The sequence below is a fragment of the Pirellulales bacterium genome (genome assembly GCA_019694435.1).
Classification (GTDB): domain Bacteria; phylum Planctomycetota; class Planctomycetia; order Pirellulales; family JAEUIK01; genus JAIBBZ01.
The window spans coordinates 1-57,671 of record JAIBBZ010000021.1; the positions used below are offsets into that span (position 1 = coordinate 1).

General features: G+C 66.3%; 41 protein-coding genes (1 of these 41 running past the window's edge). 22 read left to right on the forward strand and 19 right to left on the reverse strand.

What is annotated here, in order from left to right; translation table 11 throughout:
* From K1X74_15375 to K1X74_15395, 5 genes are all read right to left on the reverse strand, one after another.
* Positions 1–2,857: peptidylprolyl isomerase (locus K1X74_15375; protein ID MBX7167711.1), on the reverse strand; the 2,857-nt coding region annotated here is incomplete at its 3' end.
* Positions 2,858–3,032: 175 nt separating this feature from the next.
* Positions 3,033–3,524, reverse strand: coding sequence for a tRNA (adenosine(37)-N6)-threonylcarbamoyltransferase complex ATPase subunit type 1 TsaE (gene tsaE, locus K1X74_15380; protein MBX7167712.1), 492 nt, complete (start codon positions 3,522–3,524; stop codon positions 3,033–3,035).
* 4 nt (positions 3,525–3,528) lie between these two features.
* Positions 3,529–4,449 carry a thiamine-phosphate kinase gene (locus K1X74_15385; protein MBX7167713.1) on the reverse strand — a complete coding sequence of 307 codons (921 nt, stop codon included), beginning with the start codon at positions 4,447–4,449 and terminating at the stop codon, positions 3,529–3,531.
* A 155-nt stretch (positions 4,450–4,604) separates the two neighbouring features.
* Positions 4,605–5,993 (reverse strand): trypsin-like peptidase domain-containing protein, encoded by a 1,389-nt coding sequence (locus tag K1X74_15390; protein ID MBX7167714.1) that lies wholly within the window; start codon positions 5,991–5,993, stop codon positions 4,605–4,607.
* A gap of 354 nt (positions 5,994–6,347) precedes the next feature.
* Positions 6,348–6,656, reverse strand: coding sequence for a hypothetical protein (locus tag K1X74_15395; protein MBX7167715.1), 309 nt, complete (start codon positions 6,654–6,656; stop codon positions 6,348–6,350).
* Positions 6,657–7,121: 465 nt separating this feature from the next.
* On the opposite strand from K1X74_15395, the gene K1X74_15400 reads away from it, so the two are divergent.
* The 4 genes from K1X74_15400 to K1X74_15415 all read left to right on the forward strand — a co-directional run bounded on the left by K1X74_15400 (position 7,122) and on the right by K1X74_15415 (position 12,288).
* A complete protein-coding gene (locus tag K1X74_15400) occupies positions 7,122–8,261 on the forward strand; it encodes an ABC transporter ATP-binding protein (GenBank protein MBX7167716.1) in 1,140 nt (379 codons plus the stop codon).
* A gap of 28 nt (positions 8,262–8,289) precedes the next feature.
* Positions 8,290–9,357 (forward strand): ATP-binding cassette domain-containing protein, encoded by a 1,068-nt coding sequence (locus tag K1X74_15405; GenBank protein MBX7167717.1) that lies wholly within the window; start codon positions 8,290–8,292, stop codon positions 9,355–9,357.
* A gap of 165 nt (positions 9,358–9,522) precedes the next feature.
* Positions 9,523–11,391, forward strand: a complete 1,869-nt coding sequence (locus K1X74_15410) for a hypothetical protein (protein ID MBX7167718.1) — start codon at positions 9,523–9,525, stop codon at positions 11,389–11,391.
* A gap of 87 nt (positions 11,392–11,478) precedes the next feature.
* Positions 11,479–12,288, forward strand: a complete 810-nt coding sequence (locus K1X74_15415; GenBank protein MBX7167719.1) for an enoyl-CoA hydratase/isomerase family protein — start codon at positions 11,479–11,481, stop codon at positions 12,286–12,288.
* A gap of 341 nt (positions 12,289–12,629) precedes the next feature.
* On the opposite strand, the gene K1X74_15420 is transcribed toward K1X74_15415, so the two are convergent.
* The 3 genes from K1X74_15420 to cadA form a co-directional block, all read right to left on the reverse strand.
* On the reverse strand, positions 12,630–14,054 hold the full coding sequence (locus K1X74_15420; protein ID MBX7167720.1) for an amidase: 1,425 nt from the start codon (positions 14,052–14,054) through the stop codon (positions 12,630–12,632).
* Positions 14,055–14,079: 25 nt separating this feature from the next.
* The gene (locus K1X74_15425) at positions 14,080–14,868 is read right to left on the reverse strand and encodes a 3-ketoacyl-ACP reductase (GenBank protein ID MBX7167721.1); all 789 of its coding nucleotides are present in this window, start codon (positions 14,866–14,868) and stop codon (positions 14,080–14,082) included.
* 481 nt (positions 14,869–15,349) lie between these two features.
* Positions 15,350–17,866 carry a cadmium-translocating P-type ATPase gene (gene cadA, locus K1X74_15430; GenBank protein ID MBX7167722.1) on the reverse strand — a complete coding sequence of 839 codons (2,517 nt, stop codon included), beginning with the start codon at positions 17,864–17,866 and terminating at the stop codon, positions 15,350–15,352.
* A 170-nt stretch (positions 17,867–18,036) separates the two neighbouring features.
* Here cadA and K1X74_15435 point away from each other — a divergent pair, with 170 nt between their 5' ends.
* Positions 18,037–19,299 (forward strand): CinA family nicotinamide mononucleotide deamidase-related protein, encoded by a 1,263-nt coding sequence (locus K1X74_15435; GenBank protein ID MBX7167723.1) that lies wholly within the window; start codon positions 18,037–18,039, stop codon positions 19,297–19,299.
* Between the two features lie 2 nt (positions 19,300–19,301).
* On the opposite strand, the gene K1X74_15440 is transcribed toward K1X74_15435, so the two are convergent.
* Positions 19,302–19,640 (reverse strand): YunC family protein, encoded by a 339-nt coding sequence (locus K1X74_15440; GenBank protein MBX7167724.1) that lies wholly within the window; start codon positions 19,638–19,640, stop codon positions 19,302–19,304.
* Between the two features lie 211 nt (positions 19,641–19,851).
* Here K1X74_15440 and K1X74_15445 point away from each other — a divergent pair, with 211 nt between their 5' ends.
* Positions 19,852–21,180, forward strand: coding sequence for a DUF1501 domain-containing protein (locus K1X74_15445; protein MBX7167725.1), 1,329 nt, complete (start codon positions 19,852–19,854; stop codon positions 21,178–21,180).
* Positions 21,181–21,205: 25 nt separating this feature from the next.
* Here the strand turns inward: K1X74_15445 and K1X74_15450 are convergent, their stop codons facing one another.
* The 3 genes from K1X74_15450 to K1X74_15460 all read right to left on the reverse strand — a co-directional run bounded on the left by K1X74_15450 (position 21,206) and on the right by K1X74_15460 (position 30,458).
* Entirely contained in the window at positions 21,206–25,294 is a 4,089-nt protein-coding gene (locus tag K1X74_15450; protein ID MBX7167726.1) for a hypothetical protein, read from the reverse strand.
* A 14-nt stretch (positions 25,295–25,308) separates the two neighbouring features.
* A complete protein-coding gene (locus tag K1X74_15455; GenBank protein ID MBX7167727.1) occupies positions 25,309–27,810 on the reverse strand; it encodes a hypothetical protein in 2,502 nt (833 codons plus the stop codon).
* Positions 27,811–27,956: 146 nt separating this feature from the next.
* Entirely contained in the window at positions 27,957–30,458 is a 2,502-nt protein-coding gene (locus tag K1X74_15460; protein ID MBX7167728.1) for a DUF1553 domain-containing protein, read from the reverse strand.
* Between the two features lie 300 nt (positions 30,459–30,758).
* Here K1X74_15460 and K1X74_15465 point away from each other — a divergent pair, with 300 nt between their 5' ends.
* From K1X74_15465 to K1X74_15490, 6 genes are read left to right on the forward strand one after another with little or no spacing between them, the layout of a single operon-like run.
* Positions 30,759–34,553, forward strand: coding sequence for a PQQ-binding-like beta-propeller repeat protein (locus tag K1X74_15465; GenBank protein MBX7167729.1), 3,795 nt, complete (start codon positions 30,759–30,761; stop codon positions 34,551–34,553).
* Positions 34,553–36,082, forward strand: coding sequence for a substrate-binding domain-containing protein (locus K1X74_15470; protein ID MBX7167730.1), 1,530 nt, complete (start codon positions 34,553–34,555; stop codon positions 36,080–36,082). Before K1X74_15465 ends, K1X74_15470 begins: the two co-directional genes overlap by 1 nt.
* Positions 36,079–37,035: an ABC transporter permease gene (locus tag K1X74_15475; GenBank protein ID MBX7167731.1), complete on the forward strand. Its 957-nt coding sequence runs from the start codon at positions 36,079–36,081 to the stop codon at positions 37,033–37,035. Before K1X74_15470 ends, K1X74_15475 begins: the two co-directional genes overlap by 4 nt.
* Positions 37,032–37,694 (forward strand): ABC transporter ATP-binding protein, encoded by a 663-nt coding sequence (locus tag K1X74_15480; GenBank protein ID MBX7167732.1) that lies wholly within the window; start codon positions 37,032–37,034, stop codon positions 37,692–37,694. The genes K1X74_15475 and K1X74_15480 overlap by 4 nt, the downstream gene beginning before the upstream one ends.
* 31 nt (positions 37,695–37,725) lie before the next feature.
* Positions 37,726–38,973, forward strand: a complete 1,248-nt coding sequence (locus K1X74_15485; protein ID MBX7167733.1) for a hypothetical protein — start codon at positions 37,726–37,728, stop codon at positions 38,971–38,973.
* 35 nt (positions 38,974–39,008) lie between these two features.
* Positions 39,009–39,686, forward strand: a complete 678-nt coding sequence (locus tag K1X74_15490) for an ABC transporter ATP-binding protein (protein ID MBX7167734.1) — start codon at positions 39,009–39,011, stop codon at positions 39,684–39,686.
* A 45-nt stretch (positions 39,687–39,731) separates the two neighbouring features.
* On the opposite strand, the gene K1X74_15495 is transcribed toward K1X74_15490, so the two are convergent.
* On the reverse strand, positions 39,732–39,992 hold the full coding sequence (locus K1X74_15495; protein MBX7167735.1) for a MoaD/ThiS family protein: 261 nt from the start codon (positions 39,990–39,992) through the stop codon (positions 39,732–39,734).
* Positions 39,982–40,752 (reverse strand): HesA/MoeB/ThiF family protein, encoded by a 771-nt coding sequence (locus tag K1X74_15500; protein MBX7167736.1) that lies wholly within the window; start codon positions 40,750–40,752, stop codon positions 39,982–39,984. The genes K1X74_15495 and K1X74_15500 overlap by 11 nt, the downstream gene beginning before the upstream one ends.
* A gap of 166 nt (positions 40,753–40,918) precedes the next feature.
* Here K1X74_15500 and K1X74_15505 point away from each other — a divergent pair, with 166 nt between their 5' ends.
* Genes K1X74_15505 through K1X74_15515 form a run of 3 tightly spaced genes read left to right on the forward strand, consistent with a single transcriptional unit; the run spans position 40,919 to position 43,168 of the window.
* Positions 40,919–41,245, forward strand: coding sequence for a multidrug efflux SMR transporter (locus K1X74_15505; GenBank protein MBX7167737.1), 327 nt, complete (start codon positions 40,919–40,921; stop codon positions 41,243–41,245).
* Between the two features lie 18 nt (positions 41,246–41,263).
* Complete coding sequence (locus tag K1X74_15510) at positions 41,264–42,220, forward strand: GNAT family N-acetyltransferase (protein ID MBX7167738.1); 957 nt, start codon at positions 41,264–41,266, stop codon at positions 42,218–42,220.
* A gap of 39 nt (positions 42,221–42,259) precedes the next feature.
* Positions 42,260–43,168, forward strand: coding sequence for a sugar phosphate isomerase/epimerase (locus K1X74_15515; protein MBX7167739.1), 909 nt, complete (start codon positions 42,260–42,262; stop codon positions 43,166–43,168).
* Between the two features lie 16 nt (positions 43,169–43,184).
* On the opposite strand, the gene K1X74_15520 is transcribed toward K1X74_15515, so the two are convergent.
* Genes K1X74_15520 through K1X74_15530 form a run of 3 tightly spaced genes read right to left on the reverse strand, consistent with a single transcriptional unit; the run spans position 43,185 to position 45,474 of the window.
* The gene (locus K1X74_15520) at positions 43,185–43,631 is read right to left on the reverse strand and encodes a hypothetical protein (protein MBX7167740.1); all 447 of its coding nucleotides are present in this window, start codon (positions 43,629–43,631) and stop codon (positions 43,185–43,187) included.
* A complete protein-coding gene (locus tag K1X74_15525; protein ID MBX7167741.1) occupies positions 43,621–44,643 on the reverse strand; it encodes a DUF1559 domain-containing protein in 1,023 nt (340 codons plus the stop codon). Before K1X74_15525 ends, K1X74_15520 begins: the two co-directional genes overlap by 11 nt.
* A gap of 6 nt (positions 44,644–44,649) precedes the next feature.
* Entirely contained in the window at positions 44,650–45,474 is an 825-nt protein-coding gene (locus K1X74_15530) for a hypothetical protein (protein ID MBX7167742.1), read from the reverse strand.
* Positions 45,475–45,787: 313 nt separating this feature from the next.
* Between K1X74_15530 and K1X74_15535 the strand changes: the two genes are divergently transcribed.
* On the forward strand, positions 45,788–46,861 hold the full coding sequence (locus K1X74_15535) for a helix-turn-helix domain-containing protein (protein ID MBX7167743.1): 1,074 nt from the start codon (positions 45,788–45,790) through the stop codon (positions 46,859–46,861).
* Positions 46,858–47,751, forward strand: a complete 894-nt coding sequence (locus tag K1X74_15540; GenBank protein ID MBX7167744.1) for a substrate-binding domain-containing protein — start codon at positions 46,858–46,860, stop codon at positions 47,749–47,751. Before K1X74_15535 ends, K1X74_15540 begins: the two co-directional genes overlap by 4 nt.
* A gap of 22 nt (positions 47,752–47,773) precedes the next feature.
* Here K1X74_15540 and aat read toward each other — a convergent pair whose 3' ends face one another.
* Both aat and K1X74_15550 read right to left on the reverse strand, forming a co-directional pair.
* Positions 47,774–48,454, reverse strand: coding sequence for a leucyl/phenylalanyl-tRNA--protein transferase (gene aat / locus K1X74_15545; GenBank protein MBX7167745.1), 681 nt, complete (start codon positions 48,452–48,454; stop codon positions 47,774–47,776).
* Positions 48,451–50,718 (reverse strand): HTTM domain-containing protein, encoded by a 2,268-nt coding sequence (locus tag K1X74_15550; GenBank protein ID MBX7167746.1) that lies wholly within the window; start codon positions 50,716–50,718, stop codon positions 48,451–48,453. The genes aat and K1X74_15550 overlap by 4 nt, the downstream gene beginning before the upstream one ends.
* Before the next feature lie 95 nt (positions 50,719–50,813).
* Here K1X74_15550 and K1X74_15555 point away from each other — a divergent pair, with 95 nt between their 5' ends.
* The 5 genes from K1X74_15555 to K1X74_15575 form a co-directional block, all read left to right on the forward strand.
* Positions 50,814–51,956 (forward strand): trypsin-like peptidase domain-containing protein, encoded by a 1,143-nt coding sequence (locus K1X74_15555; protein ID MBX7167747.1) that lies wholly within the window; start codon positions 50,814–50,816, stop codon positions 51,954–51,956.
* On the forward strand, positions 51,953–53,545 hold the full coding sequence (locus K1X74_15560) for an arylsulfatase (GenBank protein MBX7167748.1): 1,593 nt from the start codon (positions 51,953–51,955) through the stop codon (positions 53,543–53,545). The genes K1X74_15555 and K1X74_15560 overlap by 4 nt, the downstream gene beginning before the upstream one ends.
* 306 nt (positions 53,546–53,851) lie before the next feature.
* Positions 53,852–55,717 (forward strand): DNA primase, encoded by a 1,866-nt coding sequence (gene dnaG, locus K1X74_15565; GenBank protein ID MBX7167749.1) that lies wholly within the window; start codon positions 53,852–53,854, stop codon positions 55,715–55,717.
* A gap of 118 nt (positions 55,718–55,835) precedes the next feature.
* Positions 55,836–57,533 carry an RNA polymerase sigma factor RpoD gene (rpoD, locus tag K1X74_15570; GenBank protein ID MBX7167750.1) on the forward strand — a complete coding sequence of 566 codons (1,698 nt, stop codon included), beginning with the start codon at positions 55,836–55,838 and terminating at the stop codon, positions 57,531–57,533.
* 130 nt (positions 57,534–57,663) lie between these two features.
* Positions 57,664–57,671 carry the beginning of a phospholipase gene (locus K1X74_15575; GenBank protein ID MBX7167751.1) on the forward strand. 718 nt of this gene lie beyond the right edge of the window, so the window shows 8 of its 726 coding nt (coding positions 1–8); the start codon lies at positions 57,664–57,666; its stop codon lies off the right edge, out of view.

Here is a 57,671-nt window from a genome sequence, read left to right on the forward strand (position 1 = left end):
TGCCGAGCGAATAGACGAGCGGGCGTTTGGTCGGGTCGGGGTCGGTGGCCACGACGTTGACCACCAGCGTCTCGCCCTGCACGACGTTCTGGTCGGCAACGGGGGTGATGACCGGCGGCTGGTCTTCCAGCACCGTTAACGCGAAATCTCGGGTCGCGAATTGCTGCGCGCCGCCTTGCTCGGTCACCCGCACCGTGATGGTTTGGCTGCCCGGCTGGAATTCGCGGCCCGGCGAGAAAGTGAACAGACCCGTGCTGGCATTGATCGAGGCGCCGGCCGGTGCACCCGGTTCGAGCGAGTAGACCAGCGCCTGTGTGCCGGGCGGCGGATCGTGACCCGCCACAGTGAAGCTCAGCGTCTCGCCTTGGACGACCACTTGGGTGCCGATCGGGTCGATGACCGGGGCCGGGTCAGGGACGACATGAATGGTGATCTGCTTGGTACCCGAAAGCGGGTTGTTGCCTTGCGACTCGGTCACACGGACCGTGACCGTATAGTCGCCGTTGGTCAGCCCGGCCGAGTTGAAGGTGAACTGTGCGGTCCGCTGCGGCGAGGCCGCAGGGATCAGCGAGGCGGCCGAAGAATTGGGACCCGGGTCGATGCTGAAGGTCAGGCCCTGCGCCGGCAGGTCGAAGTCGTTGCCGGTCAGCGTGACCGAGACCGATTCGCCGCGCACGACCGACAAATCGTTATTCGCGTTGATGTCGACGATGAACGGTGTCTGGTTGTCCTCGGTGATCGTTACCGAGAATTGCTTGCTGTCGACCAGGCCGCCTTGGTCGCGCACGAAAGCGGTGATCTGAAACGTCTGGCCACCCTGGTTTTCATTGACAATCCAGGTGATGTCGCCGGTGCGCGGGTCGATGCTCACGCCGTCGGGCGGCGAGAACGTGAAGCCATAGGTGAGCGTGTCGCCGATGCCGCCGCCTGCGAGGTTGGGATCGGTCGCATCCAGCTTGAATTTGAAGATCGTGTTTTCCGCGGCCGTCAGCCCGGTGGGAACGATCAGCGTAGGCTTGCCGTTGACGCCGACGCTGAACGATTGCGTTCGGACGTTGGCCCCGTCGACCACTTGAACGACCACTGGGTTGCCGTTCACCTGGCTCGCCGTCGGCGTCCAGGCGATCAAGCCCGTGGTGGGATTGATCGACATCCCCGTGGGGGCCGTGGTCAGGCTGTAGACGACGCCGGCTTGGCCCTCAAACAGGCTTTGCACGTCGTAGGTGTATTCAACGTCGACGTTCGCCGTCGTGACCGGGGTCGACGTGAAGTACTGCGTCGTGTCGATCGTCACGTCGAGCGTGGCGTCGTTGCCCGTGTTTTCGATCTGGCCAATGTTCCCCAGCGGAAGCGAGTCGAAGCGCGTTTGCCGGGCGCGAATCTGGTGCACGCCGTCGGGCAGGACCGTTCCGGCATTGACGGTGATCTCCACCGAAGTGCCGGTCGCGACCACCCCTCCCAGCGAGTTGTTGTTGATGTCGAAGAGTTCGACTTCGTTGCCGGGCGTGACGCCGTTGACGCGGAACCTCAATCGCGTGACTCCGCCGTTGTTCACTGCCGTGTGGTTGTCGGCCGCGCCGGTGTCCGTGAGCAGCTCGATCGAAGTCGGCGCGGCGGGAGCCACGGTGACCGCAAAGAACTGCCGATCGACGGTCGAGTTCCCCAGCCGCAAGTCGACGCCGACCACCTTCGAGCCGACGAAGCCGTTCTTGGGTGTAAATGTGAACTGGCCGGTCGATCCGTTTTGGGTGATGTCCAAGTCGGGATCAACGCCAAACTGCAGGCCACTCGCGCCTTGCACGACGCTCAGCACGCGAAACGTGTGGTTGGCCGGAAACTGTGCCGCATCGACGTCGGTGAACGTGAAGGTGTTCGAGACCGGCGTATTGATCTGCGTGTGCAGCGAGTTGGGAATAGGGCCTAAGAAACCCTGGTCGTCCTGATTATCGGGCTCGATTGTGACGTCGAAGGAATCTTGAATGACATTGCCAGTCCCGTCGCTGACGAAAACCGTGATCGTCACCGTGCCCGAGGTGCCTTCCGGCGCTTTCAAACGCAGCACCCCGTTCTCTTGATCGACGATCACACTCACCGAATCGATCGTGATCGGATTCTTCGGGACCGCGATTTCGTTGTTCGAGTTGGCGTTGCGCGGAACCGTAAAGTCGATGCTGGGGTCTTGCTGGGTCGTGAAGGCGAACACTGTGTGCTGAAAATCGAGGCCGCGCGTAGCGGCCAGCGTGATGAAGAACTGTGAGTCGTTCGTGTCATCGGCGCTCTTGGCCATCGAGAACACGCCCGCACTCGAGTGGCGCAGGTCGACGTTGTATTCGTCGTCGAACGTGACGCCCGATCCCCCCGTGCCGTTGCCCTCCGGGTCGCCGCCTTGCGCGACGAAGCCATCGAGCACGCGGTGAAAAATCACCCCGTTGTAGAAGCCGCTCTGCGCCAGCTGAATGATCCGGGCCGTCGTGTGCGGGGCCTGGTCCTCGAACATCTGCGCCCGCAAGATGCCGTTGTAGGTCGAATCGCCCGCTTCTCCGGTGCTCGTGTGCGAGATGTGGAACTCGAGCGTGCGATTCGTCTGCGGCGAGATGATGGCCTGCAGCTTGCTCGTGTCGCTGCTGGTCGCCGAGAAGGTCAGCGCATTGCCGTCGGCGTCGAAACCGTCCAGCGCGATGTTCAGCGGCACTCCCGCCTTGACGGTCACGTTCGGCAGGTCGACGAGCGTCGGGGCCGCCATCACGCAGCGCGTTTCCAACTGCTCGAGGCCCGTGCGGCGAACCTCCAAACGCTGGCGGGCCGAACCACGGGCAGAAGAGGGCGATTCGCCGCGGGCAGACGAGGTGCTGCTCATGCGTTCCAACTGCTTGCCGGATGGTGGGATGCGCTGCCCGCTTATGGGGGCCTAGCTCCAGTAAAACGAACCTTGGCGCGACCGGCAAGCACTTGGTTCGCAGGGCTCGATCGCTCGCGAACTCCCCCGGGCGATGCGATCGGCATAGGCCGCAGCGCTTTTGCAGTCTGCGTAGCTAATCGGGGGGGATGCGACCGAGGTTTTTCGCCGTTCCAAGCCTGGCGAGGACCTCGGTGGACCGCGGGCCGAAGGCCTCGAACGTGATCCGCCTGGAGGTGGGGGAAGTGATTTCGAGGCTCACCTCGATCCGATCGTCGGGCAGGCAACGTGCGACTCGATCGGACCATTCCACGACGCATACCGCGTCGGCCTCGAAATATTCCTCGGGCCCGAGGGCCTCGAATTCGTCCTCGTCGCGCAGCCGGTACGCGTCGAAATGGCACAGCCGGCGGCGGCCTTGATACTCGTGAATCAACGCAAAGGTCGGGCTCTGCACGGTCTGCGGATCGATTCCGAGCCCTTGCGCCAGCGCCTGGACGAACCGTGTCTTGCCGGCGCCCAAGGTCCCGATGAGCCCGATCACTTGGGGGCCGGCGATCGCGGCCGCCAGCGCGCGGGCCAGCTCCTGAGTGGCGGCTTCGTCTTGGAGGTGGACCGTGATCGGCAAGGCCCTACGTCCCTGGGTGCTCGTAGCCAGTGGCCGGCAGCGGCCGCTGTTGCCCCGTGGCATCGATCGACCAAAGGCCCACCTCGGCCGCGCAGTGGCCGATCGCGGTGAGCGGCACTTCCAGCGGTTGCTCGTCGAGCATCCGTGCGGCCTCTTCCGGGGGCGCGGCCAGCACGAGCTCGAAATCCTCGCCATCACCCAAGGCGTGTTCCAGCGGCGAACGGCCATCGCGCCGGGCCAGCTCTTCGGCTGCCGGATCGATGGGCACTCGGGCGGTGTCGAGCACGATGCCGCAGCCGCTCGCCGCAGCCATCCGCGAAGCGTCGAGCGCCAACCCGTCGCTGACGTCGATCGCCGCGTGCAATTGATAACGGTCGAGGAGCCGCGCGATTTCGCGGACACGGGGGTTGAAGTCAAATTGCTTGCCGAGGATGCTGCCGCCAAACCGGCCTGTCACGAGGATCACGTCGCCGGTCCTGGCACCGTCGCGCCTTAACAGCCCCCGCGCGTGCGGTTGTCCCAAGACGGTCACGGCAATCACCAATTGCCCTTCCCAGGTGTTGGTATCACCGCCGGCGATGGCAACGTCGTATTCTGCGGCCAACGGCAAGATGCCCGCGTACAGCCGCTGTGCCTGGGCCAGCGCCCCCTCGCGGGGCAGTGCCAGCGCGACAACCGCCGCGGTCGGCTTCCCACCCATGGCGGCAATGTCGCTGAGATTGACGGCCAGCGCCTTGCGGCCGACGCGTTGCAGATCGACCTGGTCGGGCAGGAAATCGACGCCGGCGGAGAGCAGATCGACCGTGACCAGCACGCCCGCGGGGCTCGGCATTTCGACCAGGGCCGTGTCGTCGCCTAGCGGCAATCGCAAGGCGCGATGCCGGGGCACATGCTGCTCGAGCCAGCGAATCAATTCGGCTTCCATCGGGGGCCACATCGCACCGCGGGTTGCCACGCCCCGGTCGAACGCACGGCGGCGCCGCGGGCGAAGCGTGCGGGCCATTATGAGGTGAACGGCGCCCGACGGCCAAGAATCGTCGGCCGAAGCGGGTTCCGCCCGGCCGGCGGCGAAACGGTCGACTAGCGGTTGAGCCGGGCGACGCCGGTCTGGCCCCGGTCGAGTGACATGTAGCCGAACAACGTCTGGCCGTCACGCAGGATGTAGAACTTCAGCGGTTGGATCTTGGCGAGGTCGTCACTGTGCAGCACGTACAGCACATTGTCGTCCGAGATCGTCTCGTAGACGTGAATGCCCACGAGCACGTCGCCGCGATGGATGCCCTGCTTGGCGGCGGGGCTGTTGGGCCGGACCGCCACGACGCTCATCCCGCCGCGATAGGTTGTGTGCAACTCGCGGAATGCGGCTGGCGCGATCGGCTTGAGCTTCAGGCCCAGCTCCTGCCAGATTTCGTCGCCCTGGCCCTGGGGAGCAGGCGTCGCCTCGCGGGGTACGGTCGCCAAGGTGAGTGTCACATGCACCGAGCGGCCGCCGCGATCGACGCTCAGCTCGACGGCGTCACCCGCCTTCTGATCGAGCAGCATCCGCTCGAAGTCGAGCGTGCGGTCGACTCGGCGCCCGTTCACTTCGCGAATCACGTCGCCCACCTGCAGTTCGGCCGCGGCCGCGGGGCTCGCCTCTTCGAAGCCCGCCACGACCAGGCCGGGGTCTTTGCCTTGCAGGTTGGGCTTGGGCACGACGCCGTGCCAGGTGCGGACGACGCGCCGCGTGCTCAGCAGCTCGGCCGCGACCTGCATCGCCTTGTCGACCGGGATGGCAAACCCGATCCCCTGCGCGCCGGCCCGGACGGCGACGTTCACGCCGATCATTTCGCCGTCAATGTTCAGCAGCGGCCCGCCGGAATTGCCCGGGTTGATGCTCGCATCGGTCTGAATCAGATCGTCGTAGTTGACCCCTTCGCCAACCTCGACCGAACGGTGCAGCGCGCTGATGATGCCGCGGGTGACCGTATGTTCGTACCCGTAGGCGTTGCCGACGGCGATCACCGTTTCGCCGTGCATCAGGTCGCTCGAGGTTCCCACGGTGATGATGGGCAACTTCTCGTCGGCGTCGATCTTGATGATCGCCAGGTCGGTCCGCTCGTCGGAGGTGACTAACTTGGCGATCCGTTGCGCACCGTCGAACATCGTGACTTCGATCCGCGACACCCCATCGACGACGTGATGGTTCGTCAGGATGTAGCCGCGGTCGTCGATGATGATGCCGGTGCCCATCCCGTTGACGCGGCGGTCGACTTCGACGCCCGGGGCGCGTTCGTCCGTCGCGGTGACGACTTTTTCGCCGCGAATGTTGACGACTGCCGGTCGCACTTGTTCGACGGCTTTGACGATCGCCGAGCGGCGCAGCTCGCTGGCCGCGCACGGCGACCACGGGGCCCAGAAGGTAGCCGTCGCCAACAGGGCAAACGCGAGTTTGGCCAGCGCGCGGCGAGAACCTGTCGCTATCACCATATTCACGCGAGCGGTGGGCAAGGGGCGGCAAGACGCGGTGTGCCGCACGCGCTCCCTCGGGGGATTGGGGCGCGGGCAAGCAGCGGGTAGCCGCGGCCGGGGACCGATCTCGCGCGGGCCATGCAGGGCGCCCGTCAATTCGGGCTGCACGCGCGGGTTCAGGCCCATGATCCAGCGGCCTGACGGTGAGCATCGGACCGCTCGGTTGTGCGCCCTTAGCGCCGCACGCCTTGGCTGACAAAGCCGCCGCAGCTTAACGAGATCGGAATACCGCTTGGGCAAGGCCTGACGGTCGTGACGATTGTCACCGCTTGAAGAGAGGCCCGCGACGAGTCTTGGCGGCGCGAAGGGGTGCTAGCGGCGCAGGCGCTGCGACGGTGCGGGCAGCCGCACGATTTGCGGTCGCGGACGTTGAGCCGCGCCGGGGATGAAGATCGAGCTGCCTGGTGACGGCGAACCGCGGCGATAGCGAATGGCGTCGGCAGGTGCCTGGCCGCCGTTCTGCATGGCGGGCGCGGCGGGCGGAGCAATTCCCTCGGGAGGCGGCAGCTCGTAAGTCTCGACCGGCGCCGGCGGGATGTTGATGTCGTAAGCAGGATCGCCCGGGTCGATCGGCGTCGGCTGCCCGTAGATCGGCGCGCCCTGCAGGCCGGTGGGTGCCATCGGCAGGGCCGCATTTGCATTACCCGGCGGACCAGGGGCAGCCGCCTGCGGTGGTCCGAAGATCGGTCCCAGGGGGACCGCTTGGAAGTGCGGCTTCGGCAGTGGTGGTGGGCCGTGTCCGGCGCCGCAAGCGCCCCCGCAGCCGCCATCGTGACAGCAGCCTGCCGGCGCAAGTTCCAACTCAACGTCGCCGCGGAGCATGAAGCAACCCGACTGCAGCAGCAACGTGGCCGCGCTCGCGACGATCAACAATCTGGTTCGAGCTGCTGCCATGGGGCAAGAAGAATCCGTTCTCGGTTTGCCAATGCGCGCTGTTGGCGCATCGTGCGCGGCGCGGTTATTGGATCGGCAACCCGACGCGGAAAATCGAGCGCAATCCGCAAACTCGCCGCAGATTGCCTGGTCCGGCGCGCGATGCGAACTGCGTTGCCGCTCGATGGGCAAATCGATAGAATCCCGATGTCGATGGCTCGGAAGGATTTGCGGCGCTGGCGGGGGTCGAGGGCGAGGCTCCAATCCCAGTCCAGTACGCCGGTTGCTAGCAGCTACGGAGCCTTTGTGGCCGATTCGTTCCCCCTGCTCGAGGTCCGCAACCTGCGGACCTACTTCGATACCGATGATGGCGTGGCCAAGGCGGTCGATGGGGTGAGCTTCGCCGTTCGACCGGGCCAAACCGTGGCCCTGGTCGGCGAAAGCGGCTGCGGCAAGACCGTCACGGCGCTCAGCATCCTGCAGCTCATTCCCATGCCGCCGGGGCGCATCGTCGAAGGCCAGATCCTGCTGGCGGGCCAAGACCTGGTTCCGCTTACGGCGCGGCAGCTTCAGCCGATCCGCGGCGGCCGGATTGCCATGATTTTTCAGGAACCCGGTACGAGCTTGAATCCGGTGTTCACGATCGGCGATCAGATCGCCGAGGCGATTCGGCTGCATCGCAAAGTCAGTCGCGCCCAAGCCCGGCAAGAAGTGCTGCAGGTCTTGAATGAGGTGCGGATGAGCGACCCGGAGCGTCGGCTCAGCCAGTACCCGCACGAATTGTCCGGCGGCATGAAACAACGGGCCATGATTGCGATGGCGCTGGCCTGCCGTCCGCAGTTGCTGATCGCCGACGAGCCCACGACCGCGCTCGACGTGACGATCCAGGCGCGGATTCTCGAATTGCTGCGCAAGACTCAAGCCGACCGCGGCATGGCGGTGCTGTTGATCACGCACGACCTGGGCGTCGTCGCCGAGATGGCCGACGAAGTCGTGGTGATGTATGCCGGCAAGGTCGTCGAACACGCCGCTGCCCAGGACTTGTTCGCACGCCCGTCGCACCCCTACACCCAGGGGCTTTTTGCCAGCCTGCCGCGCGTCGATCGCCAGGACGACCGCCTGGTGGCCATCGAGGGAAATGTCCCGCTGCCGACGCGCTTTCCCACGGGTTGCCGTTTTCGCGGACGCTGTCCGCTGGCCGAAGCGAAATGCGAACAGGAGCCCCCGCTCGCGGAAGTGGGCCCCGGCCACCGGTCGGCGTGCTGGTTCGCCAGCGACCTGTACGCCGGGCGCCGCACGGCGACGCGAACCGCGAACGCCACCAGCACAGCGGCTCCCGCCGCGATGCAGTGACCCTACGCTACAGGACGCGCACTTGAGTATCGCTGCTACCACATCAACGCACGACTCGACGGTCGCGCAGCCGAAACCGCTGTTGAAGGTCGAAGGGCTCGTCAAACACTTTCCCGTTCGCGGTGGGCTGTTTCGTGGTGTGCGCGAATGGGTCCGCGCCGTGGATGGAGTCAGCTTCGAACTCGGCGCGGGACGGACCTTGGGGCTCGTCGGAGAAAGCGGTTGCGGTAAAACGACCGTCGGCCGAACGATTCTTCGGCTGATCAAGCCCACGGGCGGTTCGGTCCACTTTGCAGGGCAGGACGTCTTTGCCCTCCCGCCGGCCCAGTTGCGGCAGCTGCGCCGCCAGATGCAGATCATCTTTCAGGATCCGTACGGCTCACTCAATCCACGGATGAACGTCAGTTCGATCGTGGGTGAGCCGCTTTGGATTCACGGTCTCGCCCGGGGCCAGGCGCTCCGTGACCGAGTGAGCGAGTTGCTGCAACAGGTGGGGCTGCCGGCGAGCGCCGGCAACCGTTATCCGCACGAGTTCTCCGGGGGGCAGCGGCAGCGAATCGGCGTGGCCAGGGCGCTCGCCTTGCGCCCGTCGTTCATTGTCTGCGACGAGCCGACCAGCGCGCTCGATGTCTCGATTCGAGCCCAGGTGATCAACTTGCTGATCGACTTGCAGCGCGAGTTCCGGCTGAGCTACTTGATGATCAGCCACGATCTGGGCGTCGTCCGGCATATCAGCCATGAGGTCGCCGTGATGTACCTGGGCCGGGTTGTCGAACATGCGGCCACGGCCGAGCTCTACGACCAGCCGCGTCATCCCTACACGCAGGTCTTGCTGGCGGCGATTCCGGTGCCCGATCCGACGCGCCGGCGTCCGCGCGTGGTGGCGATGGACGACGATATTCCCTCGCCCATCCACATTCCGAGCGGCTGTGCATTTCATCCCCGTTGCCCGCTGTTTCAACTCAAGGGGCGGCCCGAGATCTGTCAGCGGCACGTGCCCGAGTTGCTGCCGATCGCGCCTGGGGCGCGGCATCTTGCGAGCTGCCACTTCGCGGCCGAATCGGCCGCACTTTCGCAGGTCTCGCCGAGCGCCTGATCCGAGGTGTCTGGATCGGTCGCGCGCTAGCCTCTCGAGTCGCCTTCCGGCCCTGGCTTTGGCCGACTCTGCCTGTTACGCTCATGACGCGGCCCGGGGGAATTTGGGCCTCCGGGCCGGTCAAAATCGAACGATTTGCCGCCCTTCGCCAGGGAGATGTTTGCCGTGAAACGCGTTTCGCTATTGGTCTCGAGCTGCCTGATTCTCGGAGTCCTTGCCTGGGCGATGCCTGTCCAGGCGCAGGAGCCGGCCACAGATGCCCCGGCAGCCGAAACACCTGCCGCCGATAGTGCCGGCACCGAGCCCGCCGCGACGGAATCGGGCGACGAGGCGAAGCCGGAGGAGAATTCGGCACCCGCGCAAGCGCCGGCCGCCGATGCGACCGACCTGCAGCCGATCGCCGTAGCCTGCCTGCGTGGTCACCAGAACCTGGTCAACGACTTGCGCTTCGTGGGCGAATCGACCGGCATTGGCGACGACCAGAAGAATTCGCACCGCAACCGCTTCATGAAGCAGTACATGGGCAAATTCCTCGGTCAATTGCTCAACGCGAAGGATCTGGATCTCGAAAACTTCCCGGGCATAGATGGCGCTCGCCCCTGGGGCGCGGCCGTGATGACCGACGGTCTGACGATCGTGCCGCTGGCGTTCTTGCCGGTGACCGACATGGCCCAGTTCATCGAGACCGTCAAGTTGCACCACGGCGACATCGTCAAGGAACTCGACGGCGGCCTCTACGAAGTCGCCTTGCAGTTGCCAATGTACGCGAAGCTGGTCGACGGTTGGGCCTTCTTCGTCCAGACCGAGGACCAATTCGAAAGCCTGCCCGATCCGATGACCGTGCTGGGTGACCTGCCCTCGAAGCACGATGCCACGCTACGCATCGACGTACAGAACATTCCCGAGGTGTTGCGCGACTTGGCGCTCGACCTGCTCAATCAGGGAGAAGCGGGCCCGCTGGGACAGGTGCCGCCCGAGACCCGCGCCGTCCTGGAATTCGTCTTCCAGCAGATGCAACAGGTCACGGTCGGAGTGTCGATCGACACCGAACAGAAGCAATTCGTGTTCGACACCGATTTGAAGCCGATCGCGGGTTCGGATGCAGAGTCGTTTGTGGCCAGCCTGTCGAACACGAAGACGCGGCTGGGCGCCCTGGTTCACGAGTTGGACGAAAAGGGTGCGAGCAAGGACAATGCGCGGATCATCGCCCGGCTGTCAATGCCGCTGGTCGACGCCGTGCGCTCGCAGTGCGATCAGATGCTCGAAACCTACAAGACAGAAGTCTTGGCCGCGATCGACGCCTCGACCGATGTCAAGGACGACGAAGAGCGCAAGATCTTCAAAGAATTGACCGAGCAGATGATGGGCGTGTTCCATGCGGCCACGCAGACCGGCACGCTCGACATGGGAATCAAACTGACCGGCGCGGACAAAAGCATGACGCTCGTCGCCGGGGCCTACGTCGGCGAAGGGACCGAGGCCGATGCGCTGATTCGCCGCGTCGCGGAGCTCGGCACCGGCGACCCGGGCATCAAGCTGGCGCAAGCCGAGGTCGAGATGCACGGCGAGACCGCGATCCATGCGTTTGAGTTTGCCCCTGCCACGGGCCAACAGGGACAACTGCTCGAAGGCGCGGTCGGGCCGGCTCCGAAGATGTTTCTGGCGGTGACCAAGGATGGCCGCATGTTCGCGGCCGTTGGTCCGGAGGCGCTGGCAAGACTCAAGACGGCGATCGATACCGGCGAGGCGACCGCCCCGCCCGCTCAGTTACTCGTCGACATTCGGGCCATGTTGCCGGTGTTGCAGGCGGCGCTGCCGCAAGAAGCCAAGATCGCGGTCAGCCTGATGCAGATGAACCTGCGCCAAGGCGACGCCCGCATGATCGCCACGCTCGAATCCCAGGGCGACGTCCTGCACCTGCATGGCGAGGCGCACGAGGGCATGGTCCGCCTTACCGCCCTGTTGACGCCGATGATTGCCCCCATCCTGCTGGATCAGCTCAAGTCGCTGAGTCTCCCGGGCCTGAGCCAGTAGTTCAACGCTGCGGCACAGCCGGAATTCGGATCGTCTGTTCAGTCGTTCTCTCAACCAACGTCGTAAGTCCGTCGCAGGAGTTTCGTCATGGCCCAAGTTACGACCGAAGCACCGATCGTCACGGCTGAGCTGCGCGACCGCGTGAAATGGATCGCCTTCAACCGGCCGCACGTGAAAAATGCGATTGGCCCCGACTCGGCCGACCTGGTGCGCGACGAGGTGCTCGCAGCGCCCGACCAGGGAGCGCGAGCCATTGTGCTGACGGGCAACGGCGGTTCGTTTTGCTCAGGCGCCGATTTGAAGGCCTTGGCGCCCATGTTGGGCCAAGGCGAATTGACGGGCGTCCGCGAAGTGTTGCTCAATCATTACCATCCCATGATCCTGGCCATGACGCGGTCGCCGCTGCCGGTCATCGCGGCGGTCGATGGCGCGGCCGCCGGCATCGGCGCCGACACGGCGCTGGCGGCCGATATTCGCCTGGCCAGCGAACGGGGGTTCTTCGCCGAGATCTTTGTCAACATCGCCCTGATTCCCGACGGCGGCGGCACCTATTCGCTGCCGCGGCTGGTCGGGCTTGGCCGGGCTTTGGAGATGGCCTTCACCGGCGAGCGCGTGCCCGCGCAGGATGCCCATGCCTGGGGCCTGGTCAACCAGGTCTTTCCGGTCGAGGGCTTCGTCGACCATGTGCAAAAGTATGCCGAACATCTGGCCGGCAAGGCGCCGCTGTCGATTGCCCGCACCAAGCAGGCCATGCGTGCTGCGTTCGAAGGCATGCCGCTCGAGCAGGCGCTGCTCCGCGAGGCCGAGATCCAGGCCGAACTGTTCAAGTCGCACGATCTGCAAGAGGGTGTGATGGCCTTTCTGCAGAAGCGTCCCCCGGAATTCCAAGGCCGCTAAGCGCCCGGTCGCAGTCCAGGCGAACGCCCGCACCGGCGGCGACCAGCCGTCACGACCGTTGCCAGCGGAATTCTTTGCGCCTCTTTGCACGCTCGGTCGCCCGGTGGCCGATTCTGAATGCAGCCGCGCCCCACCTTGCAAAACGGCGCGCGTTTTGGATGGCCCGTAATGTCCAACGAACCTCTCGAACCCGTTCCTGCTGCTTTGCCGCCCTTGGGTGGGATGGGTCGCGGCGCGGCATCGATCGCCGAGAATCTGCGCCGCATCGAAGCCTCGCTGCCGCTCGAGCCCCTGCCGCGGCCGGCTGCGCCGCGCCCGCGCGCGGTAAACCTCGAGCCGCCTCATTTGGGAGCGGCCGGCGCCGCCACCGGCGGGCACTCGAACCAGGGCCAGGCCGCCTCGTAGTTGGCAGCCAGCCGCAGGATAGTCGCTTCGTCGTGCGGTCGTCCGATCACTTGCAGCCCCACGGGCAGCCCCTCCGGAGTGCGCGGCGCGGGCAGGCTCAGCGCCGGTTGCCACGTCATGTTGGCGGGCACGCAATACGCCAGCCACGCCAGGGCGCGGATCTTCTGCCCGCCGACGACGCGCGGACCGAGCGAGCCGTTCTCGGGGGCTGTGATGCCCACGGTCGGCGTGAGCAAGGCGTCGTAGGTGGCAAACACCGGGGCGATGGCCTCGCAATACCGTTCGCGCTGCCAATGGGCCTGCAACAGGTCGCGGTAGGAGAGCGCATCGGCCTTATCGAGCATGCGCGCCATCGATGGGGTGATGCAATCGAGCCACTCGGCGCGGCGGTCGTGAATGGCCGCGGCCGTTTCGCACTGCACGATCACTTGCTGCGCGGCGCTCAGATCCGGCAGTTCCAGACGAACTAGGTCGACGTGGCAGCCCAAATCCTCGAAGCGCCGGGCCGCTTGCGCGCAACTGGCCAGCACGTTGGCTTCGCAGGGCAGCCCTCCGAAGTCGGGCGACCACGCCAGGCGCAGTCCTCGCACGTCACCGCGGCAAGCCGCTTCGAAGCTCGCCTCGGGCCGGGCCAGCGACCAGCGATCTCGCAAGTCGGTTCCGGCACAAACGTCGAGCACGCGCGCCGCGTCGCGCACGGTGCGGGTCAAAGGCCCTTGATGCGAGAGGTTTTCCCAGCCCGGAGGCTGGTGGACGTGCGGGATTCGCCCGTGCTGCGGCTTGATGCCGAACACGCCGCAGAATGCGGCCGGGATGCGGATCGACCCGCCGCCGTCGCTGGCCGTGGCCAGGGGGCCCATGCCACAGGCTACGCATGCCGCCGCGCCGCCGCTCGAACCGCCGGTGTTGAGCGCGGTATTCCAGGGGTTGTGGCATTCGCCCCAGAGACGGCTTTGCGCCAACGGCAAGAGCCCAAACTCCGAAGTGTTGGTCTTGCCAATGAGGATTGCCCCGGCGGCTCGCAGCCGGGCGACCATGGGGTGATCGAAAGTGGGGACAAAGTCGCGATACAGTTCCGAGCCCAAAGTGGTCCGCACGCCGGCCGTGAAGTGCAGGTCTTTGGCCGAAAACGGGACCCCGTGCAGCGGGCCGAGCTCGGCTCCGCGCAGCACGGCGGTCTCGGCGGCTTGAGCCGCTGCGCGAGCCGCATCGTCGATGCGAGTGACGAGCGCGTTGAGTTGCGGATTCAAGCGATCCGCCTGGGCCAGCACGGCGTCGATCACCTCGACCGGCGAGATGGCCTTGCGGCGAATCTGTTCGGCCAACTCGACGGCCGACATCCAAGCGAGCGCCTGGGTCACGAGGGCTTCTCCACGGCTGCGGCGTTCAATGCAAACGGCGAATATGATAGCCGCCGTCGATATCGAACACCTGGCCCGTCGAGAACGGAAACGCCCCTTGCGAAATGGCCAGGACCGCGGCGGCGATGTCGCTCACCTGGCCCCAGCGGCGAATCGGCGTCAGGCCCTCGGCAATCAGCCGATCGTACTTCGCCGCGACCGGCGCGGTCATATCGGTGGCAATCACGCCCGGGCGAAGCTCAAACACGGAAATAGCTTCTTCCGCCAGCCGCGCCGCGAACAATTGCGTCATCATGCCGAGCGCGGCCTTTGCCAGGCAGTAATCGGCCCGGTCGGTGCTGACCGTGTAGGCCGAAATGGACGACATGTTGACGATCGTCCCGCGCGCGATGGCGCCAGCCCGGATCAGGCCGATCATCGCCTTGGCGGCAATCTGCGCGAGGAAGAAAGGGCCCTTGAGATTCGTTGTCCAAACGAGGTCGAAACTCGCCTCGGTAGCTTCGAGCAGGTCGCGGCGGCCGGGAGAGGTGATCCCAGCGTTGTTGATGAGCAAATCGAGCCGCCCGAAGTGGGACAAAGCGGCGTCGATCCACCGTGCCCGATCGCCCTCCAGGCACACGTCCCCCTGCACGGCGACGGCCCTGCCTCCGGCCTGCTCGATCTGTCCGACCACCTCGGCTGCGGCGTCGGCCCGCCGGGCATAGCCGACGACGATCGCGTGCCCCGCTTTGCCCAGCGCGAGGGCGATTCCGCGACCGATTCCCCGGGAGCCACCCGTCACGAGTGCGGCGGGCAGTGAATCTGATGGTGCCATAAACCCTAATTTAGTTCCGCAAGTCGTTCATTGCGAACGAGTTGACGTCTGTGAGTCGAGGGCATTTCGCTCCCTGGCGAGCGAACCCCCGAACTCGCCCTTGGGAAACAGGTAAGCCAGGTGGTCTGCGGTTACCCGCAGAAATTTGCGGTAAACCACATTGAGTGGCTGCCATTCCGATGGCGAGAATCCCTGACGCTGTAGGCACGTTGCGCACTTCGGAACGGATGTTGAGACCGTCTCTTGCTCCGCCGAGAGTCGAGCGACTCCTCCTACGGTGACTACGAAGCTCGCGATCGCCGTCGAGGCCGACAATCGGCGCAGACAACTGTGGGGAGCTGCGCTTGATCGGTGGCAGGTTCGGCCCGGGCGATTAGCGGGAAATGAAGCAGGCGGGGCCATAGCCGAAGTCGTCGCCGTCGCGCTGTCCAGGCTCGGCGGGGTAAACGGGAATTGTTGGGCGAACAAGCTTCCAGACGTTTCAGTCCAATCGCCACGAGCGCAAGCGCAGGCTATTGGCGACAACTGATACGCTGCTGGCGGCCATCGCGGCGGCGGCGACGACCGGTGGTAGACGATAGTCCAAACCGGGCAGCCAACTGAGCATTCCCGCGGCCAGCGGCAACAGCAAGATGTTGTAGCCGAAGGCCCAGCCGAGGTTCTGCTTGATCACGCGCATCGTCCCGCGGGCCAGGACGATCAAACGGGGCAGATTTCTTAAATCGTGACCGGTGAGCACGACGTCGGCGGCCTCAATCGCGACGTCGGCCCCGGCACCAATCGCGACCCCGACGTCGGCCGCAGCGAGCGCCGGTGCATCGTTGATGCCGTCGCCGACCATCACCACGCCTTGGCCCGTGGCTCGCAATTTTCCGACCGCTTCGGCCTTGCCAGCCGGCAGCACCTCGGCAGAAACGTCCTCGATGCCGACGCTTTGGGCCACCGCGGCCGCCGCTTCGCGATGATCGCCGGTCAAGAGCTGCGGCCGCAGTCCCAGGTCCTTGAGCCGGGCGATCACCGCCGCGCTCTGTTCGGCCACGGTGTCGGCCAACGCCAGCCAGCCCAGGTAACGTCCTTGTTGCGCGACAAACAGCAACGTCTCGCCCCGGGCCCGTGCCGCCGCCAGTTCGGTGACGGACGCGACAATGTCGATGCCCGAGGCCGCCAACAGCGGTTGCGTGCCGATGAGGACTTCCCCGTCTTGAATCCGCGCGCGAATCCCCTGCCCCGGCACGAGTGAAAGATCATGCGCCCGGGTGAGTTGTAGACCGCGCTCGTGAGCGGCTCGCACGACGCTGGCTGCCAGTGGATGGCTGCTGAGTTGCTCGGCGGCGGCGGCGACGGCCAACAACTCCTGGTCGCTTGCTGCCGCGGCCGGATGCAGCGCAACCACGCTCGGCTTTCCGCTGGTGATGGTGCCTGTCTTGTCGAGCACGACCGTGGTAGCGTGCGCGGCCAATTCCAAGGCGTGAGCGTTCTTGACCAGGATTCCCAGTTCGGCTCCGCGGCCGCTGGCCACGAGGATGGCCGTGGGCGTGGCTAATCCCATGGCGCAGGGGCACGCCACGACCAACACGGCCACGGTCGTCGACATCGCGATGGCCCAATCCCGCCCGACAATTCCCCAGCCCAGCAAGGTGAGCAGCGCGAAGAGGAGCACCGCCGGAACGAAGTAGCGCACCACGCGGTCGGCCAGGCGCTCGACGTCGGCGCGCGATTCCTGCGCCCGGCGCACCAGCGCGATCACCTGGGCCAAGGCCGACTGGCCGACCGGGCGCGTGACGCGTGCCGTCAACGAACCTTCGCCGTTGATCGTGCCGGCCAGTAGCTCGTCGCCCGCGTGCTTGTCCACCGGCAGCGACTCGCCGGTCAACCACGACTGGTCGACCGCCGAGTGTCCGCGTTCGACCGTGCAATCGAGCGGCACCTTGGCGCCTGGTTGGATCAAGATCGTGGCCCCGACGCGCACCTGGGCGAGTGGTCGGGCAACCTGGTGCCGGTCTTCGATGACCAGCGCCACGGGCGGCGTCAGATCGAGCAGCCGCTGGATGGCCTGCGAGGCGCGCCCCTTGGCCTGGACTTCGAAATAGCGCCCCAACGAGATGAACACCAGGATCATCCCGGCATCCATGAAGTACATCGCTGCGCGGTGATTGAACCAGGCTTCGACGCCGCCCAGATAGGCGACGGTCGTGCCCAATGCGACGAGGGTATCCATGTTCGTCGATCCGTGACGCAGGCGCTGCCAGGCCCCGCGATAGAACGGCCAACCGAGGATGACCTGCAGCGGAGTGGCCAGGAGCAGCAGCGCAAAGTCGTTCGCGTGGCCGCCGGCGCGGTGATGTGCCAGGAACAGCAAGGCCAGGAGGATGCCGCCCAGGATCAATTGACGCCGCCAGTAATGCAGCTCTGCTTCGCGCTGCGCCGTAAGCTGCGCGCCCAGGTCAACGTCGGCCTCGACCAGACGGGCCCGGTAGCCGCTCCGCTCGATGGCCGCGGCGAGCGCCTCGGGAGTGACCTGCTCGGGCACCACGTCGGCCGACGCCTGATTGAGCGCCAGGTTGGCCCTGGCGCGAACGACCCCCGGCACCTGCGTCAGCGATTGCTCGATGCGGGCAACACAGCTTGCGCAGTGCATCCCTGCGACGTCGAAGACCAGCGTTGCTTCGCTCTGCGAAGCGGGCTTGGGAGATGGCTCGGGCGGCGGCGGCCCGTCAGCGGGCCTTGGCCCTCGCTGCAACTGTACCAGCGGCGGGCCCGGTGCCTTGGACACCCCGGGCGCGGGGCCTGCGGCGACCTGATAGCCGGCGGCTTGCACGGCGGCGGCAAGTTTTGCGCGATCGACCTGGCTCGGGTCGAATACCACCGTCGCCCGCCCCGGCTCGAGTACGACGTCGACCACTTCCACCCCTGGCACCGCTTTCAGCGCCTGGGTGACCGAGGCCACGCAGCGCTGGCAGGTCATGCCGGCAATCGGCAATTCAAGGGATTCGGCCATGGCATTCGAGCGTTCTTCGAAGCGTCGCGCACCGCCGGCCGGCGAGGCACTACATTATAGAGGACTTCGGCAACCGCTCGACGGACCCATGAGCAATCCGTCGGCGCAACGCCGAACGAGCCCACGCTTCCGTCAACACTTTCCTGACCAACTGCTTGAACCGAGCGTCTATGCTGGCCGAAGTCATCTCGATTGGCGACGAACTCACCACGGGGCAGCGTCTCGACACCAACAGTCAATGGCTCAGCGAGCGGCTGTGCGAGCTGGGCGCACGGGTCCTGTTCCACAGCACCGTGGCCGATGACCTGGAGGCCAATATCCGGGTATTCCGCGAGGCGGCCGACCGTGCCGACGTGGTCGTCAGCACCGGCGGTTTGGGGCCGACCGAGGACGACCTGACTCGGCAGGCCTTGACGGGGGTCCTGGGCGTGGAGCTCGTGTTGGACCAGGCGAGCCTCGACCACATCCGAGATCTGTTCGCGCGATTCATGCGCGACATGCCCGAACGGAATGTCGTGCAGGCCATGTTTCCAGCGGGCACCCGCCCGATTTTCAATCCGGCGGGCACCGCGCCGGGCATCGACGTGGAAATCCCCCGTCCGGGGCGCACGCCGTGCCGCATTTTTGCCCTGCCGGGCGTGCCGGCGGAAATGCGCGAAATCTGGCAGGCGTATGTCGCGCCGGCCATCGCGGCCACGAGCGGTGGTCGGGTCATCCGGCATCGCCGGATCAAGTGCTTCGGGCTGGGCGAAAGCCACGTCGAGGCCAAGCTGCCCGACTTGATCCGCCGCGGCCGGGAACCGAGCGTCGGCATCACCGTGAGTGGCGCCACGATCACCTTGCGCATCACCGCCGCGGGATCTTCGTCCGAGGCGTGCCTCGCGTCGATGGAGGATACCGTGCGGACGATCTACGACTGCCTGGGCGAGGTGGTATTTGGCGAGGAAGACGACGAACTCGAACATGCCGTGGCGCGCTTGCTGGCCGACGAGGGGAAGACGCTCGCCGTCGCCGAGTGGGGCACCGGCGGACTGGTCGCCCACTGGTTGAGCGACTTGCCCGAGGCGACCCCGTTATTCGTTGGGGGCAGCGTCATCCGCAATGCGGCGGCCCTGCGCGGGCTGATGGCCAATGCCGATCTTCTGCTCGCGCAACATGGACCGGCCAGCGGCCCCGTGGCCGAGGCGATGGCCGCCGCGTGCCGCGCGAATTTCCACGCCGACTACGCGCTGGCGATCAGCGACTTTCCCGAGTTCGATCCGAAAGCTGCCGAGCCGAAACGCGTATATTACGCCCTCAGCTCGCCCGTCGCGACCCTGGTGCGCAGCGTGCCTTTTGCCGGACACCCGTCGATCCTGAAAGTCCGCAGCGCCAAGCAGGCGCTCAACCTGGTGCGGCTCGCGCTGCTGCGTCAGGACCAGGCCGGTACGTAGCGTTACGTCGATGCCTGCAAGAGCCGGCCCAGCGCTTCGAGGCCCGTCATGCCGGGCACGATTCCGAGTTGGCGCGCCGGCTCGCTGACGTCGACGATCTTGGCTTCGTAGAGGTCTTCGGGTTCGCAAAGCGGCTTTTGCGGCGTGCCGCGGGCGATCGCGACGACGATGCCAAACTCGCCGGCCGTGTGGACGTCGTAGATGCCGCAACCGACGAAGCCGCGGTCCGTATGAATTGCGCAGTATTGACCCGTCGGCCAGCGATAGCTGGTGCCCATCGCGGTGCCATGCGGCGTTTCGAGGACCGTGGTGCGTTCGGTCAGCTTGCCAAGCAGTGCCATCGTGTGACTCCCCTCGCGGGGGCCTTCTTGGGGGGGCGGGGCGACGTTCAAATTTTTGCCGGTCGGCGTTCGGCGAGCAACCGGCAGGCGACTTTGCGGATTGTCCCCGCTTGGGCGGTCGCGCTTGACCCTCTTTCCCAGGGCTATCTAAACTTTCCCCTGGCGTGGACTCGATCGGAATGTTTGGGCTCAGCGATCGCGAGGTGCCACCATGCTGGAGTTGACGGGTCAGCGGTTCCGTTGCTGCGACGCCATCCCGCGGCGCAGCGTACTGCGCGCCGGATTTCTCGGCCTGGGGGCGTTGAGTCTGCCCGATTTGCTGCGGGCACGCGCACAGGCGGCGCGTAACGAAGCGACGGCGCCCCGTGGCACTAGCGTGATCTTTCTCGAGCTTGCCGGCGGTCCCTCGCATTTCGAGACGTACGACCCGAAACCCGACGCGCCGCGCGAATATCGCGGGCCGCTCGGAGTCGTACCGACGGTGCTGGCCGGCGAGTATTTCAGCGAAATGTTCGCCGCGCAGGCCAAGATAGCCAGCCGCCTGGCGGTGGTCCGGTCGATCACCCACGATTCGTCGAGCCATGAAACCTCGGCGCATCTCACGCAGACCGGTTACTACCTGCGCGATCGCCAGGCCAAAGAAAACGAAATGCCCAGCGCCGGCTCGATCGCGGCGTGGTCTCGCCAGGACGCCGACTGCGGACTGCCGCAATATGTGGCCTTGCCGCGGATGATGCGCTCGGGCGAGGCGGCGTTTCTGGGCAAGGGGTTCAACCCCTTCGAGACGGTGCTCGACGCGAATCATCCCAAGTTCAAGGTCAACAATTTGACCCTGGCCAAGGGCGTAGACGCCAGCCGGCTCGCCGATCGGCGGGCACTGCTGGCCGCCTTCGACGAGGGCCGCCGCGTGGTCGATCGCCGCGGTGTCGGCGATTCGTTGGACCAGTTCACGGCCGAGGCCTTTGAGATGGTCACCGGTCCGGCCGCGCGGCGCGCATTCGATCTGGCCAAAGAGTCGCCCGAGAAGCGCGAAAGCTATGGTCAAACGGCAACCGGGCAGAACTTGTTGCTGGCCCGGCGGCTGGTCGAAGCGGGCGTGGCGTTTGTCACCGTGCGGATCGGCGGCTGGGACGATCACCGCGACCTGGCCAAGCGACTCCGGCCGCGCGCCGCCGAATACGACCGCGCGGTCGCCGCGCTCGTCGACGATCTCTACGAGCGCAGTCTCGATCGCGACGTGCTCGTCGTGGCGATGGGCGAGTTCGGGCGCACGCCGCGGTTCAACAAGACGGCCGGGCGCGATCACTGGGGCGCGGTGATGAGCGTGCTGCTGGCCGGCGGCGGCCTCAAAGTCGGGCAAATCGTCGGCAGCTCGAATCGCAAAGGCGAGATGCCCGCTTCGGCTCCGTATCGCCCCGAGCACGTGCTGGCGACGGTGTATCGCCATTTGGGCATCGACACGCATCAGACGTTCACCGATCACCAGGGGCGCCCGCGCTACGTGCTCGAACGGCACGAGGTTATCGCGGAGCTGGTCTGACGCGACCGGCGGCGAGCTGTCCCCGTTAGCGCTGAGCCTGCTGTGGCGCCGCGGCCGTCGGCTCCGGCGCCGCGAAGGTGGCGATCTGCTTGCCGTCGGCGGCGTTCCAGACGCGGAGCACGCCATCGGCGCCGCCGGCGACGATGATCGAGCCGTCGGCCGAGACGCCGACGCAGTACAGGTAATCGCTGGCCCCGCCGAAGCCGCGAATGCCCTTGCCGTCTTCGGTGTTCGAGAGGCGGGCATTGTTATCGGCGGCGCTGGTGGCGATCTGCGGCGTGCTGCCGACGAACCTGATCCCGGTGACTTGCTTGCCGAAGCCGCCGATCGTGCGGATCTGTTCGCCGGTGTCAAAGCCCCAGACCTTCACGGCATTATCCGCGCCGCCGCTGGCAAGCACCTGCCCGTCCCAGCGCCAGGCGACTCCCATCACGTGATGCGTGTGACCCTCGAGCGACCGGGACAAATGGTGCGTTGCGAGGTCCCAGACCTTGACGAACTTGTCGGCCCCGCACGAGGCGAGGTACCGGCCGTCCCAGGAAAAGTCGAGACCGAAGATCGTATCGCTGTGAGCGTCGGGCTGTTCGTGAACCAGGGCGCCGTCGGCAACGCTCCAGATTTTCAGCTCGCCGCTGCGCGAAGGTTCGCCGCCGCCGGTGGCCAGCAGCTTGCCGTCGGGGCTGAAGGCCAGCGCCGCAACGCGATCGGCCAGCAGCGAATGCTCGACCGCCAACGGCGCCTCGGCCGGTGGGCCGATCGTGCGCAACAACGTCCAGGCTGGATCGAGGCCGTAGCGGCGGATGGCACCGCCGGCGGTGGCCGTGGCCACCTGGTCGTTGCCGAGCAGCGCCAGCGCGGTGACCGCCGCGGCAGGGCCGGTGAAGGCGTTTGTGCCAGTGCCCGTCTCGCTGGAGAAGCATTGCATGATGCCCGTGTCGCCGGCCGCCGCCAGCAGGCGCCCGTCGGGCGAAAATGCGAGCGTGCGAACGACACCCTCGCGCGAGCGAGCCAGTTGTTGCAGTTCTTCGAGCTCGTGCCGCACGCGCTCATAGAGCGTCGTCGCGTCGCCGTTGCGTGTTTCCAGCCCCGGCAGCGCGAGCTTGGCCCGGTCGTGATTGGCCGTCGCGTCGGTGGCCTTGCGCATGGCGGCCGCCAAGGCGTCGGCCGTCGTCTTGGCCGCGGCCGTCAGATCGGTTGCCGTCTTGTCCAGGGCCGCGAGTTTCTCTTTTTCGGCAGCGACGGCAGCCGTGGCATCGGCCACGCGCTTGTCGACCGCCTGCAATTCGGCCACGGCCTGATCGGCGATGGTCTTGCGCGTCGCCGCGGTTTGCTTCGATTGATCGAGTGCCGTGCCCAGCGAGCTGGCCACCTGTGCGAGGTCGGCGGCAATCTTCTCGGCGGCGGCCAGGTTCGCCTTCAACACCTCGTCGCCCGTGGCCGTGGCGACCGCGGTCTTGAGTTGTTCGAGCGCGGCCAGCGCAGCGGTCTGGGCCGTGGTTGCGGCGGCGACTGCTGCCTGCGCCTGGTCGGCCGCGCCTGTCACGGCCGCCGCCAGCGCGGTCTGCTCGTTGGCAAGCTTTTCGGCCAGGGCCTTGGCGTCGGTGGCCGCCTTGAGCGTGGCTTCGGCGTCGGCCACAACCTTCGTAGCGGCGTCCTTGGCGGCGAGCGCTTCCTTCGACTTGGTGCCTGCTTCGTCAGCGGCGGTTTGCGCGGGGCCGACGGCGGCCGTGGCCGTTTGCAACTCGGTGGCCGTGTCGTCGATCGCTTTGCGACCATCGGCCAACAGCTTGGCTGCGGTTTCGGCGTTGTTCTTGGCCAGGTTGACGTAAGCCTCTTTTCTCGCAACGGCCTGCGTGGCGCGATAGTCGCCCACCAGCTCGGCGACTTGTGCGCCATCGGCCGCGTTCCACAAGCGGCAAAGGCGATTCTCGCCCGCCGCCGCGACGCGCTGTCCATCCGCCCGCAAGGCCAGCGCCGAGACCGCCGCGCCCATGTCGAGTTGGCGCGTCGCTTCACCCTTGCCCAGGTCCCAAAGTCGAACCGAGCCATCGCGGCCCGCCGAGGCGAGCACCTGGGGCGCGCCGGCGGCCGTGGCCACGTGGGTCACTGCTTGCGAGTGGCCCGCTAAAACCTGGCGAACCCCCAAAGGTGCCACGGTCAAGAGCTTGTTCGCCGCGAGGATCGCCAGATCGCCGGCGAAAGCGCCGGTCGCGCTGCGTCCACCGGGGCCGGAGAGCACTTGCGCGATTTGCCCGGTCGCGCGCAACAGCGCGCGCACTTCGCCCCGGGCGGTCGCGACGAGTAAGTGGCGGCCATCGGCCGAAGCGGCCACATCGACAATCGCCCCGTCGGCTGGCGTGGCAGGGAAGGCGATTGCCTGTCCGTCGGCCGAATTGAACAAGCGCACCAGGCCATCGCCGCCGCCGACGATCAATCCCGTACCGTCGGCGGTCAGGGCCAGCGATGCTGCCGCGGCGCCCGACGCGATGCTCCAGCGAACCGCTGTCTCGGCCGCCGCCACCGCGGCGACTTGGCCGCTCTGGCGAGCGAGGTACAACGTCTGACCGTCGGCGCTGGCTGCCAGCCCGCTGACCGGATCGCCGGCCGCCTCGTGCACGACTTGCGACTGGTCCTGGCCCAGGGTCCAGACCGAAACGCGCCCTGCCAGATCGGCCCAGGCAATCCGAGAACCGTCGCCCGCCGAGGCGAGCGCCGCCGTGGGCGACTCGTTCAACGCGACCTGAGCGGTCACGGCGCCGCGCGACGTTTCCCACACCTTGAGCGTCTTGTCCGCACCGGTCGAGACGACGCGCTGGGAGTCGGGAAGGAAGGCGACGGCCATCGTGCCATCGGCATGGCCATCGAGCGTGCGCACCAGTTGCCCGTCTGCCAGCCGAATCACGTCGATGGGACCCGTCGGCCGAACCGCGGCGACCAGTTGGCGATCCGGGCTCACGGCAATCCGCAGGACCTCGGCGTCGGCTAGCAGCGTACGCTCGGGTCCTGCGATGTCGGCGAGACGAATCAGGGCGTCGTCGCAGGCCAACGCGAGTGTCGACGTTCCGGGCTGCTGCGCCAGATCGTAGACCGGCACGCCAAGGGGGAGTTGAAAAAGCAGCGCCCCGTCGGCCACGCGCCAGCGTGCGATGGTGCCGTCGAGACTGGCCGTCGCGAGGGTCTCGCCGTCGAGAAAACGCGCGGCTGTCACGGCCTGACGATGACCGATCAGCACCGGTCCGGGCGCATTGTCCGCGGTATTGTAAAGCCGCACGCGGCCATCGCGCCCCGCGCTGGCCAACCAATGGCCGTCGGGACTCGTGGCGAGCGCCGCAACGTCGGCCCCCGCGGCCAGTTCGCCGGCCAGTGCCGCCTCGGGACGCTGCCAGAGTTTCGCTTCGCGATAACCTCCGGATGCGAGCATGAGGCCGTCGGGGCTGAAAGAGAGCGATTGAACGATGTCGAGGTGAGCGACGCCGGCCTGGTCGTAAACCTTGGCGGCGAGCAGGTGCGGGTCGGTCAACCGGGCGACGAGCCGCTCGGTGGGCAGGTGGTAGACAAAGATCTGATTCGCGCGTCCGCAGGCGACGTATTGCGCATCGGGGGAGATCGCCGCAGCCAGAACCGGGTGCACGCCGGGCGGCAACGGCTGCCATTGCGGCGCGCCCGACGCGGCAGAGACTTCGCCCGTCGCGCCTTGGTCGATCCACAACTTCAACAGGCCGAGTTCTTCCGGCGTGAAATTCTTCGCCCCCACGCGGTTGTCGGCTGGCGGCATGATCGGCTCGGACTGATGGCTGGCCACGGCCAGCAGCAGACTTTCGCTGCCCTTGTTGGGCTCGACGGCCGCGCCGCTGGCACCCCCTTTGGCGATCGTCGCCGGGGTCTCGAGGACTAGTTCGCCCTTGGCACTGGCCGCGTTATGACAGGCCAGACAGTTCGCCCGCAGCAGCGGCAGGATCTCCTGCTCGAAATTGACCGGGTCCTGGTGTTTGATTTCAGCCACGGCGATCGGTGCCGGGTCATCGGCACGGCTCGACCAGCTCGTGCAGACGCCAGCCACAAGGACCAGGGCGGCAAGCGCGCCGCGCGGCAGCGGGAGAACCTGGCAACTCATCAATCATCCTCGCGTTATTTCTGCACGACCAGCGGAATCGGCTGGTGGACCTCGACCATCCGTCCGGCGAATTCCATGCGGGCACGCACGGCGACGTGAGCGTGCGTTCCTTCCGTGGCGTCGGCCGCGGCCGCGATGTGCAAGGTGCCCGCGGCTTGATCCGCCGGCACGACGACTTCGGCCGCTTGAATGCCCGCGACGCCGGCCGGCAGCACCAGGTCGAGCGTCACGGGGCCGGCGAATTCGTTACGGCGGGTGAGTTTGACGGGCACGTCGATCGCGGCTCCTTGCTTGACCGCCCCGCCGCCAGGCACCTCGGGCGCCAAGACCAGCGGCCCCGGCGCCACCTGCAGCACGATCGGTGTGGTCACTTCGACCGTATCGACGGCAATTACGTTCCCCTTGTCGTCCTTGCGCGGCGAAGGGACCTTGGCGGTACCGACGATGTACAGGCTGTAAGTTCCCGGCGGAAAATCGGCGGGCAGTTGCGCAGGAAATGTTGCCGACGTTTGGGCGTCGGCCACTGCGATTTGTCCTTCGAGCGGTTTCGGCGGCAACGAGGCGACGAGCGTAACCGCTCCGGCAAAGCCCTCGCGGCGCGCGATTTCGATCGGCACTTCGAACCGCTGGCCCTGAACGAGTTGCGCGCTGGTCGCCGAAGTGGAGACGCGCAGCGGCGCGAGCGGACCGACCGCTACCGCGTGATCCTGCGCCAGCCGTGTCCATTGGGCAGGCACCGGCGCGCCGGCCACGAGCGTGGTCGCTTCGCGACACTCGCGCACCACGTCCGCTTCGCCAATTTTCGCTCGACCGACAATGCGGATCGGCCCGGCGAAATCGGCGCAGTCCTCGGTGGCGGTAAAGACCAAGGGCGCGCCGTCGCGGCCGGTGCCGATGATCGCCGGCGGACAGGTGATGCCCGGCGGCAGGCCCTCGACGCTCAGTTCAATTGGCCCGGCAAAGCCGTCCTTGCGCAGGGCCTCGATCATCAGCGGTGTGTGGCCGCCACGGCGGACGATCGCGCCCCACGGCTGTGGCACCAGAAACATCGGTAGCGCGACCAGGCGGAAGTCAGGCGTCTCGGGGCGCACGACCAGGCGGTAGGTCAGCCGCGGGTCGCCACGCGACTCGCCGTACAGATCGCGTACCTGCAGGCGATAGGTGGCCGTCTCGGGTGCCACGAACCGGAACACGCCGTCGCGGCTGGCGGCCCCGGCCAGGACCGAATCGGCGCGAACGGGCGTGTCGTCGATTTCCTGGAGGTCGATGGCCGTCGTTTCTTGCTTGTCGTTCGTCGCCAGACGCTGCAGCATCACAAACGGATCGGCCGGCGAGCCGGCGCGTTCGGCGATCGTCTCGATCCAAAATACGGCGTCTTTTTGGGCGGCGAACGTGAAGTAGTCGACGTCGCCACGCGGGGAAAACTGGCCCGCGACTTCGACCGGCGTCGTCAGCGTCTGCGGTGCGGCGGGGTCGTTGTTCGGCTCCGCCTCGACCAACACGGGCCAGGGCGACGTGTTCACCGTGGCCGAAACGCTTGCGGTGCCGACGGGCAACGAGGCCGTCAGCCAGTCCAGCGCCGTCCCGGCTCCGCGCACAAACGAATGCGCTTGATCGGCGATCCCGACCGGATCGGCCGGAGCCGTGATCGAACTGGCCAGCGCTTCGAGCGCCTCGCCCTGCGGTAGTTGGGCAATCACCTGGCTACCCGGCAGATTGTGGCCGATCAATTGCACGGTCGCCGTGGTGTTTTGGGTGACCACATTGGGAAACACGGCCTCGACGTGTGGACCTGCCGTGAGCACGAGCCGCCAGACATGGTCGGGGCTGCCGCCATAGGCGAAGTCGTAAAGCCGCAAGAAATAGGTGCCATCGGCGGGGATCTTGACCGCCACCAAGGAGTCCAGGCCCACGCGGTCGCGACTGTTGCCCAACATTTGGCCGGCCGCGTTGTACAGTTCCAGCGCCACGTCGGCCCGCGAGTCGATGCGCTCGGCGAGGACTTCGGCAATCACCGTCTGCCCGGCCGTGGCCGGGAATTGCAACCAATCGATGTCACGCGCCGCGGCGAATCGGCCGTGGATGACCGTTTCAAGTGCCGTGGTGGTGGACTGGGCCTGCGCATCGTTCGGCTCGACTTCCACGCTTTCTGGTGCGGCGCTCACGACGAATCGCCGCGGATTGGAGCTGCCGTAGAGGCCGATTGCGCGCACCTCGTAAACGCCCGGCGGCACATCGGCGGCGATCGTGACGGTGAACTCATTCGGAACGGGCTGCGGCTGGGGCTGGCCTTCGACCGGCTTGGTCTTGGCAACCGCCGCGATGCCGGGGTGCGTAAAGCTCAGCCGGCCGACGGCGTCGAGATCAACTCCGGCGATCGAAAAGTCGACCTGCGTGCCTTGACGTCCGCCCGGGGGAAAAACGTTGCTCAAACGGATCGTTGGCAACTGGCCTTCGGCCGTACCGACCGACAGGGCGCACAACGAGACGGCAAGCCAGGAGATGCGGCACGACATGGGGGCGTTCTACCGGAGGCGAGGCCGCCCGGCATGGGGTGCCGCGGCGGGCGGGGAGGGTCGGTGTCAGCGGCGCTGCCCCCGCTCTTCACCACTCTAATTAGGAGGGACGGACTCTGCGCGCCGGCCACCAGGCGGGGTGGCCCTTAGTGGTTGAACAGGAATTCCTTGGTGTTGATCAAGGCCCATAAAACGTCCTCATAGGCCGCCTGAGAGCCCTGGTTCTTTTCGAGGTGGGCCAAGGCGACTTGCAGCTCTTCGTCGGCCGGCGGGCGCGAGTAGACCCAGAGGTACAGCTCGCGAATCTTCTCCGCGGCGGGGCGCGCCTGGTCGGCAGCCAACTGCGCGGCACGTCCTTTCCCGTTGGTGAGCTTGCCCTGGATTTCCGGCGAGTTGAGCAGGTGCAGGCATTGCGCCAGATTGGCTTCCTGCGAACGCTCGCATTCGCAGGCCGTATCCGACTGCGGCCGGCCAAACACGGTCAGGAAGTAGGTGTTCGATCCTTGGTCGGGGAGCTGCACGGCGCGGGTGCCGGCCGGCTGCCCGTCAAATTCCGTTGAGGAGAGCGTCGCCTGATTGATCGCGTCGAGCAGGACTTCGGCGGTCAGACGCTTGGGGTAATAGCGCGAGAAATTCTGCTTGTCGCTCAGGTTGTACTCGTTCGGTTCGGAACTGAGCTGATAGGTCCGCGAGTTACAGATCAAGCGGACCAGGTCCTTGAGGTCGAACTTGCTGTCGATGAAGTGCCGGGCGAGCGCGTTCAACAGTTCGGGGTTCGACGCCGGGTTGGTGACCCGCATGTCGTCCTCGGGATCGACCAGACCGCGGTCAAAGAAGTGCTTCCAATAGCGATTGACCAGGGCCGGGGCGAAAAACGGATTCGCCGGATCGGCCATCCAGTCGACCAGCGCCTGCCGTGGATCGCGGTCGGGACTCACGTCGAGCGGCGCCGCACCCAGGCCGGTCGGTTCGAGCGTCTCGCCGGTCTTGGGATGTTTTGCCACGGCCTTCGCGCGGCGGGCAAACACGCGCTCTTCGCCGGGGTAGTCGCCGGGCTTACGGGCAATCGTGCTGAAAAACGCCTGGAAGCCGTAGTAGTCGCGCTGGCTCCACTTCTCGAACGGATGGTGATGGCAGCGGGCACATTGAATCCGCAAGCCGAGGAACAACTGCGCACAATCCTCGACCTGTTGGTTCGCGTCCTTGACTTCGCGGTACCACGCCACGGGCGGATTCGCGGCGATTTCCCCCGAAGCGGTCAGCACCTCGCGCACGATTTGATCGTAGGGCTTGTTGAAATACAGGCTTTCGCGAATCCAGTCGTGAAACGCGTAGGTGCCGTGCATGCCCGCGGCGTCGCGGCGCTTGTTGCGCAGCACGGCGGCCCATTTGTTCGCGAAATAGTCGGCATAGTCGCCGCTGGCCAAGAGCTGCTCGATCCACTTCGTGCGTTTCTCGGGATCGCTCTCGGTCGCAAACGCCTGGGTCTCGGCGGGTGTCGGCAGCCGGCCGGCCAAGTCGATGGTGACGCGCCGCAGGAACGTCGCGTCGTCTGCCAAGGGCGAGGGGGGCACTCCCAATTCGCGCAGCTTGGCGAAGACCAACTCGTCGATGAAGTTGGCCGCCACCGGAGTCTCGGCCACGACGATGCCCAGCGGCACCGTGGCGCGGAACACGGAGACCTGCCCCTGATAGCGCGCCATCACGGCGACGTCGCCGCTGAGGTCGTGCGTGTGAACCAGCCCGGTCGCCGAAACGTCGGCCATTTCCGGATCGTTGGGATCGAACTGGGCCATCCGCGTAACGTCTTCGGTCGAGCCGTCGGTGTAATGCGCAATCACGCAGAGTTGCTGGCCCCCCTGGCGGTCCATCTGACGCCGGGCGGGGAAGACCTCGATGCGGGCGACCTTCGGGTCGCTATCGCTGCCATAGGGCATGCCCTGCGCGATCCACCGCTTCAGCAGGCGGTATTCGTGCGAGTCGGCCGGCAGCCGCATGCCGCCCCCGTGTGGGACGGCGTTGATCGCCTTGACCAGCAACAGGCTGCGATCGGGAGCCGCGGGAAACAATCGGCGGCCGCGGGCTTCTTTGACCAGGTATTCGAAATCCTCACTCGGCTCGAACCCCAGCAGGGACAGCTTGAAACCGTTCTGGCCACTGGCCTTGCCGTGGCAACCGCCGCTGTTGCAGCCAAACTTGGTGAAGACCGGCACGACCTGGTTCGGGAAGTTGATCGGCAATTGATCGGCAAAATGCTCGACGCGTACGGCTCGCGACGCAGTCGGCCCCCCCGCGGCGGATGCCGTGATCACTGCCTCACCGTCGGCCAAGGGCAGCACCAGGCCCGTGCTGTCGATTTGCACGATGCCGGCGGGTTCAACGGCGTATTGCACCTGCCCGGTGAAATCGCGGGTGCGCTGGTCGGCGCAGTCGCCGCTGACGACCAATTGCACGCGCGAGTCAGCGCCGCGGAGCAAGACGGGCTGTTCGACCGGCAGGCCGTTGCCGATCTCGAGGGACAAGGGCGCAGGGGGCGTGGCGGGGGCCGTTTCCGAGTCGCCCGCAAGGGCGAAGCAAGAGGCGCTCCAGACGCACGTCAACGCGAACAGAACGCCAACATTCCTGGATTCGGGGCTACACAGCCGCATGACGATCGTCTCCTTCGGCTCGAAACACGCGCCCTAGTGCGATCCCATCTTGGGTAAGCGCTTACCTCGTTTGGGATTATCGCGAGCGGCGGGGCTGGCTGCAAGCAAATCCATCGAAGCGTGTTTACGCGTTGATTCTAGGCGCCGTGTTCCGGTGTCTGATCGCGAGAATCGTTGCTCCCGGTGTGGCCAGACCGCGCGCGTCGCGGGCCGATCGAATGGCCCGCCGGTTGCCGCGCGATGCGCGGACGGCTACGCTGGCCAGAGGACATTCTTGGGCCTCATTCGGGCGGAAACGGCATGGTGGATAATAGGTTGCGCTGCGGCGTCCAGTTACGCGCCGCCCTGGGATGTTTGCTGATTGCCGGCATGTTGGCGCTCGACGCTCGCGCGGCCGACTGGCCTGCCTGGCGCCACGATTCGGCACACAGCGGCGTGAGCGCCGCCGAGCTTCCTGCGGAGCTGCATTTGCAATGGAGCTGGCGGCTGCCGGCGACGCGGCCCGCCTGGCCTGAGCAGGAAAAACTGCGATTCGATCGCTGCTATCAGCCGGTGGTTGCCGGCGGGCGGCTGCTGGTCGGCTCGCCGAACGACGACCGCCTGATGGCCGTCGATAGCCGCACGGGCCAGCCGCTCTGGGAGTTTCGCGCAGAAGGACCGATTCGCTTCGCACCGGCCGTCTGGGGCGATCACGTTTACTTCGTTTCGGACGATGGCCACCTGTATTGTCTCGCGACCGACAGCGGCCAATTGGCGTGGAAGTTTCGGGGTGGGCCCTCGGACCGACGCATCTTGGGCAACGACCGGTTGGTTTCAGCATGGCCCGCCCGCGGCGCACCGGTCGTGACCGACGACTGCCGCGTGTATTTTGCCGCAAGCATCTGGCCCTTCATGGGGATTTTCATTCATTGCCTGGATGCGCGAACCGGCGAGGTCATTTGGACCAACGACGGGATCGGCTCGACCTACATGCAGCAGCCGCACAACACCGACGCCTTTGCCACGATCGCGCCGCAGGGCGTGCTGACCGTATCTGGCGATCGGTTGCTGGTGCCTGGCGGTCGCTCGATAGCGGCCGGCTTCGATCGCCACTCGGGCAGGTTGGGCTTCTTCGAGCTGGCGATCAACGGCAAGCAAGGCGGCTGGGAAGTCGCCGCCGGCGACAAGTTCTATGTCAACGGCGGCGAGATCTTCGATCTGGCCACCGGCGGGTCGCTGGGCTTGATGGCGGGCAACGTCGTTGCCGGTCCCGAGGCGATCTACCGCTACCATCGCGGGTACGAGGCCTACGATCTGCGGCGCGCCGAAATCACCACCGAGGAGAAGACCGGTCGCAAGGGCGAGAAATCGACCGTGTCGAAATGGGATCTGCCGAAGCTATGGTCGTTTGACGCGCCGGGGGGCAATTGTCTGATCCAAGCCGGTTCGCGGCTTTATGCCGGTGCCGAGCAGCAGCTCGTCTGTCTCCAGCTGCCCGAGTTGCCGTCGCTCGACGCACCTGCGGCACCTGCCGCCGAGCCGGTGCAGGCCGACGTAAAGTCGGAGACCGAAACAAAGCCCGCGGCCGAGGCCCCGGCTCCGCCGGCACCGACGCTGTTGTGGCAACAACCCGTCGAGGGCGCACCGCTTGAGCTGCTCGCGGCCGATGACCGGCTGTACGTGGTCACCGACGCGGGCTCGATCCTGTGCTACGGGGCCGACGCCCCGGCGGAAGCGACCAGCCTGGCAGCTGCTGAAACTCCGCCGGCGGTGGATGAAGGTGCGCGGCAGCGCATGGCCCAGGTTCGCGAGGCCTCCGGCGGCCCGACAGGATATGCGATCGTATGGGGGCTCGATGACGAATCCGGCTACCTGGAATTAGTGCGCGACGGGTCTTTGTACGTCGTCGGGATCGATCCCGACGCGGGCCGCATCGAGCGGCTGCGCCGATCGACGACCGTGGCAGGTTGGTATGGTGCCCAAACGTCGTTGCATGTCGGAGACCTGGGTGGCTTCGCGCTGCCGCCCTACCTGGCGAGCTTGACGGTGTTTGGCGCGGGACAGGTTCACGCGCTGATCGACGATCCGTCGAAGATATCCCGCGCGTTCGATGCGGTCCGCCCCTATGGCGGCGCCCTCTACTTGCCGACGGCATCGACCGACCAGGCCGAACAACTCGTCGCGGCGGTTGCGGCGGCGCAGTTGGCCGGGGCTCGCACCGAACGGCGCGATCAGGCCGTCGTCGTGTTTCGCGACGGTCCACTGCCGGGCGCCGGACAATGGACCCACGAACACGCCGATGCGGCGAACACGCGCGTCTCGCTCGACGAACGCGTCAAGGCGCCGCTCGGGCTACTCTGGTTTGGCGGTCCCAAGAGCGACGGCGTGCTGCCGCGGCATGGCCACGGCCCACAACCGCAGGTCGTCGCGGGCCGGGTGTACATGGAGGGGGTCGATTTTCTCCGTGCCAGCGACGTCTATACCGGGCGATTGCTGTGGCAAGCCGAGCTGCCGGGCGTAGGCGATTACTTCAACAACATGGCGCATCAGCCCGGGGCGAACGCGACCAATACGAACTACGTCTCGGCCACGGACGGCGTGTATGTCGTCTATCCGCCGGGCTGTTTGCGGCTCGATCCGGCGACGGGGCAGAAGACGGCCGAATATCGACTCCCCGGCGAGGGCCAGGATGCTCAATGGGGCTACCTGAACGTCGCGGGCGACTATCTGATCGGCGGCGCCAACCCGGTGGTCACCGATGAACGCAACGGCAAACCGCAGCTCGGTAAAGGTGAAAACCTGGCCGCCAGCAAACGGTTGGTCGTCCTGCACCGCGCGACGGGCGAAGTGCTCTGGCAGGCCGAAGCCAAGTATTCGTTCCGGCACAACGCGATCTGCGCCGGCGGCGGGCGGCTGTACGCGGTCGACCTGCTGTCCAAGGGAGAAATCGAACGCCTCAAACGTCGCGGTGAGACTCCCGAGCTGGCCAGCCGACTGGTTTGCTTCGACCTGGCGAGTGGCCAGGTGCTATGGACCGACGATCAGGAGATCTTTGGCACCTGGTTGAGCTATTCGGCCGAGTACGACGTCGTCGTCGAAGCCGGACGCCCCGCGCGCGACACGCTCGGCGACGAACCAAACAAGATGCGAGCCCTGGCCGCAGTCGACGGCCGAGAACTGTGGGAACGCGACTATCCCGGTCCGGCGATGCTGCTGGGCGATCGCGTGCTGTACACAGGTGCCGCGTGCCATCTGCTCACCGGTGAGCCGGTCGAGCGCGTCGACCCGGTGACCGGGTTGCCGGTCCCCTGGACCTGGACACGGACCTACGGCTGCAATACGCCGATGGCCAGCGCAAATCTGTTGACCTTCCGCAGCGGCGCGGCCGGCTATTTCGATCTGCTCAACGACGGCGGCACCGGCAATTTCGGCGGTTTTCGCTCGGGGTGCAGCAACAACCTGGTCGTGGCGGACGGTGTGCTGAATGCGCCCGACTATACCCGGTCGTGCACTTGCAGCTACCAGAATCAGTCGTCGTTGGCGCTGGTGCATATGCCCGAGATCGAGCAGTGGACGACATTCGATTTAAAAGACGGTAAGAACCTGCGGCATCTGGCCTTGAACCTGGGCGCCCCGGGCAATCGCCGGGCGCCCGACGGCCGGCTCTGGCTGAATTCCTATCCCCAGGCGACGGTCGAATTCGATGGTCCCGGCTATTTCTGTCAGCACTCGTCGCGCGTGGGCGGGAGCACCGTGCCGTGGGTCGCGTCGTCGGGGTGCGTGGGCATCACGCGGCTGGTGCTCGATCCGCAGATCGACCCGCCGTCGGCCGAGCCGGCCAGGTTCACCGTGCGACTGTACTTCTGCGAGCCGGAAGAAATTGGTCCCGGCAAACGGATCTTTAACGTTCTCTTGCAAGAACAAGAGGTCCTGCACGAGTTCGACCCCGTAGCGGCGGCCGGCGGAACACACCGCGCGATCGTCCGCGAGTTCACGGGCGTCTCGGTGACCGATCGCCTGGTGGTTGCCTTCACCGCGGCCGGCGCTGCGGCGGCCGATCCGGCGACGTTGCCGCTGTTGTGTGGGTTCGAAGCGATACGCGAGGAGGCGCGATAATGCGGTTCGGTTTCAAGTCGATCCTGGTGGGCTCGTTGTTGCTCATGGGCGGTCTGCTGGCCATGTTTCGTGCTGGCCAGCATGCAGTGGTCGGTTCGAAACAGCCGCCGGCCGGCGCAACCGCGGCGCAAACGCTGCAGGTCTTCTGCGCAGCGGGGCTGCGTGCGCCGATCGAACAGGCGATCGCGGCCTTCGAACAGGAAGTCGGCACTCAGGTCGACGTGCAGTTCGGCGGGTCGAACTCGCTCTTGGCCTCGATCGAGCTGGCCCGCAAAGGTGACCTGTACATCGCGGCCGACGACATCTACCTGCAGCAAGGACGCGAGCGGGGACTCGTGGCCGAAATGCTGCCGCTGGCGATGCAGCAGGCCGTGCTGGCTGTGCCCAAGGGAAATCCCAAGTCGGTACGGTGGAGCGAATCGCTGCTCGATGAATCGTTGCGATTGGGGCTCGCGAGCGAGGCGGCCGCCATTGGCCTGACCAGTCGCCGGATTCTCGAGCAGGCGGGTATCTGGGAACAGGTGCAGCCGCGCGTGGTCGCTTTTAAGCCGACGGTGACCGACGTGGCCAACGACTTGAAACTGGGCGTGATCGATGCGGCCATCCTGTGGGACGCAAACGCCGCAGCCTATCCCGAGTTTGAAACCATCCAGATCGAATCGCCGGCGAATCCGCCGCAGCCGATCTCGCTGGGGGTGCTGACTTGTTCGCAAGACGCCACGGCGGCCCTGCGGCTGGCACGGTACTTGGCCGCGCGCGATCGCGGTCTGACGCACTTCCGCGCGTGCAAGTACCAAACCGTCGAGGGCGACCCCTGGGACGTCCGGCCGGAGTTGACGCTGTATAGCGGTGGCGTGCTGCGGCCCGCGGTCGAGGAGACCGTCGCCGAGTTTGCGGCCCGCGAGGGCGTAACCGTCAACACGGTCTACAACGGCTGCGGCATTCTCGTCGCGCAGATGAAGGCCGGCGATCACCCTGACGCCTACCTGGCGTGCGATTCGAGCTTCATGCGCACCGTGGGTGACCGCTTCGGCCAGATCCATGACGTCAGTCGTACCGACATGGTGATCGCCGTGCCGCGGGGCAACCCGGACAAGATCGCGGGCGTTCAGGACCTGACCCGCAAGGAACTGAAGCTCGGCATGTGCAATCCCGAGCAAAGCGCCCTGGGCGCTCTGAGCAAGCGGCTGCTCGAGTCGGTCGGGCTTTGGGAACAGGTCTATCCGCAGGTGCGCAGCCAGACGCCGACCGCCGACCTGCTTGTCACCCAGTTGCGCACCGGGCATCTCGACGCCGCGATCGTGTTTGCGGCCAACGTGAAGCGGTCGGAGCAGCAGCTCGAAGCCATCCAGATCGACGCCGAAAACCGCTCGGCAACCCAACCCGTGGCGTTGGCGCGAGACAGCCATTTTCCGCAGTTGGGCAGCCGCCTGATCGCGGCCATTCTGTCGGCCAGCTCGCGGCGGCGATTCTTGGAAAACGGCTTCGAGTGGCTGGGTCCAGTCGCTCAAACATTGCAGGCCCCATGACCGCTCCGCCCACTTCGACGCCGACGCCGCCTTCCCCGGGCGCCACCGCACCGTCGACCGAGGCGGCGAACCTCGCGCCGCTGGTGCCGGGGCCCGTGCACCGTGTGGGTTCCGATGTGCCGTTTCTCGCGGCGCTGGTGTTGCTGGGCGGTTTCTACGTCGTGCTGATCGCCGCCACGCTGGCGGCCGATGCGCTGTTTACGTCGCCGGCGGCGATCGCCGCGGCCCTCCGCTCGCCGGAGATTCGCTATGCGACGATGCTCTCCCTGGTGTCGTCGTGCGTGACCACGGTCTTGTCCTTGTGGGTGGCCGTGCCGATCGGCTATCTGCTGTCGCGGTATCGCTTTCCCGGCAAGCTGATCATCGACGCACTGCTCGATATTCCCATCGTGCTGCCGCCGCTGGTGATCGGGCTGAGCCTGCTGATTCTGTTTCGCACGCCGCCGGGTCACTGGCTCGAGGCGCTGTTCACCGAGGCGACGCGGCCGCTGGCCGCCTGGGGACTGATCGATCGGCCCGTCGGAATCACGTTCGAGATTCCCAGCGTCGTGTTGGCTCAATTCATGGTGGCCGCCGCGTTTGCCGTCCGAACCCTGCGCACGGCCTTCGACGAGATCACACCGCGCAAGGAACAGGTCGCGCAAACTCTGGGCTGCACGCGCAGCCAGGCATTCTGGATGGTCGTGCTGCCCGAGGCCCGCAGCGGCGTACTGGCCGCCGCCACGCTCACCTGGGCCCGGGCCATTGGCGAGTTCGGACCGATCCTGGTCTTCTCGGGCGCAACGCGGATGAAGACCGAGGTGTTGCCGACGACGGTGTTCCTGGAGCTGAGCATCGGCGATATCGAGGCGGCCGTGGCCGTCTCGCTGCTCATGGTGCTGATGGCGCTGGTCGTGCTCGTGGTCGTGCGGTTCCTGGGGCGCGGAGACCTGTTGCGGCGGGCCCTGCGATGATCGAAGTCATCGGTCTCAACGTACAGTCCGGCGCCTTCCGTCTGGCGGACGTGCATTTGCACGTTCCCGCGGGCCGCTATGCCGTGCTGATGGGTCGCACCGGCTCGGGCAAGACGACGCTGCTCGAAGCGATTTGCGGCCTCAAGTCCACGACGGCCGGATGCATTCGGCTGTGTGGCCACGAGGTGACGCATTTGAAGGCCGCGCAGCGCGGCATCGGCTTTGTCCCGCAAGACGGTGCGCTGTTTCAAACGATGACCGTGCGCGAGCATCTCGAGTTTGCCCTGACGGTGCGGCGCTGGTCGCGCGACGACCGCCGCGCCCGCGTGGCCGAAATGGCCCGGCTCGTCGGCGTCGAGCATTTGCTGGACCGGCGCCCACAGGGGCTTTCCGGGGGCGAGCAGCAGCGCGTCGCCCTGGGAAGGGCGCTGTCGTTCCGGCCGCCGATTCTGTGCCTCGACGAGCCGCTCTCGGCGCTCGACGACGATTCGCGGCTGGTGATGATCGACCTGCTCAAGCGCGTGCAGCAGGAAACGGGCGTGACGGCGCTGCACGTGACGCACAATCGCCTGGAGGCCGAGCGACTGGCCGATGAGCGGATCGAGATCGGCGACGGGCGCGTACGCGTCTTGAGCACCATCGGCGGCTTGTTAACCTGAACGCATCAGGCCCAGCGCAAGAGGGATACCCATGACCACGCGAAGAAGCTTGTTGACCGCCGGCACGACCGTGGGGTTTTTCCTGGGCGCCCTGCTGGCTTGTGCCTGCGAGACGCCGGTTTGGCGTTATGCCATGTACCGTTGGACGGCCGAGCCCTACACGCTGGTCGTGCTCGAAGACGAAGCGGCGCCGGTGGGCGACGTGCCGTTTACGGCGCTCGACGGCGGGCATCTGAACCTGCAGGTCGAACATCGCCCGCGCACCCAGGAGGGGTTCGAATTGCCCGAGCAGTTCCAGGCGCCGGCCCAGGAACTGTCCGATCGACTGCCCGCGTATCTGCTGCTCTCGCCGCGCGGCGATCTGGTCGAGCGCGGTCCGTTTGAGCCGGCCGTGATCGACCGATGGCAGCAATCGCCGGCCCGCACGGAGATCGTCGAGCTGCTGGCGTCGGGCAAGGCAGGAATGCTGCTCGTGTTGACCGGGGCCGATGCTCAGGCCTCGGAGGAAGCCGTGCAATTGGCCAAGGGCGCCCTGGCCCGGGCCGCGGCGGGCCTGGTGCCGCAGCAAGCCAACCTGGCGGCCAACGTAGTAGTCGAGTCGACGGAGCCGCCGCCCGAAGTGGGGCTGCTCGTCGTCCGCCGCGACGATCCGGCCGAGGCCACGCTGATCAAGAACCTCCTCACGCTCGAGGCCGACCTGGCCAATTACGACACGCCGATGGTGTTTGGCGTCTATGGACGTGGCCGCGCGATGGAGCCCTACATCGGTGCTGGCATTACGGCCGACAATATGGACCAATGCATAGGCTACATGACCGGCGCCTGCTCGTGCGAGATCAAGGAGCAAAACCCGGGCATGGACTTGCTGATTGCGGCCGACTGGGAACAGATTGCCGACGAATTGTCGGCCGAGCACGCCGACGACGATGCGCTCGGCCCCGCTTCGACTCCGGAAGAAGACCTGGCGGCGGTGGTGGCCGCGACCGGCGGTGCCGAGCTCGACGCGCCCGATCCGCCCGCTTCGGCTTCCGCGCCGAGCGATGCGGCGGATAGCGCCGGCGAGCCCGCTACGTCGGAGCCTCAACCGGCGTCGACAGCCACGACCGAATCGTCCCCGGCCGCGGCGCCGGAGCCAATGCCCCCTGCCCCGGCGAGCACGACCACTCCCCTGCAGCCGAGCTACCGCTCGCTGGTCCGCATGCGGTTGGCCGTGCTAGGAGGGGCCGTCGTCGTGGTGAGCGCGCTGATGGGATTGATCCTGATGCGGTCGCGCGGGTGATTGCCTCGGTGCCGTGAATTCAAGGAGTCGTTCGCTTGATCGAGCTTGAACGCGTCAGCAAAGAATACAGCTCGCGGCGTGGCACGGTGCGGGCACTCGACGACGTCAGCCTGACGGTGGCCACCGGCGAATATGTCGCCGTGCGTGGACCGAGCGGGTGCGGCAAGTCGACCCTACTGACGCTCGTGGCCGGGCTCAACGCGCCGACCAGCGGCCGCGTGGTCGTGGCCGGCCAAGACCTGGCCGCGATGTCGAGCGGCCAGCGCGCTGCCTGGCGCGCCGCGACCATCGGCTTTGTGTTCCAGCTCTTTCACTTGCTCCCCTATCTGACGGTGCTCGACAACGTGCTGATGGCCTCCGCCGGGGGCGATCGTTCTGGCCGTGCTCGGCAGCTCCTGCAGCGATTCGGCCTCGGCGAGCGCGAGCATCATCGTCCGGCCGAGTTGAGCATCGGCGAGCGCCAGCGCGTCGCCATGGCGCGGGCCCTGCTCAACGAGCCGAAGTTGCTGCTGGCGGATGAACCGACCGGCAATCTCGACGCAGCCAACGCGGCCGCCGTGCTCGATCAGCTGGCCGACTTTCATCGCGGCGGTGGCACCGTCCTGCTCGTCACGCACGATGCCCAGGCCGCAGCGAGGGCCGAACGCTCGTTCTTTCTCGAACGGGGCCGCGTGGCACACCAAGAGCCGGCGATCGATCGGGCCTTGGTCTAAGGCCAGCGCACGGTACGCATCGCCGCGCGGCGGGCCAAGGCGCCATCAACCGCCCGACACGGGCGCGAGAATCACCAGCTCGTCGCCATCCCGCAAGATGACGTCGTCGTAGGCGCCGAGGGTGCCGACATGGCGTCCGCCGATCGCCAGCAGGCAACTCGGCGAAAACTGCGCCTCGCGCGGGACCAGCGCGTCGAGCCGCGCCAGGGCGTCGCGCAGCGAACTTCCCTCGGGCAACTCGAGTGCCGGGGGTACAGCGCTCGCCAGGTGGTAGCTGCGACCGGTGATGAGAACATCAATCCGCAAGCGTAGCCTCCTCTCGAGGTCGGGCCTGACGACAGACGGGGCAATCCGGATCGCGCCGCAATTGGACGTGTGTCGCGCGGCCGTTGAAGCCGTCGTACAACAACATCCGGCCGGCTAGTGAGCGGCCCGTGCCGGTCAGGTACTTGATCACTTCGAGCGCGGCCAGCGAGCCCATCGCTGCCGAGATCGCCCCGACCACCGGAAACAGTTCTTCGAACTCGGGTTGCCGGGGATAGATGCAGCGGAGGCAGGCCGTGCGTCCCGGCTGTACCACGGCCAGCGTGCCGGTCATGCCCCATTGGGCCGCATCGACCAGAGGGACCCCTGCCGCGACGGCCGCGGAATTCAGCCGCAGGCGCTCGTCGAACGTCGGTGGGCATGCCACGACGACGTCCACCCGCCGGGCCAAGGCCTGGGCCTCGTCGTCATCCGGCTCGTGATCGATGAACTCGACGTCGACGTGCCGATTCATCCCGGTCAGCGCGGCGGCGAATGCCTGCGAGCGTGGCTGGCCGAGCGCGGCTTCGGAACCGAGCAGCTGGCGGTTCAGATCGGGCAGGATCAAATCGCCGCCGTGCGCGACGATCAACTTGCCGATGCCGGCCATCGCCAGGCACAGCGCGGCCGGGCCCCCCATGCCGCCGGCGCGCGTGACCAGCGCCGCCGAGCCCTTCAGCCGGCGTTGCGCAGTCGTCGACAACACGCCCGGTCCGATTTGCCGGGCGTAGCGCTCGAGTTCCTCGAGCGACAGCTCGGGCAACGAAATAGTCCACCTCCTTCGGCTACCACGGATGGCGACAGTTTAGTCCAAGCGGACGCCCTCGCGACAGGCAGTCGCCGGCGAGCACCCCGATTGAGCCGCGCTGCGGTGCCGTGTTATGTTTTGCGCGGACCACTAGAAAAACTTTGTGGGGGGAACAACGGCCATGACACCTGCGCTGTGGCTGGCTTTGGCGATCTTGCTCGAAGTGACCGGTACGACGTGCATGAAGCTGTCGAATGGCTTTCGCGTGTTCTGGCCATCGGCAGGGACCTTGCTGTGCTACGTGCTCAGCTTTCAATGTTTGTCGCTGTCGCTGCGGAAGATCGAACTGAGCATCGCGTATGCTATCTGGGCGGGCGTGGGGACCGCGCTGGTGGCTGCCATCGGCGTGGTGTTGTTCCGCGAGACGCTGACGCCGCTCAAGCTAGTGTCGATCGTGCTCGTTGTCGCCGGCGTGGCGGGGTTGAACCTGGCCGGCAACGCCCATTGATAGAAACCTAGGACCACCATGGACGAGCGCCTGGAGATTCGCGTTGCCGATGATGCCGACCGTGTGGCGGCCCTGCGCAATGCTTGGGAATTTTGGGGCCGGGGCCTGTCGCTCGAAGAATATGTCGAGCGCCGGTTGAAGAGTCCGTTGTACGGCAGTGCACGCCGCTACGTCGGACTGCGCACCGGCGAAGTGGTCGTCGCGCTGGCCGCCTACGATCGCTCGTTCTACTGGCATGGCCAGATCGTTCCGGGCATTGCGATCGGCTCGGTGCACACCCGGCCCGATTGTCGGGGCCAGGGCCATGCAGCCGCGCTGCTCGATCGCGTGGCCGTCATGGCCACGCAGCAGGGTGCCAAGCTGAGCGTGCTCTATTGCGATATCGCGCCCCAATACTACACGCGCCGCGGCTACTTGCTTTGCCCTGCCTGGCAGGGTACCTGCATGCTGCATCGGAGCTTCGATTCGACCGAGATTCGCGGCGGCTGGCGGCTGGTCGAGTTTTCGCCCGAAGAAGAGCTCGAACAGATGGCGCGGTTCTATGCGGCCGATCACGGTTCGCTGCCCTGGGCAATTGCACGGTCGCCGCAGTACTGGGAGTTCACGCTCGAGATGCGGCCGCTCGACGACTTCTTCTGGCTCGAAGGACCAGTCGGCCGCGTCGGTTACGCCCGGCTGGCCCGGCAAGAGAATCAATGGCATCTGGCCGATTGGGCGATCGCCACGGCGGACACCAGTATCGGTCGCGAGACCGCGGAAGAATCGCTGTATCGGCTGTTGATTCTCGAAGCGCAATTTCGCGGCTACACGCAGTGCGGGGGCTGGCTGCCGGGCACGAAGGCCGCGCAGGCCTTCTTCAAGCTGACGCCGCGGCGCGAAGAAATCACCATGGTCCGTCCGCTCGATCAGCAGTGCTGGTTTGACGACGCCACGCTGGCCGCGGCGGACCGCTTTTGTTATCTCGATCATGTTTGAGCGCACGGCAGAATTGCCCCGCGCCCAGGGAGAGCCCGCATGCAACTGGGATTCGTCACCGCGATCCTGCCCGAACTGAGCCTCGACGAAGTGCTCGCTTTCGCGGCTCGCGAGCAGTTCGATTCGGTCGAAGTCATGTGCTGGCCGGTCGGCAAGGCCGAGCGCAAGTATGCCGGCGTCACGCATATCGACGTGACCGACTTCACGCCCGCGCGCGCCGACGACATCAACGCCCTCTGCGCGCGTCACGGCGTCGCCATGTCCGGCTTGGGCTATTACCCGAACATCCTCTCGGCTGACCCGCAGGAAGGACAGGTCGCCGCGGCGCACCTCAAGCGAGTGATCCGCGCGGCGCAGTTGCTGGGGCTCAAGCACGTCAACACGTTCATCGGCGCCGACCATCGCCGCAACAGTGACGAGAACTTCGCCCGTTTCAGCGAGGTCTGGCCCGATTTGATCCGGTGCGCCGAGGATCACGACATCCGCATCGGCATCGAGAATTGCCCCATGCTGTTTACCTTCGACGAGTGGCCGGCCGGCAAGAACCTGGCCTACAGCCCGGCGATCTGGCGGCGGATGTTCGAGCGGATCCCGTCGGGCCACTTCGGGCTGAACTACGACCCTTCGCACCTGGTGTGGCAGATGATGGACTACATTCGGCCGATTTACGAATTCGGCCAGCGGATCTTACACGTCCACGCCAAGGACATGCGCGTCGAGCGCGATAAGCTGAACGACGCGGGGATCCTGGGACTCGGTTGGAGCACGCCGAAGATTCCGGGGTTGGGCGACATCGACTGGGCACGCTTCGTCTCGGCGCTGTCCGACGTCGGGTACCGAGGTGCGATTGCGGTCGAGGTCGAAGACGACGCCTTCCGCCCGGCGCTCGAAGACCGCCAGCGCTCGCTGCAATTGTCGCGGAATGTGCTGCGGCCGCTGGTCGTGTGAGCGCTCGCGGCGCCGGCTAGCGGGGTTCGTCAACGAGCACCTCGAGCGCAAAGTTCTGAGGTGCCGGCCCAACTTCGACCTGCAGAGGCGTCTGCTGCGCGTCGCCATAGCGCGCGGGAACGCGGCTGACAAAGGGGCTGATCTCCGTGGGCGCAACTTCGTTGCGCGGGCGGTTGTACAGCAGCAGGTCCTCGCAGACGACCCGGTGGCGGCCAACGACGGCGCCCGGCCGGCGGTCGTCGCAGCGGAGCGCGAAATGCCCCCGTTCGTCGGTCATGCCGCTGGAGCGCGGTCCGACGGTGCCGGCCGAGGCATCGGGCAGGAACTGCACCAGGATTCTTGCGGCCGGCTCGCCGGCGATCGTCAGAGTTCCGGTGACTTCGCCGAGCGGCACCGGCCGCGCGCAGCCGGCCAGGCCCGCCGCCGCCAGCACGAGCACGCCAGCCATCACGCTACCACGCATCGGATGTTTCCTTTCCCCAACGCGTCGAAAGAGCCTGCAGCGTCAGCAGCGCGACGCCGTCTGCCAGGAATCGCGCAGAGCCATCGGCGTATGCAAAGTTTGCGCCGCGCGGGTGTTCGCTGCCAAAGGCGCAGCAGCGTAAGTCGACATAGTACTGGAGTTTCTGCGTATCGGTTGCCGGCGGGACCGCGGTTGCCCGATTGCCGAAACCGAACGGCAATCGATAGTTGAGCGGGGCATGGCTACTCAGGGTGATATGACCGATCGATTTACGGCCGCCGGACGGGGCCCACCAGCCCCAACTCGACAGCCGGTCGATCCAGCCGGCCTCGCCGAATGACTCGTAGTTCGGATCGAAGTGGCTGCGCTCGCCGAACAGCAAGGTATTTGCAGCCCCGTCCTCAACGTCGGCCAGGCGAATGCCGCGCTGCTTCTTGCTCGGTTCTGCGGCTTCGCCGGTGGTGTGAAAGATGCCGTCGGCCGTGGCAAACTCGGGAAAATATGAGCGTCGCCCGCCGCTGCCGCCATAGCTGGTGAGGGCGTAATGCCAGCCCTGATTGGTCGTCACCGGATTTCGCGGCAACACATCCGACGGACATAACAGCCAGGGCAGAATTTGGGCCGTGGCCGCGGCATCGCCGCCGGTGGTGTTCTTGAGCGGGTCCTGGTAGTTCCACTGCTGCTGGCGCGCGGATTGCTCGATATACGGCAACAATTCCACGAACAATCCCACGCCGCGGTGCACGGGCGGCTGCAGGAAATAGCGCTGGTCGAGACCGGACGGAAAGGAACCCCGCGCGTCGTGCCGTCGAATCGCCGCCACGGCGAGTTGGCGGAGATTGTTCTGGCACTGGGTGCGCCGGCCGGCTTCGCGCGCTGCTTGAACGGCAGGCAGCGCAATCGCAGCGAGCGCGGCCACGATCCCGATCACAATCAACAACTCGACCAGCGTGAACGCGGAAGGCCGAGTCGTCAGGTGATCCCGATTGTTCGTGCCGGCTCGCTGCCGCATCGCACGTCACCTCGAACCGGCGCCGCGCCGCCGGGCCACTGCCAGGCAGCCGGTCAGGAGCGCACTCAGGGCGAGGCATACGCCGGTTGGCTCGGGCACGACCGTGTAGGTGATTTCCAGCAAGGGCGGCACGTCGGAGCCATTGCCGTTGAGACGCTTGGCCGTCTGGCCGCTCGTCTCGACGCCCTTGATCAACCAGCCAAAGTTGGTGACGGGGTTATCGAGCCAGTCTTGCACGTCGGCGACCATTTGCGGATTCAGCGCGCCGAGCCAGGCCACGGGCTGCAAGGGACCCAGGTCGTCGTTGATCACCGTCGTCGCGCTCGGCGTCGATACGAAGTCGCCCCCGGGCGTGCTCCAAGCCGGGCTCGCGCCGGGATTGGCGGTATTGTAGAAGCGATAGAACCACGTCGCGTCGTTGTCCGTGGCCGCAGCGCTTTGTCCGCCGGCCTGGAACGAAGTGCCTTCGCCCCAGCTATTGGTCAGCCGGTGCAAGGTCGTTGCGCGGTCACCGTTGAGCCCTTGCACGTCGCGCATGCGTAGATCGACTCCGGTAATCACCGCGCCGGCCGGAATGCTGGCGGTCGACAGGTCCCAATAGATCAGCCCGCGGCGGATGCTGATCGTGGCCGGCCCTTGGCCATCCTGGTTGGTGCGCCCCGAGATGACATCGCCCAGGGCGTTGCTCAGTTGTGGGTCGGTGATGAGCTGGCGCTGGATGAGGGTGTTGTCGTGAGTGGGGGTGAGCGAGATGGTCGTCGCAGAGAGTGGGGCCGCCGCCGTGCAGTAACCCAACAAGACGAAACAACGAAACGAACGGTACAAGTGCATGCCGGACTCCCAAGCAGCAAATTGGTGGGTAGCAGCGGCCCGCCGCGCTACCCACCGGGTTCAGCGCCGCGACCGCCGGCAGGAGGTGTTGCGAGACGCTGCCCCGTGGGCCAAATGCCGACGGGCAACGACGTGGATTCGGGGCACGAGCGGTACCTCGGCGGTGTACGAGGGAGGATGGGGATGGCGGGGGCAAAAGGTCAGAAAAGTGTCATAAGAAGACATAAAAATGTCAATAGGCTAGACGTGGCTTTGCTTTGGACTAATAAAATACTTGCAAATCGTGCCTTTTGTGGGATACGGTGGCAGGATCATGACGCCATCATTTCAGAATCATGTTCGCGCGTTTCGCGAGGCCCGGCAGTGGTCCCAGGCCGATCTGGCGACCCGGGTGGGCATTTCGCGCACCGGTCTGGGCGCGATCGAGGCCGGGCGGCTGGTGCCCTCGACGGCGACGGCGCTCGCCTTGGCCCAGGCGCTCGCGTGCCGTGTGGAGGACCTGTTCAGTCTGGCAGCCGAGGGCGAAGCCACGCTGCGCTGGGCCATCCCGCCGCGGCAGCAGCCCGTACGGTTCTGGCAAGCGCGGGTAGGGTCGCGCTGGCTGGCCTATCCGAGCGATGCGGTGGCCGACTTTCCGGTCTGGCAGGATGGCGTGTTCCGCGGTGGCCGCTTCGAACACTCGGGCCTGGCGGCCGCCGAAGCGGCGCTGGGCGACAAGACGCTGGTGGTTGCCAGTTGCGACCCGGCAGCGGGATTGCTGGCGAGCGAATACGTCGCGCAAACGCCGTTTCGACTGCTAGTCGTGCGGCGCTCCAGCCGCGAGGCACTGCGATTGCTGGCCGATGGTCTCGTGCATGCCGCCGGCGTCCATCTGGGTCGCGCCGGCGAGCACGGCAATGCAGCCGTGTGCAGGGAGATGCTCGGTCCTGAGTACATGCTGATGCGCATGGCACGCTGGCAAGAAGGATTGGCCCTGTCCCCGGGCGTCAAAGCACGGTCGCTGGGCGGCGTGGTCCGCTCGCGGGCACGGTGGATCGGCCGCGAAGCCGGTTCGGGCGCACGCGTCTGCCTCGACGAGCTGCTCGGAGATGCCCCGCCGCCCCGCCGCATCGCCCACGACCACCGCGGAGTGGCTACGGCGATTCGCGACAATTGGGCCGACGTCGGCGTGTGCCTGCGCTTGGCGTGCGAGGAATATGGTCTGAGCTTTTTGCCGGTGCGCGAGGAGGACTACGACCTGTGCATCGCCAGCCAGGCTCTCGGCGATCCGCGCATCGAAGCGCTCGTGCGCGTTGTCCGATCGGCCGCCTACCGACGGCACTTGGGCGAACTGCCGGGTTACGATTCGTCGGCGACGGGAGAACTCGAGGATTGCGCCAAGTCATGAAGCCGGCCGAACATTCCAGGACGATCGTGCTGGCCTTGTTGTTGGCCACCGGCGGCGCGGCGCGCGGTGCTGCCGCCGGGGAGCCGCCGCCAGCGCCGGCTGAATCCGTCGAGGCAGCAGCCGCGCCGGCCATTCGCTGCGCCGTGATCGGAGGTATGACCGAGACGGGGTTCTGGGACGCCGTCGCCGATCGATTTACACGAGCCACGGGCCTGCATACGGTGCTCGTGGCAACGGGGCCCAAGCACGTGTTGCTGCCAAGCTTTGCCCGAGGCGAGTGCGATCTCGTCACGATGCACGCCTGCGACGCGATGATCAATCTCGTGGCCGACGGCCTGGGTGAGGACCCGCAGCCCTGGCTGAGGAACGACTTGCTGCTGGTCGGTCCCGAGGCCGATCCGGCCGGCGTCCGCGGTTCGCACGACGTTGTGGCCGCACTGGCCCGGATCATCGCGGGGCAGCACACGCTGCTGGTGCATCGCAGTCTCGGTGCGCAAGAAGTCTTGCACGACTTGCTCAGCGTCGACGAGCTGGAGCTGGACCCCGAGCACACGGTGATTATCGCGGCCGACCGGCATCGGCAATTGTTGCAACGCGCCGAGCGTGAAAACGCTTATACGCTCGTGGGGCGGATCCCGTTCCTCAACGGCAAGATTCCCGCGGCCACCTTGCAGATCATGGTCCAGGGCGACCCGCGGATGCGCCGACCGTATCTGGTCGTCGTCACAACGCCCCAACGCACGACGCCGGAACGATACGCGGCCGCCAAACGCTTGGCGGCATTTCTGCGCTCGCCCGAGACGCAGGCCTGGATTGCCGAATACGGCAAGGGCGAGATCGACGATCGGCCGCTGTTCTTTCCCGTCGAGATCGGCCACGCGGCGAAATGATCGCTGCCGCGTGCGTTGAAGGTCAGGGCTCCGCGTCGGGATCGAACGGTTCCCAGCTCGGGCGCAGGCGCTGGGCCTCGGCGAGCCGGCGGAGGTATTCCGCGCGCGGAATTTCGTGTGCACCCAGCCGCGCCGTGTGCGGTGTGAGCTGCTGGATGTCGAGCAACCGGTAACCGCGCCGACGGAGATGGCCGACCAGGTGGGCCAAAGCTACCTTCGAGGCATCACGCACACGGTAGAACATCGACTCGGCCGAAAACGCACCGCCGATGCTGACACCATACGTCCCGCCGGCGAGTCGTCCTTCGGACCAGACCTCGACGCTGTGCGCCTGGCCGGCCGCGTGCAGTTGTTGGTACGCCCGACGCATGGCTGGGGTCAGCCACGTCGCTCCCCGGCGGCCGCACTCGGTTGCACAACCAAGCATGACCTCGCCGAACGCTTGATCCGAAGTGACGACCAGGCGGCGCTGGCGTAGCGTCCGGCGCAGGCTGCGGGAAATGTGGAACCGGTCGAACTCGATGACGGCCCGCGGATCGGGCGACCACCAGGCCAGGATGCGCTCGTCATAGGGCCAGGGAAAAATGCCGTGGCGATATGCGTCGAGCAGCCACTCGACGCTCAATTCGCCGCCCACGGCCAAGAGTCCCTCGGCGGTGCTGGTCGCGACCGGTGGAAAGTATTTCGGATCGGAAAGGCTCATGGACGGCTGGCCACGGGCGCCGACGACGTTGCCTGAGCCGGCGGCTCTCCGTCGAGCGGCAAAATCCAGGGATTGTGGCCCCACGACCGCCAGGTCACGGCGGCCAGGTCGACCGTCGGGTCGACGAGCAACTGCATGCGATGCTGATTGATGCCGACATAGTCGGTCACGTAGATCTGCGGATAGCTGCCCATGCGCGCCTGCCACAACTGCGCGATGCGCTTGACATAGGGCTCGAGCATGCAGGGATACTGTTGGAGCGTATCGACCTTGAAGCGGGGCAAGTCGCGGGCAGGATTCCAGTAGAACACGGTGCGGCCGTCACGACCGAGCGTCGGCACGATTTCGGGCAGCGCTTGCCAGTCGACGAGCGAGGCGCGTTGCACGTCGGCCACGACGACCGCCACGCCCTGCGGCGGCCTCCAGCTTGCCCTGTCGATCGTGACGAATCCCTGGCGCGAGGCCTGTTGAAGATTGGGATCGACCAGCGAGAAGAACGGGCCTGGCATGTGCAGCGCGCCGTCAAACGCCAGGGGATCGAGGTGCGAGAGCACCTCGCGCAGCGGACCGGCGAGCGGGGGAATCTGCAGCAGTCGGTACATCGCGGCCTTGATGCGTCCAACATGATTCGTGGCCGTGCGCTCATCGAGCGTTCCGGCTTGCAGCTCCTGCGCGAGTTGCGCGGCCTCGTCCAATTGCGCTCCGAGCTCGCGCGGGACAGATGTTTCGCTGAGCAGATGACGCGCTGCCCGCAGCGCTGCGGTGAGCGAAATGGTCGGTGCGAGCTCGCCCCGGCTGCCGAACACGGCGCCGGCCAGGCTCGCTGCACGCGTGCGTGCCGTGGCTTCGTCGCGCGGCTGCTGCCGACCGCTGTAGGGGTTATAGACGATGCGTTCGCCGACGAAGGATTGGAACAAGACCACGATCTCGGGCAGGCTGTTCCAGGCGACGCGCCGCGCGTCGACGTCTCGATAGAGCGTGTGTGGCGCAGGCAGGCGGCTCCAGGAGATGCGCACGTTGCCCTGTGCATCCTGCGCGCCGTGGGCGGGATCGACCAGCGTGATCCAGAACGGCCCCGAACGCTTGGCGGCAGTTTTCATGCGCCAACTGAAGCGGTCCGCCTCGCTGGTCCAGGCGGCGTCGCCCGGGATGAAGTAGTGCCGTAACGGGACGATCGCCTGCACCGTAAACCACAGCACAATCAACGGCAGCGTGAGCCGGGACAGCCGACGGGGCGCCGTTTCGCCGCGCGACGTGGGCGAAATACTCCACCCCAACGCGGCGCCGACGCCCGGCAACAGCAGCGCCCCACCGAGCAGCCAGCGCCAATCGGGCCGCGGCCAGGCTCGCGTCGCGAACCAACGAGCCACGCGCGAAGGCCAATCGGGCTCGAGAAAGATGGTGGTCAGCGAGAGCGCCATCACGGGAAACCACTCGATGTCGTCGAACAGGATAAAGTGGTTCAGCCCATGAAAGATGGCGGTCAAGACCAGCCCGAGGATTCGCGTCCGCCGCACGAGCAGCAATCCGCCGACGGCCAGGTCGAAGATCAGACCGATGTAGGCGATTGCAAAAGCGACGGCCGGCTGGGCGATCGCCGCATGCAATTGCGCCAAGGCCGGTGGGTCGAGCAGCCCGGCAAACGGTTCGACGACATGCGGCAATCGCAAGAGCGTCTGCACCGGTTCGGCATGCAGCAACCAATCACGGCTCAGCTTCGCGACGCCGCCAAAGAAGTAGACGACGAACAACTGGCCGCGCAGTACGGCGATCGGCCAGAACGGAATGACCCCGTCGCCGGACGCGGCCAGGCTGTACCGCGCCGCCATGGGCATGCAGGCCGCCAGCAGGAGCAGCAGACTCAACAGGTAGTAGTGGTTGTTGTATCGCGTCGCGTCGAGCAGCCAGACGTAGGTCCAAAGCACGCTGCCGAGCAAGGCGCATTTGCGAGCGTGCCAGCCGAGTGCCAACGCCAGCCCGGCCAGCGTCATCACCGCGACCCACGCGTTCAGCGCCGTCGCGCCCAGTTGGGGCAACCAGCCGCAGCCCTGGTACGGCACATTCCAGCCGACATGGGGGCCCGTATAGATCTGACGCAGGAGATTGCCCTCGGCGTGGGGCCACAACAACGTTGCGCCTTCGAGCGCCAGGACGGTGCCGAGGATCATCCGGAACACACCCAAGGACTCGCCCGACACCGACGTCCGCAGGACGGCGGTCCATTGCGACCAGCGCGAGGCACGAAGAGCGGCCGGAGCGTTCAAGCGAATTTGAGCCGGGAAGGATGGCCGGTGCGGTTCGACAAAGGCCCTATAATAACCGCGACATCCCTTCCGCGACGAAAAGCAGGAGCTACTTCATGGAGACGACCGCCAGCCAACCGGGATTTCGTCGCACGTACCTGGTCTGGATCTTGCTGGGGCTGCTGCTGGCACTGATCCTGCCCAACCTAGTCGAGCGGATCCGGTACTCGGCTGCGCGCGGCGAGCAGCGCGGGCAGATCGAGTCGGCCCGGCAGCAATTGGCGAAGCTGGCCGACACCTCGGAGGCCTTTCGGCTGGTCGCGCAAAGCGTGGGGCCCTGCGTGGTCCATATCAACACCACCACGCTCTACCAGCGCGGCAATCCGTACTGGTCGGGTGAAGGGCGCCAGCGCGTTTACGCGGCCCAGGGCCAAGGCTCCGGCGTAATCGTCGACCCGGCCGGGTATGTGGTGACGAACAACCATGTGGTCGAGAACGCCTCGCGGATCGAGGTGCTGCTCAGCGACGGCCGGACGATTGGCGACGTGCAGCTCGTCGGGGCCGATCCGCTAAGCGACCTGGCCGTGGTCAAAATCGATGCCGACCAACTGCCGACGGCCCCCTGGGGGGACAGCGACAAGATCGCCGTGGGCGACTGGGTGCTGGCCGTAGGAAATCCGTATGGCCTCGATCGCAGCGTGACGGCGGGAATCATCAGCGCCACGGGACGCCGCGTGCATGGCGGTTCACGACCGCTCGACTTTCTGCAGACCGATGCGGCCGTCAATCCCGGCAACAGCGGCGGCCCGCTGGTCAACTTGCGCGGCGAAGTCATCGGGATCACGACGGCCATCGTCGGGCCGGCCTACCAGGGCATCAGCTTTGCAATCCCCAGCAACTACGCCCGCGACGTGTATGACCGGCTACGCAAGGGCACCGTCCTCGCGCGCGGGTGGCTGGGCGTGGCGCTCGATCGGCTCTCGCCCGACGTGGCCATGCAAATGGGCTTGAATTCGACGCGGGGAGCGTTGGTGTCGCAGGTCGAGCCGGGCTCGCCCGCGGCCAAGGCCGGGATCGAAACAGGCGACGTCATTCGGTCCTGGGACGGCGAGCCGATCGACGAGCCGGACGACCTGATTCTGCTGGTCGGCCAGACCGAGATCGGCAAGGCCGTCGAAGCGCGCTTGCTGAGGTTCGGTCGCGAACTTACGGTCCGGGTCACGGTTGAAGAGCGACAGCGCAGAAAAGCCGAACGATGATGCACCTAGAATTGAGCCTTGCCGGTATGGTCATGCGCCGGATGGCAATCGCTTGCGCCCGGCTCGGCGTCGCAGGGATGTGGCTGGCGAGTCTCCCGGCCGTGGCCGCGAGTCTTGCGCCTGCGCGCCCCAACATCGTGATGATCCTGGCCGACGACCTCGGTTATGGCGACCTGCACTGCTACAACCCGGATCGTGGGAAGATTCCGACCCCGCATCTCGATCGGCTGGCGGCCTCGGGCATGCGTTTCACCGATGCGCATTCATCAAGCGCCTGCTGCTCGCCTTCGCGCTATGCACTGTTGACGGGGCGCTACCATTGGCGGACGCGGCTGCAAGCCGGCATTTGCGAGCTTTGGGAAAGGCCGTTGATCGCGCGCGAGCGATTGACGATCGGCAAGCTCGCGCAGCAACACGGCTATCGCACCGCCTGCATCGGCAAGTGGCATCTGGGCGAGGACTGGGGCATTGCCGACGATCAGGCCAGGTTTTTTCGGCGTGAGGGCAGCGAACCGCCGCCGCTGACCCCGGAGCGATTGTCGGCCTGGCGCGCGGTGTTCGGGCGCCCGTTGCGCGATGGCCCCACGACGCGCGGCTTCGACGAGTATTTCGGCACGATCGTACCGAATTGGCCGCCGTATGCGTTTGTCGAGGGCGACCGCGTGCAAGGTCTGCCGAGCACGTACCTGCCGGCCGATCTCGTGGGCCATCACCTGGCCAGCTTCAACGGTCCGGCCTTGCCTGGCTGGCAACTTGCCGGCGTCTTGCCCGCGCTGCGCGACCGGGCGATCGATTTCATTCGTCGCCAGGCACAGCCCCAGCAGCCGTTCTTGCTCTACCTGCCGTTGACGACGCCCCACACGCCGCTGGCCGTCAATCCGCCCTGGTCAGGGCGCAGCGGGCTCGGGCTGCCGGTGGCCGATTTGATCATGGAAACCGACGACGTCGTGGGACAGGTGTTGGCAGCGCTCGACGAGCATGGCGCCAGTGAAAACACGTTGGTGCTGTTCACGAGCGACAATGGGTTTGCCGCCTATGTCGGCGCCGCACAACTCGAGGCCCAAGGCCATTACCCCAGCGGACCGTTGCGCGGCTACAAGCGCGATGCCTACGAAGGCGGTCACCGCGTCCCGTTTGTGGTCCGCTGGCCAGGACACGTTGCCCCGGGCAGCATTTGCGATCAACTCGTGCACCAGGCCGACTGGATGGCTACGCTGGCCGAAATCCTTGGCGCGAAGTTGCCCGACGACGCGGCCGAGGACAGCTTCAGCATGTTGCCGCTGTTCGCAGCCGTTCGCGGTGCCGTGCGCGAGCACGCAGTGAGCTGCGCCTCGGACGGCACGATGTCGGTGCGGCAAGGCACTTGGAAGCTGATTCAAGCAAGCGAACCCGAGCTCTATGACCTGGCCACCGATCTGGGCGAACAACACAATCTGGCCGCCGCGCAGCCCGAACGTGTCGTCGAGCTGCAGGCACTGCTCGAAGGATTGATTCTCCAAGGCCGCAGCACGCCCGGTCCGCGGCAGACGAACGATGTCGAAGTCCGCCGCTTTCCGCGCCAGACCGCGAAGAACAAGAAGTCGGGATAAGCGCATTTCGCATGAATCGCGGGCTCTTGGCAGTCGCGATCAAGGGACTATTGCCCATACGGTTTCGGCACGCTCTTTGCTCTGGGGAGTCTAGGTGCTCGCGGTGGCCGCTCCGATTCCTTGACCCTTGTGCGCAGCGACTTTTATAATCGCGCGCAGCCGACCGACGGTGGAGTCTTTTCGCGGCCCCGATCGGGGCATCACAGGCGGTGCCGACCGGGCGGAGTGAGGCAGGTACGTCGGTTTCTCGCGAGCTGTGTCGCGCGCTGCGCGATTTCGGTCTTCGATTCGCTAGTGGGGGAGCGGATGCCGCCGCAAGACTCTTTCGCCGCTAAAGAGCGCATCCGCCAGGCCGTCGACATCGTCGAGCTGGTCGGTCGCTACATTCCCCTGCGCCGCGAGGGACGCATGTTCAAGGGCCTGTGCCCCTGGCATGACGACTCGCGCCCCAGCCTGACCGTTAACCCGGACCGGCAATCGTATCGCTGCTGGGTCTGTAACATCGGCGGCGACGCGTTCAGTTTCTTGATGCAGATCGAGGGCATCGAGTTTCCCGAGGCCTTGACCCGCCTCGCCGAGCAGACGGGCATCGCGCTGGACAGCCGGGTCCAGGTGGCCGGTCCGAGCGTCGCCACGAGCGAGAAAGAACGCTTGCTGGCCGTCATGGCCTGGGCCGAGCAGCAGTATCACAACCTGCTGCTGACCGCGCCGGAGGCCGAAGTGGCCCGGCGCTATCTCGACGATCGCGGCATTTCGGACGAAAGCATTCGCCGATTCCATTTGGGGTTTGCCCCGCCACGCTGGGACTGGCTGTTGGGCCGTGCGCAGGCCGCGGGCCACACGCCCGCGACGCTCGAGGCTGCGGGGCTGGCAAGCCCCCGACAGAACGGCAGCGGCCATTACGACCGTTTCCGCGGCCGGGTCCTATTCTCGATCCGCAACATGCAAAAACGCCCCGTCGGGTTAGGGGGACGAGTGCTCCCCGGGCTCGACGATAGCAACCCGGCCAAGTACATCAATTCGCCCGAGACCCCGCTGTTCTCGAAAAGTCATTTGCTGTACGGCCTGGATATTGCACGCGAGGCGATCTCTCGCTCGAAAAAGGCTGTCGTGGTCGAGGGTTACACCGACTGCATCATGGCCCACCAGTGCGGCCACGAGAACGTCGTGGCCGTGCTGGGCACGGCGCTGGGGCCGTCGCATGTCCGACTGTTGCGCGGACTGGCCGACCAGGTGGTGCTCGTGCTGGATGGTGATGAGGCCGGGCGGCGCCGGGCCAACGAGATTCTCGAGCTGTTCGTAGCCGAGCCGATCGACTTGCGGATATTGACCTTGCCCGAAAATGCCGATCCATGCGAATTTCTTCTGGCCAGGGGGTCGGAGGCATTTGCAACTCTGCTGCACGAAGCCGCCGACGCCCTCGAACACAAGCTGTCGGTCGCCATCGCGGGATTGGATGCCCGCAGCGGCCTGCACGCGCGACATCAGGCTGCGGAGGACGTCTTGGGCACGTTGGCCAAGGTCCCGGTGTTACCGGCGCATGAGGCGTCGGGAAGCCGGTTGCGTGAAGACCAGGTGCTGCGCCGGCTGGCCCGTTACAGCGACGTGGCCGAAGATCGGCTGCGCGGCCGATTGGCCGTCTTGCGACGCACAGTGCGGCAGCCCAAGATAGACGCCGGTTTGCGAGCCGCGGCGGCTGTTGGAGAGACCGGCGCCGCGACGAGCGCACCGCTCGATCCTTGGCAGCGCGAGCTAGTCGAGATCCTGCTGCAGCGGCCCGACTGGCTCGACGAGGCCCGCAGCACGATCCAGCCCGGCGAGTTGTCCGCGGACGCGAGCGGCTCCGTATACCAGCGGATGTGCGAGCTGGCCGATGCAGGGATCACGCCGACGTTCGATCGGCTCCTGTTGGCCTTCGACCAGCCGCAGTGGAAAGCATTGATCGTCGAACTCGACGAGCACAGCCGCGAAAACTCCGACGTGGATCGCGCCGGAGCCTGGCGGACGTTGCTCGATCGATATCGTCAGCGGAAATTCGCCGAGCAACATCGTGCAGAGACCGCCGTGCTGCGCGAACGGAAGCTCGACGAGGATGAGGAGAAGGAGTTACTGCGACAGATTGTTGAACGCGAACGCAGCCGGCGGCGCCCGTCTTTGCCCACGGAAGGGTGAAGTCGCCGTCCGGCCCACACGGAGCCGCCGACCCGGGGACGCGCGAGCGTCGGGTCGGAGTAACGGCTCTGCGTCCATCGACCCATGCGGCGCACCCGCAGCGCAGGAGGAATGACAGGTGGATTTTTCGGACAAGGAATTTCAAGAACTGGTCGCCCGCGGCAAATCTCAAGGAGGGTATTTGACGTTCGACCAGGTCAACGAGCACCTGCCCGACGACGCTGTCGACCCGGACAAGCTCGATGCCCTGATGTTGGCCTTGGATGAGCAGGGGATCGAGTTGGTCAGCGAGCCGGCCGAGCTGGTCGACGGCGAAGTCGAAGAGCAAGAGCCCCGGCCGATCGAGGCCGCGGCCGACGAGGCCGAACACGATGCCGGGGAAGACGCGCCCAGCGAGGACGGCTCGCGGAGCCACGTCATCGCCGACGAATCGCGCTGGAACGAAGATCCGGTGCGGATGTACCTCACGCAGATGGCCGAGATCCCGCTCCTGTCGCGCGATCTGGAAATCAGCCTGGCGAAAAAAATTGAGGTCACCCGCCGGCGGTTCCGTCGCACGGTGCTGGGGTGCCATTTGGCGCTGCAGGCAACCTACGAGCAATTGGTCAAAGTGCACGAGGGGGCCCTGCCCTTCGACCGCACGATCAAGGTCTCGCTGACCGAGCACCTGACCAAGGAACAGATTCAGGCGCGGATGCCGCACAATCTGCGGACGCTCGAGCACCTGATGGCGCAGAACGTCAAGGACTTCCGCGAAATGGTCAGCCACAAGGCGACGCCGGCCCAGCGCCGTGCGGCGCACCAGCGGCTGGTCCGCGGCCGGCGCAAGGCACTGGTCCTCGTCGAAGAGCTCAGTCTGCGTACTCGACGGGTGCAACCGCTGATGAAGCGCCTCGAGCAGGTCTCGGCCGAAATGGCCAAGCTGCAGAAGCGCATCGCCGCGCTGCGCGGCGACGCCTCGGCCAAGGACGAGCGTGCCAACCTGTATCGCCAGTTCCGCGATCTGCTGCTGATGACGCTCGAAACGCCCAACAGCCTGAAACGGCGTTGCGAACGCATGCAGGAAGAGTTCCGCGCCTATGAAAAGGCCAAACGCGAACTCTCCGGCGGCAACCTCCGGCTGGTGGTGTCGATCGCCAAGAAATATCGCAACCGCGGCCTCAGCTTCCTCGACCTGATTCAGGAAGGAAACACGGGCCTGATGCGGGCGGTCGACAAGTACGAGTATCGCCGCGGATTCAAGTTTTCGACGTATGCCACGTGGTGGATTCGTCAGGCCATTACTCGGGCCATCGCCGACCAGGCGCGGACGATTCGCATTCCGGTGCACATGATCGAGGTGCTCTCGAAGCTGCGCAACGTGTCGAAGAACCTGTTGCAGCAACTGGGGCGCGAGCCCACGACCGAAGAGACCGCGGCCGCGGCCGAGATGAACGTCGAGGAAGCTCGCCGCGTGTTGAGCATCGGCCGGCACCCGGTGAGCCTCGATCGCCCCGTGGGCGAAAGCGAGGATAGCTCGTTCGGCGAGTTCATCGAAGACACCGCGACGCAGAGCCCGCTGAGCACGGCCGCGCACGGCATGCTCCGCGACCGGATCGAGAACCTGCTCAAGACGCTGACGTATCGCGAGCGGGAAATCATTCGGCTGCGTTACGGTCTGGGCGACGGCTATACCTACACGCTCGAAGAGGTGGGCCGGATTTTCCGCGTCACGCGGGAACGCGTCCGCCAGATCGAGGCCAAGGCCGTGCGCAAACTGCAGCACCCGGTGCGCAGCAAGCAACTGGAGGGCTTCCTCGAAGGCATCGCGAGTTAGCCACGTTCAGCGGAATAGTGTTTGCCGTCCGCGTAGGCCGCCGCCGGTGCTCCGAGCGGCGGCCTTTTTTTGGTATACTTCCGTGCTTGGCACCTTTGCACCCGCCCGCCGCCCCCCACCGGAACCCTTCATGAACGC

Bases quoted from the DNA above. Each gene is read 5' to 3' on its own strand.
- K1X74_15535 (MBX7167743.1), top strand. From the start codon at position 45,788: ATGACGCCATCATTTCAGAATCATGTTCGCGCGTTTCGCGAGGCCCGG.
- cadA (MBX7167722.1), bottom strand. From the start codon at position 17,866: ATGGCCGAATCCCTTGAATTGCCGATTGCCGGCATGACCTGCCAGCGC.
- K1X74_15560 (MBX7167748.1), top strand. From the start codon at position 51,953: ATGATGCACCTAGAATTGAGCCTTGCCGGTATGGTCATGCGCCGGATG.
- K1X74_15450 (MBX7167726.1), bottom strand. From the start codon at position 25,294: ATGAGTTGCCAGGTTCTCCCGCTGCCGCGCGGCGCGCTTGCCGCCCTG.
- K1X74_15415 (MBX7167719.1), top strand. From the start codon at position 11,479: ATGGCCCAAGTTACGACCGAAGCACCGATCGTCACGGCTGAGCTGCGC.
- dnaG (MBX7167749.1), top strand. From the start codon at position 53,852: ATGCCGCCGCAAGACTCTTTCGCCGCTAAAGAGCGCATCCGCCAGGCC.
- K1X74_15455 (MBX7167727.1), bottom strand. From the start codon at position 27,810: ATGTCGTGCCGCATCTCCTGGCTTGCCGTCTCGTTGTGCGCCCTGTCG.
- K1X74_15385 (MBX7167713.1), bottom strand. From the start codon at position 4,449: ATGGAAGCCGAATTGATTCGCTGGCTCGAGCAGCATGTGCCCCGGCAT.
- K1X74_15440 (MBX7167724.1), bottom strand. From the start codon at position 19,640: ATGGCACTGCTTGGCAAGCTGACCGAACGCACCACGGTCCTCGAAACG.
- K1X74_15520 (MBX7167740.1), bottom strand. From the start codon at position 43,631: ATGCGTGGTAGCGTGATGGCTGGCGTGCTCGTGCTGGCGGCGGCGGGC.
- K1X74_15540 (MBX7167744.1), top strand. From the start codon at position 46,858: ATGAAGCCGGCCGAACATTCCAGGACGATCGTGCTGGCCTTGTTGTTG.
- K1X74_15390 (MBX7167714.1), bottom strand. From the start codon at position 5,993: ATGGTGATAGCGACAGGTTCTCGCCGCGCGCTGGCCAAACTCGCGTTT.
- K1X74_15485 (MBX7167733.1), top strand. From the start codon at position 37,726: ATGACCACGCGAAGAAGCTTGTTGACCGCCGGCACGACCGTGGGGTTT.
- K1X74_15505 (MBX7167737.1), top strand. From the start codon at position 40,919: ATGACACCTGCGCTGTGGCTGGCTTTGGCGATCTTGCTCGAAGTGACC.
- K1X74_15445 (MBX7167725.1), top strand. From the start codon at position 19,852: ATGCTGGAGTTGACGGGTCAGCGGTTCCGTTGCTGCGACGCCATCCCG.
- K1X74_15510 (MBX7167738.1), top strand. From the start codon at position 41,264: ATGGACGAGCGCCTGGAGATTCGCGTTGCCGATGATGCCGACCGTGTG.
- K1X74_15515 (MBX7167739.1), top strand. From the start codon at position 42,260: ATGCAACTGGGATTCGTCACCGCGATCCTGCCCGAACTGAGCCTCGAC.
- K1X74_15425 (MBX7167721.1), bottom strand. From the start codon at position 14,868: ATGGCACCATCAGATTCACTGCCCGCCGCACTCGTGACGGGTGGCTCC.
- K1X74_15530 (MBX7167742.1), bottom strand. From the start codon at position 45,474: ATGCACTTGTACCGTTCGTTTCGTTGTTTCGTCTTGTTGGGTTACTGC.
- K1X74_15475 (MBX7167731.1), top strand. From the start codon at position 36,079: ATGACCGCTCCGCCCACTTCGACGCCGACGCCGCCTTCCCCGGGCGCC.
- aat (MBX7167745.1), bottom strand. From the start codon at position 48,454: ATGAGCCTTTCCGATCCGAAATACTTTCCACCGGTCGCGACCAGCACC.
- K1X74_15395 (MBX7167715.1), bottom strand. From the start codon at position 6,656: ATGGCACCCACCGGCCTGCAGGGCGCGCCGATCTACGGGCAGCCGACG.
- K1X74_15400 (MBX7167716.1), top strand. From the start codon at position 7,122: ATGGCTCGGAAGGATTTGCGGCGCTGGCGGGGGTCGAGGGCGAGGCTC.
- K1X74_15525 (MBX7167741.1), bottom strand. From the start codon at position 44,643: ATGCGGCAGCGAGCCGGCACGAACAATCGGGATCACCTGACGACTCGG.
- K1X74_15435 (MBX7167723.1), top strand. From the start codon at position 18,037: ATGCTGGCCGAAGTCATCTCGATTGGCGACGAACTCACCACGGGGCAG.
- K1X74_15460 (MBX7167728.1), bottom strand. From the start codon at position 30,458: ATGCGGCTGTGTAGCCCCGAATCCAGGAATGTTGGCGTTCTGTTCGCG.
- K1X74_15465 (MBX7167729.1), top strand. From the start codon at position 30,759: ATGGTGGATAATAGGTTGCGCTGCGGCGTCCAGTTACGCGCCGCCCTG.
- K1X74_15480 (MBX7167732.1), top strand. From the start codon at position 37,032: ATGATCGAAGTCATCGGTCTCAACGTACAGTCCGGCGCCTTCCGTCTG.
- K1X74_15470 (MBX7167730.1), top strand. From the start codon at position 34,553: ATGCGGTTCGGTTTCAAGTCGATCCTGGTGGGCTCGTTGTTGCTCATG.
- K1X74_15555 (MBX7167747.1), top strand. From the start codon at position 50,814: ATGGAGACGACCGCCAGCCAACCGGGATTTCGTCGCACGTACCTGGTC.